General features: G+C 50.2%; 41 protein-coding genes, 1 tRNA gene and 5 pseudogenes (1 of these 47 running past the window's edge). 32 read left to right on the top strand and 15 right to left on the bottom strand.

The window, feature by feature from the left end; genetic code table 11:
* The 3 genes in view from BMZ51_RS20995 to BMZ51_RS20985 are tightly spaced (at most 36 nt apart) and all read right to left on the bottom strand, a layout consistent with a single transcriptional unit that may run on beyond the window.
* Positions 1 to 635: the beginning of a non-ribosomal peptide synthetase gene (locus BMZ51_RS20995; RefSeq protein WP_068008159.1), read on the bottom strand. Its footprint begins 3,487 nt before the window's first position; only the first 635 of its 4,122 coding nucleotides appear in the window; the start codon lies at positions 633 to 635; its stop codon lies off the left edge, out of view.
* Positions 632 to 11,032, bottom strand: coding sequence for a non-ribosomal peptide synthetase (locus BMZ51_RS20990; protein WP_068008162.1), 10,401 nt, complete (start codon positions 11,030 to 11,032; stop codon positions 632 to 634). Before BMZ51_RS20990 ends, BMZ51_RS20995 begins: the two co-directional genes overlap by 4 nt.
* A 36-nt stretch (positions 11,033 to 11,068) precedes the next feature.
* Positions 11,069 to 19,363, bottom strand: a complete 8,295-nt coding sequence (locus BMZ51_RS20985; protein ID WP_068008164.1) for a non-ribosomal peptide synthetase — start codon at positions 19,361 to 19,363, stop codon at positions 11,069 to 11,071.
* Positions 19,364 to 19,750: 387 nt separating this feature from the next.
* Here BMZ51_RS20985 and BMZ51_RS20980 point away from each other — a divergent pair, with 387 nt between their 5' ends.
* The 5 genes from BMZ51_RS20980 to BMZ51_RS20960 are packed head-to-tail and all read left to right on the top strand — an operon-like array spanning position 19,751 to position 24,322.
* Positions 19,751 to 20,995, top strand: a complete 1,245-nt coding sequence (locus BMZ51_RS20980) for an MFS transporter (protein ID WP_068008167.1) — start codon at positions 19,751 to 19,753, stop codon at positions 20,993 to 20,995.
* A gap of 35 nt (positions 20,996 to 21,030) precedes the next feature.
* Positions 21,031 to 22,077 (top strand): GSCFA domain-containing protein, encoded by a 1,047-nt coding sequence (locus BMZ51_RS20975; protein ID WP_068008169.1) that lies wholly within the window; start codon positions 21,031 to 21,033, stop codon positions 22,075 to 22,077.
* Positions 22,046 to 22,759 (top strand): hypothetical protein, encoded by a 714-nt coding sequence (locus BMZ51_RS20970; protein ID WP_139201447.1) that lies wholly within the window; start codon positions 22,046 to 22,048, stop codon positions 22,757 to 22,759. The genes BMZ51_RS20975 and BMZ51_RS20970 overlap by 32 nt, the downstream gene beginning before the upstream one ends.
* Positions 22,746 to 23,387, top strand: a complete 642-nt coding sequence (locus BMZ51_RS20965) for a hypothetical protein (RefSeq protein ID WP_068008174.1) — start codon at positions 22,746 to 22,748, stop codon at positions 23,385 to 23,387. Before BMZ51_RS20970 ends, BMZ51_RS20965 begins: the two co-directional genes overlap by 14 nt.
* Positions 23,388 to 23,410: 23 nt before the next feature.
* Positions 23,411 to 24,322 carry a TauD/TfdA dioxygenase family protein gene (locus BMZ51_RS20960; RefSeq protein ID WP_068008177.1) on the top strand — a complete coding sequence of 304 codons (912 nt, stop codon included), beginning with the start codon at positions 23,411 to 23,413 and terminating at the stop codon, positions 24,320 to 24,322.
* A 127-nt stretch (positions 24,323 to 24,449) separates the two neighbouring features.
* On the opposite strand, the gene BMZ51_RS20955 is transcribed toward BMZ51_RS20960, so the two are convergent.
* Positions 24,450 to 24,650, bottom strand: a complete 201-nt coding sequence (locus BMZ51_RS20955) for a hypothetical protein (RefSeq protein ID WP_068008180.1) — start codon at positions 24,648 to 24,650, stop codon at positions 24,450 to 24,452.
* A 280-nt stretch (positions 24,651 to 24,930) separates the two neighbouring features.
* On the opposite strand from BMZ51_RS20955, the gene BMZ51_RS20950 reads away from it, so the two are divergent.
* Entirely contained in the window at positions 24,931 to 25,323 is a 393-nt protein-coding gene (locus BMZ51_RS20950; RefSeq protein ID WP_139201446.1) for a hypothetical protein, read from the top strand.
* Between the two features lie 271 nt (positions 25,324 to 25,594).
* Here BMZ51_RS20950 and BMZ51_RS20945 read toward each other — a convergent pair whose 3' ends face one another.
* The 5 genes from BMZ51_RS20945 to BMZ51_RS20920 form a co-directional block, all read right to left on the bottom strand.
* Positions 25,595 to 25,990, bottom strand: a complete 396-nt coding sequence (locus BMZ51_RS20945; RefSeq protein ID WP_068008186.1) for a nuclear transport factor 2 family protein — start codon at positions 25,988 to 25,990, stop codon at positions 25,595 to 25,597.
* Positions 25,991 to 28,004: 2,014 nt separating this feature from the next.
* The gene (locus BMZ51_RS23950; protein ID WP_074882300.1) at positions 28,005 to 28,070 is read right to left on the bottom strand and encodes a transposase; all 66 of its coding nucleotides are present in this window, start codon (positions 28,068 to 28,070) and stop codon (positions 28,005 to 28,007) included.
* A 330-nt stretch (positions 28,071 to 28,400) separates the two neighbouring features.
* Positions 28,401 to 29,564 carry a glutathionylspermidine synthase family protein gene (locus BMZ51_RS20930; RefSeq protein WP_068008193.1) on the bottom strand — a complete coding sequence of 388 codons (1,164 nt, stop codon included), beginning with the start codon at positions 29,562 to 29,564 and terminating at the stop codon, positions 28,401 to 28,403.
* Positions 29,565 to 29,580: 16 nt separating this feature from the next.
* The gene (locus BMZ51_RS20925) at positions 29,581 to 30,252 is read right to left on the bottom strand and encodes a PspA/IM30 family protein (RefSeq protein ID WP_068008196.1); all 672 of its coding nucleotides are present in this window, start codon (positions 30,250 to 30,252) and stop codon (positions 29,581 to 29,583) included.
* 12 nt (positions 30,253 to 30,264) lie between these two features.
* Entirely contained in the window at positions 30,265 to 30,705 is a 441-nt protein-coding gene (locus tag BMZ51_RS20920; protein ID WP_068008198.1) for a DUF2170 family protein, read from the bottom strand.
* Positions 30,706 to 30,890: 185 nt separating this feature from the next.
* Here BMZ51_RS20920 and BMZ51_RS20915 point away from each other — a divergent pair, with 185 nt between their 5' ends.
* The 14 genes and pseudogenes from BMZ51_RS20915 to BMZ51_RS24555 form a co-directional block, all read left to right on the top strand.
* Positions 30,891 to 32,009 (top strand): ion channel, encoded by a 1,119-nt coding sequence (locus tag BMZ51_RS20915; protein ID WP_208979613.1) that lies wholly within the window; start codon positions 30,891 to 30,893, stop codon positions 32,007 to 32,009.
* Positions 31,990 to 32,637, top strand: coding sequence for a DUF2491 family protein (locus BMZ51_RS20910; protein WP_068008201.1), 648 nt, complete (start codon positions 31,990 to 31,992; stop codon positions 32,635 to 32,637). The genes BMZ51_RS20915 and BMZ51_RS20910 overlap by 20 nt, the downstream gene beginning before the upstream one ends.
* 17 nt (positions 32,638 to 32,654) lie before the next feature.
* Entirely contained in the window at positions 32,655 to 33,065 is a 411-nt protein-coding gene (locus BMZ51_RS20905) for a DUF350 domain-containing protein (RefSeq protein ID WP_208979612.1), read from the top strand.
* Positions 33,066 to 33,082: 17 nt separating this feature from the next.
* The gene (locus BMZ51_RS20900; protein ID WP_068008204.1) at positions 33,083 to 33,649 is read left to right on the top strand and encodes a DUF1190 domain-containing protein; all 567 of its coding nucleotides are present in this window, start codon (positions 33,083 to 33,085) and stop codon (positions 33,647 to 33,649) included.
* Positions 33,650 to 33,797: 148 nt separating this feature from the next.
* Positions 33,798 to 33,964 (top strand): annotated as a pseudogene (locus tag BMZ51_RS24805) (IS3 family transposase); the annotation flags it as partial.
* Positions 33,965 to 34,085: 121 nt separating this feature from the next.
* Positions 34,086 to 34,430: pseudogene (locus BMZ51_RS24800) on the top strand (transposase); the annotation flags it as partial.
* A gap of 523 nt (positions 34,431 to 34,953) precedes the next feature.
* Positions 34,954 to 35,481, top strand: a complete 528-nt coding sequence (locus BMZ51_RS20890; RefSeq protein WP_068008209.1) for a nuclear transport factor 2 family protein — start codon at positions 34,954 to 34,956, stop codon at positions 35,479 to 35,481.
* A gap of 81 nt (positions 35,482 to 35,562) precedes the next feature.
* The gene (locus BMZ51_RS20885; protein WP_068008212.1) at positions 35,563 to 36,612 is read left to right on the top strand and encodes a radical SAM/SPASM domain-containing protein; all 1,050 of its coding nucleotides are present in this window, start codon (positions 35,563 to 35,565) and stop codon (positions 36,610 to 36,612) included.
* Entirely contained in the window at positions 36,609 to 36,896 is a 288-nt protein-coding gene (locus BMZ51_RS20880) for a PqqD family protein (RefSeq protein WP_068008214.1), read from the top strand. The genes BMZ51_RS20885 and BMZ51_RS20880 overlap by 4 nt, the downstream gene beginning before the upstream one ends.
* Positions 36,883 to 38,352 (top strand): B12-binding domain-containing radical SAM protein, encoded by a 1,470-nt coding sequence (locus tag BMZ51_RS20875; protein ID WP_139201445.1) that lies wholly within the window; start codon positions 36,883 to 36,885, stop codon positions 38,350 to 38,352. The genes BMZ51_RS20880 and BMZ51_RS20875 overlap by 14 nt, the downstream gene beginning before the upstream one ends.
* A gap of 9 nt (positions 38,353 to 38,361) precedes the next feature.
* Entirely contained in the window at positions 38,362 to 39,357 is a 996-nt protein-coding gene (locus BMZ51_RS20870) for a radical SAM/SPASM domain-containing protein (protein WP_068008220.1), read from the top strand.
* A gap of 42 nt (positions 39,358 to 39,399) precedes the next feature.
* Positions 39,400 to 39,630, top strand: a complete 231-nt coding sequence (gene dmpI / locus BMZ51_RS20865) for a 4-oxalocrotonate tautomerase DmpI (RefSeq protein ID WP_068008223.1) — start codon at positions 39,400 to 39,402, stop codon at positions 39,628 to 39,630.
* A gap of 241 nt (positions 39,631 to 39,871) precedes the next feature.
* On the top strand, positions 39,872 to 40,093 hold the full coding sequence (locus BMZ51_RS24795; protein ID WP_068008226.1) for a DDE-type integrase/transposase/recombinase: 222 nt from the start codon (positions 39,872 to 39,874) through the stop codon (positions 40,091 to 40,093).
* A gap of 348 nt (positions 40,094 to 40,441) precedes the next feature.
* Positions 40,442 to 40,710 (top strand): annotated as a pseudogene (locus BMZ51_RS24555) (IS481 family transposase); the annotation flags it as partial.
* 12 nt (positions 40,711 to 40,722) lie between these two features.
* Here BMZ51_RS24555 and BMZ51_RS20845 read toward each other — a convergent pair.
* The 3 genes and pseudogenes from BMZ51_RS20845 to BMZ51_RS20830 all read right to left on the bottom strand — a co-directional run.
* Positions 40,723 to 41,143: pseudogene (locus BMZ51_RS20845) on the bottom strand (transposase); the annotation flags it as partial.
* Positions 41,144 to 42,346: 1,203 nt separating this feature from the next.
* Positions 42,347 to 42,422, bottom strand: a tRNA-Lys gene (locus BMZ51_RS20835).
* A gap of 568 nt (positions 42,423 to 42,990) precedes the next feature.
* Positions 42,991 to 43,374: a hypothetical protein gene (locus BMZ51_RS20830; protein ID WP_068008233.1), complete on the bottom strand. Its 384-nt coding sequence runs from the start codon at positions 43,372 to 43,374 to the stop codon at positions 42,991 to 42,993.
* A 934-nt stretch (positions 43,375 to 44,308) separates the two neighbouring features.
* Between BMZ51_RS20830 and speA the strand changes: the two genes are divergently transcribed.
* Genes speA through speB form a run of 4 tightly spaced genes read left to right on the top strand, consistent with a single transcriptional unit; the run spans position 44,309 to position 49,488 of the window.
* Positions 44,309 to 46,198 carry a biosynthetic arginine decarboxylase gene (gene speA, locus BMZ51_RS20825; RefSeq protein ID WP_074882296.1) on the top strand — a complete coding sequence of 630 codons (1,890 nt, stop codon included), beginning with the start codon at positions 44,309 to 44,311 and terminating at the stop codon, positions 46,196 to 46,198.
* A 21-nt stretch (positions 46,199 to 46,219) separates the two neighbouring features.
* Complete coding sequence (locus tag BMZ51_RS20820) at positions 46,220 to 47,431, top strand: saccharopine dehydrogenase family protein (RefSeq protein WP_068008236.1); 1,212 nt, start codon at positions 46,220 to 46,222, stop codon at positions 47,429 to 47,431.
* Positions 47,403 to 48,611 (top strand): carboxynorspermidine decarboxylase, encoded by a 1,209-nt coding sequence (gene nspC / locus BMZ51_RS20815; protein ID WP_208979611.1) that lies wholly within the window; start codon positions 47,403 to 47,405, stop codon positions 48,609 to 48,611. The genes BMZ51_RS20820 and nspC overlap by 29 nt, the downstream gene beginning before the upstream one ends.
* A gap of 10 nt (positions 48,612 to 48,621) precedes the next feature.
* Positions 48,622 to 49,488, top strand: coding sequence for an agmatinase (gene speB, locus BMZ51_RS20810; protein WP_068008238.1), 867 nt, complete (start codon positions 48,622 to 48,624; stop codon positions 49,486 to 49,488).
* Between the two features lie 106 nt (positions 49,489 to 49,594).
* Here speB and BMZ51_RS20805 read toward each other — a convergent pair whose 3' ends face one another.
* A complete protein-coding gene (locus tag BMZ51_RS20805) occupies positions 49,595 to 50,497 on the bottom strand; it encodes a LysR family transcriptional regulator (RefSeq protein WP_068008241.1) in 903 nt (300 codons plus the stop codon).
* A 108-nt stretch (positions 50,498 to 50,605) separates the two neighbouring features.
* On the opposite strand from BMZ51_RS20805, the gene BMZ51_RS20800 reads away from it, so the two are divergent.
* The 8 genes from BMZ51_RS20800 (at position 50,606) to BMZ51_RS20765 (ending at position 56,493) form a co-directional block, all read left to right on the top strand.
* Positions 50,606 to 52,564, top strand: a complete 1,959-nt coding sequence (locus tag BMZ51_RS20800) for an alkyl/aryl-sulfatase (RefSeq protein ID WP_068008244.1) — start codon at positions 50,606 to 50,608, stop codon at positions 52,562 to 52,564.
* A 382-nt stretch (positions 52,565 to 52,946) separates the two neighbouring features.
* On the top strand, positions 52,947 to 53,267 hold the full coding sequence (locus BMZ51_RS20790) for a hypothetical protein (RefSeq protein WP_068008246.1): 321 nt from the start codon (positions 52,947 to 52,949) through the stop codon (positions 53,265 to 53,267).
* 107 nt (positions 53,268 to 53,374) lie between these two features.
* Positions 53,375 to 53,542 carry a hypothetical protein gene (locus tag BMZ51_RS24155; protein WP_161941230.1) on the top strand — a complete coding sequence of 56 codons (168 nt, stop codon included), beginning with the start codon at positions 53,375 to 53,377 and terminating at the stop codon, positions 53,540 to 53,542.
* 47 nt (positions 53,543 to 53,589) lie between these two features.
* Positions 53,590 to 53,985: a D-Ala-D-Ala carboxypeptidase family metallohydrolase gene (locus BMZ51_RS20785; protein WP_068008249.1), complete on the top strand. Its 396-nt coding sequence runs from the start codon at positions 53,590 to 53,592 to the stop codon at positions 53,983 to 53,985.
* 140 nt (positions 53,986 to 54,125) lie between these two features.
* Positions 54,126 to 54,371 carry a hypothetical protein gene (locus BMZ51_RS20780; RefSeq protein ID WP_074882285.1) on the top strand — a complete coding sequence of 82 codons (246 nt, stop codon included), beginning with the start codon at positions 54,126 to 54,128 and terminating at the stop codon, positions 54,369 to 54,371.
* A 125-nt stretch (positions 54,372 to 54,496) separates the two neighbouring features.
* The gene (locus BMZ51_RS24150; RefSeq protein ID WP_161941231.1) at positions 54,497 to 54,643 is read left to right on the top strand and encodes a hypothetical protein; all 147 of its coding nucleotides are present in this window, start codon (positions 54,497 to 54,499) and stop codon (positions 54,641 to 54,643) included.
* A 277-nt stretch (positions 54,644 to 54,920) separates the two neighbouring features.
* The gene (locus tag BMZ51_RS20770) at positions 54,921 to 55,244 is read left to right on the top strand and encodes a hypothetical protein (RefSeq protein WP_068008256.1); all 324 of its coding nucleotides are present in this window, start codon (positions 54,921 to 54,923) and stop codon (positions 55,242 to 55,244) included.
* 460 nt (positions 55,245 to 55,704) lie between these two features.
* Complete coding sequence (locus BMZ51_RS20765; RefSeq protein WP_068008259.1) at positions 55,705 to 56,493, top strand: hypothetical protein; 789 nt, start codon at positions 55,705 to 55,707, stop codon at positions 56,491 to 56,493.
* A gap of 259 nt (positions 56,494 to 56,752) precedes the next feature.
* On the opposite strand, the pseudogene BMZ51_RS20760 reads toward BMZ51_RS20765, so the two are convergent.
* Together BMZ51_RS20760 and BMZ51_RS20755 are read right to left on the bottom strand one after the other, a co-directional pair.
* Positions 56,753 to 57,442: pseudogene (locus tag BMZ51_RS20760) on the bottom strand (transposase); the annotation flags it as partial.
* A gap of 71 nt (positions 57,443 to 57,513) precedes the next feature.
* A partial coding sequence (locus BMZ51_RS20755; protein WP_139201443.1) for an integrase core domain-containing protein occupies positions 57,514 to 57,671 on the bottom strand: 158 nt, incomplete at its 5' end.

The raw sequence follows: 57,671 nt of genomic DNA, 5'->3' as shown, positions 1-57,671 counted from the left end.
ACTTCGCTGAAAAACAAACCGATAGACCAGCCATCAGCGGTAATGTGGTGCAGGTTTACGAGCCATACGTGTTCTTCATCTGCAAGCTTTATGTAACTTGAGCGCAAGAGCGGGCCGTGCTCTAAATCAAACGGTCGGCTTGCCTCATGCTGGACACGTTCATTGAGCGCCTCCACCTGTTTTTCGTCACTCAGATGGCAAAGGTTCAAGAGGTCAAAGGGCAGCTCAGCAGGTTCTGGAAAAGTTTGTGTAGGCGTTCCGTTGCTTGTGCTGAACCTCGCTCGGAGCATGTCGTGACGCGCAACAACAGCATTTACGGCGCGGTGCAGAGTTTCCAACTCGAGCATCCCGGAAACTTTGAGCGCAACGGGGTTATTGTAAAACGGACTCTCCGGCTCCAATTGATGCAAGAACCACAAATGGCGCTGTGATGGTGAAAGTGGTACGCCTTCAGTCTGCCTTTCTGCTGCATGTTGTTGCAGCAGATGAATCAGCTCTGATTTTTCCGCTTTCAGAACGGCGGCAAGATCAGCTCCCAGAAACCCCTTTGGCGCTTTGAAACGCAGCTTTTCTCCATCAGTCTGGAGGCTCACATTGTGCTGGGCAAAATAATCAAGCAGTTGTTGAGCTTTCATATTTCAAACTCCTCCATTTCATCTTCATCCATTGAGGAGGCAAGCGCAGTCCCGAAGGTCTCTATGGTGTGTTGCCGGTTTTGCTCAGTGGTGGGTGTGCCGCCGATCATGGAATAGATGAGCTTATGAGTAGGCCCCAACCGGAACAGCTCCGTCAAAACCGTCTCATCTATGGAGCCGATGCCGCACAGGCCTAACCCTGCTTCATGGGCACGCATGGTCAACAGCTGTGCCATTGCGCCTGTTTCGATCAACCAGAACTGCTCGCTCATCTCGCCATAAAGGGGTTCGATTGCCTGCCGCTCAGCGATGAAGAAAAGCGCGAAGGCAGCCTTTTCAAAAATTGGCCGGTTCACGAAGTAATCATAGGCATCCGGGCTCAGTGCCTTGCCATTTGCTGTCGAAATCAGAGCGTGTTTTTCAGGATCGTAATAATAGGCCCCACCTTCCAGGCCCAGCACACGACCGGGATTGATGTAAAGGTAGGTTTGCACCGGATAGAGCCCCCCGGCGCTTGCAAACAAGTGCTTTGGTGCTGTCTGGTTCTGATTACGCCGTAATGCGCAGAGGAGTGCTTCTAATCGGGTTTTGGGAACAGGATCCAAAATGAACTGACGCACTGACCGGTAGGCGTCAAACTCGTCGAACTCAGGAGAGCCGGAGTGTTCCAACTGATGCACGCCATGTTGCTGATCAAACTTGCGCAACCCAACATTACGGTCTTTGAAAGACTGTCGTTGCAGCGGGTCCTCAAGAGTGGCAATTGCGGACTTTGTTGCAGCAGGTTGCCCTTCTTCCGCCACCTGACCAAACTGCTCCCGGTACATGGCAAGGAGCGTTGCAAGGCTTGGGCTGCCCATAAACTTTGCAAGTGGTGGGCGGAATGAGAGCGTGCTCGACAACGCGTTTGAAATGCGCGTGATATCGATAGAGGTCGCTCCCAGCTGCAATAAATTATCCTCGGGAGTGACGTGATCCAGTTTCAAGATCTGAGAGACAATCTCGTGGATTTTCTCTTCCTGTTCCCCTCGCGGATTGAGGCTTGGCTCAGCTTGTGTCTCCCTGCCTGGTTCCGGCAGTTGCTTCCGATCAATTTTGCCGTTTGCAGAAATCGGGAGGCGTTCAATCTCAAGGAGAGAAGAGGGAACCATGTAGTGGGGCAGGTGGGCGCGTAAATGATCCAGAAGAGCATCAATATTGACACCGCGTTTTTCCGGAACCACATAGCCAACGAGTTGCTTATCGCCTTGTGCCGCGCCAAACATCTTAAAGACTGAGGCTTTTACGTCTTTACGGGCATTGAGCACCGTTTCGATCTCACCAAGCTCAATGCGGAAACCCTGCACCTTGACCTGAGTATCCACGCGCCCAAGAAACTCTATGTTTCCATCAGGCATATAGCGCCCCAAATCGCCGGTGCGGTACAAGCGTTCGCCGGTTTTGGGGTGGGTGATGAAACGATGGTTGGTTTGTTCTTCGTCCCGCCAATAGCCTTTCGCAAGTCCAATGCCACCGATGTACAATTCACCAGTGACCCAGCAGGGGCGAGAGGCCAGCGCGTCATCCAGAACATAAAATTGCTGGTTGTCCAGCGCTTTACCGTAGGGGATGCTCTTCCAATGTGGCGCGATATCCTGAACAGGGAAGCAGATGGACCAAATGGAGGCTTCAGTTGCTCCACCCAGAGACAAGACATGTGCGTTCGGCGCGAGCGCACGCAACCGCTCAGGCAGTGAAAGTGGGATCCAGTCACCAGACAACATCACTTGACGCAAATGCAAGCCGAGACCTTTGTGATCGCTTTCAGCATAATCTGTCAGTACACCAAGCAAAGCTGGTGCAGAATTCCAGATCGTGACCTTGTGACGAATGAGGCACTCCAGCCAATGGGCTGGGTCTTTTGCCTCAGCCTCATTGGGCAGGACTAAGGCACCACCTGCCGCCAGCAATCCAAAAATATCATAGACTGAGAGATCAAAGCCCAATGCAGAGATGGCAAACACACGATCTTCTGGCTGCACGTTTAGACGGTGGTTGATATCAAGGAGCGTGTTAACTGCTCCGCGATGATCGATCATGACCCCCTTGGGTTCCCCGGTGGAACCGGAAGTGAAGATCACGTAGGCAAGGTCATCTGGCTGTGTATCAATTACCTGCAGCTTCTCATCGCTTAAAGCATTCAGTTCACTACCCACATCAACCGTTTGAGCAAACGCAGGAAGTCCCTTGCGCTTGTCACTCTGGCTTGTCTTAACACATACGAGCCTGGACCTGGTCCGTTGCAAAATACCTTCAATGCGATTGGCTGGCAGATCTGGGTCGATTGGAAGATATGCGCCCCCTGCATATAGGATGGCGAGGGCGGCAACACTCTGTTCCCAACCGGTCCGCATCTGAATGGCAACCAGATCACCTTTTGCCAGGCCCTTCTGTTGAAGGAGAGTGGCAAGATTACGGGCACGCTGGCGGACATGTTTGTAAGATAGAACCAGATCGCCGCAGATCACGGCAGGAGCAGCTGGTGTTTTGAGCGCTTGTTCTTCAAACAGCTCATGCATCAATGGCCAATGTTGTGACAGTGCGCGCTCAGCGTTCCAGACAGGAAAGTGCTGGGGGACTTGCTGTTGCCAACGACCAGAGGTGACCAACTCTTCAAGCAGAGCACAATAGGCATCAAACATGTCCTGCATCATGCCCTCTGGAAACAGCTCGTCTATGCTGTCCCAGTTGAAATGTAGCTCGCCATCAATCTCCATGATGGTGTGATCCAGCCACACCTGTGGTGTTTGGGTGATGGTATGTACATTTTGAGCGTCCAATGCGGAGGAAAGCGTAATTTCCTCCTGATCCGGGATCATCTCCACAAGGGTGCTGTTGAAGACGATGGGCATTCCCGTTTGCTGCTCACCACGCAGGCGCGTGAGTTCCCGCAGAACCCGTACACCACTGACTTCGCTATGATCCATATCCTTCCAGAGTTGACGCTGGACTGCTTTTGCATTGTCAGAAAAGCTCTTCGCCGGGTCCGAGCCAACTTCCAGCAAAACAATAGAAGTAAAGTCGCCGATGAGGCCGTTGATATGGGGGTGGAGCGGTTGGCGATTGAACACAGGTAAACTGAGCGTGAACCGGGACGACTGGCTCCATTTAGCCAGCACCTGCGAAAATGCTGTCAGCAGACAACCGGAGGGGGTGACACCATACTTTCGCGCATTTGCTTTGATCGTTGACCATTTGGCCTCTTCCAAAACAAGTTGTCTGCGTGTGAACCGGGGATTACTGATGTTCTCTGGCTGTTTTGCAAGCGGCAGTTCCGGAGCTGCAGCGAGAGCCGATAAGCGGTCTTGCCAGTATTTCAGAGAAATCGCATAGCGAGAGTCATCCCTCATCGCCAGTTCCTGCACCACATAGTCGCGGAACGTGATTTCAATCCTCGGAAACTCTGCCTGCGGGTCCTCATAGAATGTAGCCAGTTCGCGTGAAAAGATCTGGCTGCTGGCTGCATCCACGATTAATGCATCCATGGAAATGTGTAGCCGGGTTATCTCATTATCAAGCTGTACGGCCCGGAACTCGAAAAGCGGCCATGTTCCCGCATCCAAAACCTGATGCGACATGGCCTCTCGGTTTCTTGAGATAATGCGCTCGACGACACGTTCGCTGCGGCCACGGGCATCGTCAGTCTGGATGATGTATTCAGGAACATCCTCTAAAATGCGCTGGGTGCCATCGCTGGCAAAAACAGCTCGCAGCATATCGTGACGAAGGATCAATCTGTTCAAAGCAGCGTTGAACCTATCAAGATCTAGGTGAGGGATCTCAATTTCTTCATAGGCATGAGCGCTAACACCGCCCAACCCCAAGCCATCATCTCTGCCAACCCAGTAAGCCTGCTGGATGTCTGTGAGTGGAAACGGTTCATACCGGTTTGCTTCATCTGCATGGATTTGCAGTGTTGAGGGTTCGGCCTTCCCGATGTTGGCATTAGCCGAGGCCGCCAGATCAGCAAGCCTCGGATTTTCAATAAGATCACTGAGGGACAGACCGAGTAACAGCTCTTTGTTTATTGTATGGATCAGGCGGGTCGCCAACAAAGAATGCCCGCCAAGGTCAAAGAAGTTGTCGGTGCGGCCAACCTGTTCCACCTTGAGCACCGCCTGCCAAATCTGAGCAATACCTGCTTCAAGCCCCGGCAATGGTGCTTCATAGTCTGCACTTCCTGAGCGAACAGGAGATGGCAAAGCTCTGCGATCCAGCTTGCCGTTCCGGGTGATGGGCAACTCTTCCAGAGGCACCCAGTCAGTTGGGATCATGTAGTCCGGCAAACGAGCTTTCAACTCTGCCCGCAATGTGTCAGCGGGTCTTGCACCGACGAAGTAGCAGACGAGCCGGGCCTGCTCGGGGCCTGCTTCTTTGTCCAAGATCACGGCGGCTTCCACAATGTCGTCCATCTGTAAGATGCAGTTCGTGATTTCCATCGGCTCAATCCGGAACCCACGGAACTTCACCTGATCATCTGCACGGCCATGGAAGGCAAGGCTGCCATCTGGCAGGTAGGCTGCCAAATCACCGGTGCGATAAAAGCGTTGCGCGTCTTGAGAGGCGAACGAGTGCGTGACAAATCGTTCTGCGGTTAGTTCTTCCTGACCAAAGTAACCCAAAGCCAGATTGTCTCCGCACACATATAGCTCTCCAATTGTTCCGGAAGGCACCGGACGCATGCGCTCATCCAGAAGAAACACACTGGTGTTATCCATGGGCTTGCCGATGGGCGGGGAGGCTGGCCAAGCCTCCATGTGCGCGCAATCCAGAACGTGCTGGGTCACCACATGGGTTTCAGTGGGGCCGTATTGATTGTAAAAATAGCGCCCTCCCAGCGCTTTAAGGAGTTGCCGAAGGCTGTCATTGACCAGCAGTGCCTCGCCAGCAGTGATCACTTCACAAGCAGGGCCGTCCGGCAGCTGCTCTGCCTCAAAAAGTCCTGCCATCTGTTGCAATACCGCAAAGGGCAAGTGGGCGCGTTCAACGCCGTTGGACTTGATAAAGCCAGCGAGGTTGCCGATGTCTTTGCGCTGTTCATCACTCAGCAAGACAAGGCTTGCACCCTGACACAGCGTGCAGAAAATCTCCTGAAAAGCCACGTCAAAGTTGAGTGAGGCAAATTGGAGAACGCGCGACGGGGCTCTTTCTACTGGACCCTGTTTTAGTTGCCAGTTGACCAGATTGCGCAAGGTACGGTGGGTCTGCACCACGCCTTTTGGTTTGCCTGTAGACCCAGAGGTGTAAAGGACATAGGCCGGGTCAAGAGGGGCAGGGGTAAGCCCCGCATTCTCCGTTGGAATATTTTGGCCCTTTTGTGCGAGCTCTGCGAGAGTGGCTGTTGAACTTGCGAACTCGACTGGCAGTTTGGGCTTTAATGCATCTGTGGTTATGACGAGATCCGGCTTAACATCCTGCAAGATAGCCTGATGACGGGCCTCAGGGTAAGCTGGATCCAGCGGCACAACAACAGCCCCTACCTTCAAGATACCCAGCAGCGCGACGACCATTTCCGGTGATCGGTCCACGCAAAGTGCGATGTTTGCTCGCGGGCGAATGCCGTCCTGCACAAGTGCATTAGCAAACCGATTAGTGCATGTGTTCAACTCGTCGTAGCTGAGTTTTGTCTGGCCGAAGATCAGCGCTGTGGCTGTCGGTGCGCGTGCGGCATGTTCTTCAATGCGTCTGCTGATGCATTCAAACTCAGGGTAGGGCACAGAAGGCTGTTGCCATGCATCCAGCGCCAGCGTTTGTTCCTCTTCGCTCAACAGACTTATTGAACGGACCTCCGTACCCACGTCTGCAACCATTTGAGTGAGAACATGCTCGAAGTACTTTGCGATGCGAGCGACGGTCTCTGGCTCATACAGATCGCTTGCAAACTCGATGGCACCTTTCAGCTGGCTGTCTCTTTCCTGAAGTGACAACAGTAGATCAAATTTGGCACCGCCATGGTGGTGAGGGAGTACATCAACAGAAAGACCGGGAAGCTCGAACCGGTCATTGTTCTCTCCCTCCCAGGCAAACAGCACCTGAAATAAGGGGGAGTGCGCAAGACTTCGCGGCGGGTTGATATGTTCAATCACCTGTTCGAAGGGAAGGTCCTGATTTTGTTGTGCTTCTAAAACAGTGGTCTGCACCTGAGACAGGTAGTCTTGCAAGGTAAGGCTTTCATTCGCTTCCACCCGCAAGGCCAGTGTGTTGGCGAAAAAACCAATCATGTTGTCGAGCTGTGAATGATCTCTGTTGGCGACCGGACTGCCAACAACGACATCTTTTTGTCCTGAAAGCTTGGCCAGTGTCAGCGCCCACGTCCCAAGCAGACTGGTAAACAACGTGATCCGATTGGATGCAGCAAGCTCCTTCACTTTCTGAGTTAGTGATGGTTCCAGATTCAATGGAACCATGGTGCCTTTGAAGGATTGCCGCTTTGGTCTTGGATGATCGGTTGGCAGCTCCAGCAGCACAGGAGCATCCGCGAGCCTGGACTTCCAATAGTGCTTTTGCTGGTCCCATGAGCCATTCTTTAACTCATTGCTCTGCCACTGCGCGAAGTCTGCATATTGGATTTGCAAATCGGGGAGCTTGGTATTCTGGTGTTGGGACAGAGCAGAATAAAGCACACTCAGTTCTCTGCTGAAGATACCCATGGACCAAGCATCTGAAATGCTGTGGTGCATAACAATCACCAGCACATGATGGTTCTCGTCACAGCGTAAGAGGTCCGCACGAAACAGCGGACCCGCCTCCAAATCAAAGGGCAGAGAGATCAAACGAGCAACATGATCTTGTAAAATCTCAGCCGCTGACACCTGAGTAGCCGTACTCATCCGCCAAACATTTTCTGGCTGAATTTCCTGATAGGCGGTTCCGTTCTTCTGACTGAAACACGTACGCAAAGCCTCGTGCTGTGCAACGATTTTCTCAACTGCTTGAGACAGGGCAGAGACGTCCAACCTGCCCCTTAGCTCCAGAACCAATGGCATATGGTAGGCTTCGCTCTGACCTTCCATTTCTGCCAGATACCATAAGCGTTGCTGAGAGGAGGAAAGCGGCAAGTTCTGTGTTCTATCTGCGGGCTCAATCTGTCTTTTTGTCGTGCGTGTCTGGCTGTCTATTGCCTCAGCAAGAGAGGCCAGCGTTGGGGCAGTGAAAACAATTGTTGCCGGGACTTCGACGGAAAGTGTTTCACGGATACGTTGGGCTAACCGTACTGCAAGCAGAGAATGGCCGCCCAGAGCAAAAAAGTTATCGTTACGCCCAATATTGGCGACACCGAGTACATCGCACCAGATCCGGCACAGTTCCGTTTCTCTGCCTGTTCGTGGAGGCTCAAACTCTGTTTGTGAGAGCGTGGATAGATCAAAGTCCGGGAGGGCTTTCAGATCGACTTTACCATTGGGAGTGAGTGGTACATTGTCGATGACGGTGATCCCGGTAGGTACCATGAAGTGTGGGAGTTTTTGGTTCAGGCTTGCTTTCAGTGCCTGAGGAACTTCAGGCCCCTCATTATCCGCAAGGACGACATAGGCGAGAAGCTGTTCGCCGCTGGTGTGGGGTCTTACAACACAAATGGCTGATGTGACGCGTTCATCAGATTCAAGAGCAGCTTCAACCTCACCAAGCTCGACGCGAAAACCGCGGAGTTTTGCCTGCCGGTCATTCCGCCCTAAAAACTCCATCGACCCATCGCGTAATTGACGGCCTAAATCTCCTGTCTTGAAGATCCTCAGGCCATCACCAAACGATACATCGGTAAACTTTTGCTTCGTGAGTTCAGGTGCGTTCCAATAGCCGCGTGCCAAACCAGATCCGGCAATACAGATTTCTCCAACAACCCCTTCAGGGATAAGTTGGTCGGAAGTGTCCAAAAGCAAGGCCTGATAATTCTTGAGTGCAGTGCCGAGACTCAGCGTCGTGTTCGGAGAAATCTCCTCAGGTAAGCTGAGTGCGAGGCAATCAATGGCGGTTTCGGTTAAGCCGTAAGCATGAATGATGTGCACTTCAGATCCGAAGGCCTTTCGTGCTTCGCAAGCACCTTTGGAGGACCAACGATCAGAACCGCACACGACAGTTTTGAGGCTGGTCGAGTGTTTTCTGATTGTCTGCAAGTGGGCTGTGAGATTGTCCAAAACTGCAGGAACAAAATCACCGAATGTTATCTGGTGCTGCTCGATTTTTGCGAGAAGGGCAGCACTATCTACCAGCTCGTCCTGACTCACCAGAACAAGCCTGCCTCCAAACGTGAGGGCGCGGACAAGGTCTGCGGTGAAGACATCAAACGAAAGACTCGCCATCTGCAAAACACATGGTGGTTCCTTGAAGTCGTAAAGGCTGCTCCATGCATCTCTGACAGTCCAGATCGCACGATGATCGACCATGACGCCTTTGGGCTGTCCCGTCGAACCGGAAGTGTAGATGATATAGGCCAGTTGGTCAGGCGTGATTTCAACATCTAAATTGTGTGCAGCCAGAGAAGCCCAATCAACTCTCTTCCTCGCAACATGAACAGTCTGGGCAGACAGCTCGGCGAGTTGATCCAATTGCTCCTGACCACGCATATCGATAAGAATGGCTTTGGGCTGGCAATCTTGTAAAAGCGTGTTGATCCGCTCAGGGGGATAGTCCGCATCAATTGGAATGTATGCAGCGCCGGTTTTCAAAATGGCGAGTAAGGCAATAATCGCGTCTGCGGATTTACGCATGCACACCGCAATCCGGTCCTGATTTGCAACCCCGTTAGAACGCAGATATCTGGCGAGCTTGTTGGCCTGACTGTTCAGTTGAGCATAAGAGAGTTCGGTCTCATTGCTGATCAATGCAACTTGATCGCTGTGGGCCGCAGCGGCCTCTTCAAAAGGCAGATGGATAGCGCTTGTTGCCGGTACATCTGTAGATACAAGATGGGAAGCTTTTAATGTTGCTGTATGTGTGGCTGCATCCATAAGGGGCAGTTCGGCCACTGCCTGTCCCGGGTCTACGCAGATGGCTTTCACTGCCTGTAACACATAACCCGCAAGCCGAACTATGGTTTGGCGGTCAAACAGAGCTGTCGCGTATTCCAGGCCGCCGGCGATGTTTGAGCCATCGTCTACCAGCTCAAGTGTGATATCGAACTGTGAGGCGGTGCGAGGTAGCTGTACAGTGTCCAACTCCAATCCAGCGAATTGAGGTATCCCACCCTCTGTGTTTTGCCATGCGAACATAACCTGGAAAAGCGGAGCGTAAGACAAGGACCGTTGAGGGCTTAGCGCTTCCACCACCTGCTCGAATGGGAGAGACTGATTATCCTGACTGTCGAGGAAAATGCCCCGCATCTGGGTAAGTAGCTGACCTACAGTGGGATTTTCGCTCAAGTCAAAGCGCATTGCCTGCGTGTTCACGAACAAGCCCACCATCTCTTCCAGCTCTTTGCGGACACGGTTGGCAGATGGGGTGCCAATGACTAGATCCTCTTGTCCAGACAATCGGGAGAGCACGATTGCGTAAGCGCTCATAAGCACCAAGTAGGGTGTGGAACTCGTGTTGCGCGCCAATCGGCGCACCTTGTCACTGAGCTCAGGGCCTAACTCCAACGGTAAAAGATCACCCGCATAATTTTGCTGAGCAGGCCGCCGCCGATCAGTTGGCAACAGCAAACGTTCGGGTGCACCGGCAAGCGTTCCTTTCCAATAAGCCTTCTGCTCTTCAAATTTTTTGAGCTGGTCCGGCTGTTTCTGCCAAACCGCATAATCGGCGTATGTAAGGTCGGGTGTTTCCCGCTTGATTGGTGTTTCTGCCTCAATCAGATGAGAGTAGCTTTCACCCAACTCTTTGAGGAGGAGCCCGTTGGACCATCCATCGGAAATGATGTGATGCAATGCCAGCAGCAACACGTGATGCGTCTCGCTGATCCGGATAAGACAACAGCGAGCCAACGGTCCTTGCAGCAGATCGAACGACCGTGTGCTCTCCTCTTCTGCCAAACGGCGGATCTCTGTTTCTGGGTCGCTATCGACATCAATTTTGAGCAGACGAAGGGGAAAACCACAGGCACGGGGTAAGAAGCTTTGAGCCAACTCCCCGTTATCGTCGGTAATGACTGTACGCAGGCCTTCATGACGGTCCATCAGCTGGTCTAGCGCGCTTTGCAGGTATGTCACATTTAACTCGCCACGAAGGCGCAAACCAAGGGTCAGATGATAGGCTGAATTGATGCCTTCCATGCGAGAGAGGAACCAGAGCCTCTCCTGCGCAAAGGAAAGTGGCAGGGGGCTTTGATCACGCGGGGCTGCCTTGAGAGCGCTGCGTTGACGCATCTTCAAAAGCTGCTCTGGTGTAAGAGAGCGACGTTTGCGCTTGTTTAATTCGTCCTGCATGAGTCCTCCCAATGACGCTGACAATCTGCTTTTGCGTCAGGAATATTCTTCGGCTGCTTCCAGCTCTTCAAAAATGTAATCGAGTGTCTGCTCAATGGTGGGGCGTTCGAAAAAGATGCGCAGCGGCACTTCCATTCCCAACACATCATGCATTCGGGCAATAATGCGTGTGGCGCGAAGTGAATGTCCGCCAATGTCGAAGAAATTGTCGCATATGCCGACACGCTCCAGCTGCAGCACTTCGGCCCAGATACGCGCAAGCTCCTCTTCCATTGGGGTTTCAGGGGGCACGTAACTGGTGATCGGTTGAATACTGCCGCTATCGGGCTCAGGAAGCTGGCTACGGTCTATCTTGCCGTTAGACGTCAAAGGCAAGGTATCCAGCTGCACATAGAGCCCCGGCACCATATATTCCGGCAATTGGCTGGTAAGGGTGGTACGCAATGCAGCAGGATTTAGCGAGCCAGCGCCTTTATCAGGGCATACATAAGCTACCAACTGCGTGTCTTTGGCCTCATCCTGATGGGTCACGACGACAGCATTGGACACGCCCTTACTTAGACACAAGGCATGTTCGATCTCGCCGGGCTCAATCCGATAGCCACGCACTTTGATCTGGAAGTCATCTCGCCCCAAATACTCAATAGTGCCATCTTTCAGATAGCGCCCAATATCACCAGTCTTATAAAAGCGCTCTCCAGCTTTGAACGGGCTATCAATAAAACGTTCTGCTGTGAGTTCTGGGCGGTTCAGGTATCCGGTTGCAACACCTGGGCCAGCACCATAAAGATCCCCCGCCACACCGGGGGCGGCAAGTGCCAGATGTTGATCCAGAACATACATAGTCATGCCTGCGATGGGTCGGCCTATAGGAACAACTGGCGGATAATCTGCGTGATGTTCAACCTCTTGCGCTGTGCAATATATGCTTGCCTCAGTGGGTCCATAAAGGTTCTGCAGCCGTACGGGCCCCAGTACTTCGAAACAGCGCTTTGCCAGATAGGAAGAAAAGGCCTCGCCACCACACAGCACCGAACGCAAGCTCGAGCAAGTGTCAGCCCCTTCACAAGACAGGAAGAAGCCCAACAAAGAAGGGACAAACTGACAGACTGTGACCTGATACTCACCTATGAGTTCAACCAGATACGAACCTTCCAGTAAGCGGGAGCGGTCTGCCACAATTAGGCTTGCACCACAGGTAAGGCTGGCGAATATCTCAACCACTGAGATGTCAAAGGTAAGAGAGGTGGACAGGAGAACTCTGTCTTGCTGCGTGATTTGTCCTTGCTGTTGGAACCATGCAACGAGATTAGCCGGACCTTTGTGCGGTACCATCACGCCCTTAGGTTTGCCCGTGGTGCCAGAGGTGTAGATCACATAAGCTGTGTCTTCGCGGGAAACCGATGCATTTAAGTTGTCTTCGCCAAGCGCCTGCCGGCATGGGTCAGGCTGATCAAGATTGATCAGCTTCTCAGAAACACCCATCTCAGCCATTTGAGGCAGGGTTAGATCATCACACAGAACCAGAGCCGGAGCGCTGTCTTCAATCAGGTAAGTGATCCGCTCGGAGGGATAGGTTGCATCAATTGGGACATAGGCTGCGCCGGTTTTCAGGATGGCGAGGAGTGCGATAACGGCATCAGCGGATTTCTGCATGCACACTGCAACACGGTCTTGGGTTCCAGCGCCTTTGGACTTCAGGTATCTGGCAAGCTTGTTGGCCCGACTGTTCACCTGAGCATAAGTGAGTTGGAGTTCATCAGTGATCAAGGCAACCTGACCACCGTGCGCTGCAGCCGCGGCTTCAAAGGCGCCATGGAGTGTGGTTGAACTCTCCGAAAACTCTGGCCCTGCTGCAAATTCATGGAGCCTGGTCTCCAGATCCCGATCTAAACCAACAAGTTGATGTGTTGGTGTCGTTTCAGCCTCTGGATAGACTTTTGTGAGGTGTTGCAGCCCCTCCAGTGTCATCCTCAAAAGTGCAGATGCATTGCAGCCATGTGGGGCCTGTGTTTGGAGTTTGAATGTCCCCCCGAAGTCATCAATGGTCAGATTGAACGGGTAACTGGTGCCATAATGACCGCTGAGGTACGTGGCGCCTGGTAAGTCGCGGTGAGAGGTACCTTGAGACCCATCTGACAGAAGTTCGGCATGGCGAAAGTTGATCAACGAAGTGATGAGTGGTGTAGCACGGTCCACCCCACTGGCTTCAATCGCATCGGTTAGCGAGGAGAACTCATGGTGCATCAGATCGACAAGTGTCTGGTGGACAGCACGAAGGGCACTCACCCAATCACGGTCAGCAAGCTGGATGCGTAAGGGAAGGGTGTTGATAAAGGGGCCCAGTATCCGCTCAGCATTTTCGAGCCCCTGCAATCGGCCAAGGAGAACTGTGGCAAAGCAAATATCTTCCTGACCAGAACACCTTGCCATGACCAGAGCCCAGACGAAATGAAATACTGAAGCTGTACTCACCCCTAATCGGCTGGCAAGTTCTCTGATGTCCGCAGTCAGCGTGATGCCGGTACTCGCGCTATCAGTATCCAGATCTGCGCCATGAACATGCTCACCTGTAAGACCGAAGGGTGCCGTAGCGCTTTCAAACCCAGTGAACAGGTCACGAAAGAAATTGTGTGTGTCCTCCTTACGGCTCTGCCCCTGTTGGAACGCAACATATTTTCCAAACTGAACAGGGGAAGGCAACGTCTCGCCTTGTTCCCTCATGAATGCTTTGACCTCAGCATTCAGCTGCTTGAGCGATGTGTTGTCGTCGATAATGTGGTGGAACAGTTTGAGAGCCAGCCAGCGTTTGTTGTCAGCATCATAGCAATAATGAACGCGAAGAAGGGAGGGTTCGCGAAGATCAATTTTTGTTACTCGGGGATCAAACAAGGCCTGAAGCTTTGCAATTGCATCTCCAGTCCCTTCGAGGCTATCTGTATCCAACTCGCAGGTTTTCAGCTCAACAGTCTTGAGAACAACCTGAAGTGGCTTTTCCAGCCCTTCGGACACAAACACTGTGCGCAAAATGTCGTGGCGATCCATGACCTTCTGGAGGGCCGCAAGATAGCTCTGCAATGCTTCAGCGGTCTCAAATGCCATCAGGCTCCAGAGCAGATAAGGATCCCCTTGTTCTGAAAGCCGATGATGGAAGTAGATGCCTTCCTGTAATGGTGTCAGAGGGTAAATGTCTTTTACATTTTGGATGCCACCGGGCACCGAGCCTGCAACATGCTCAATCTGCATTTGCGAAAGGCCGGCGATAGACATTGGGCTTTGGTTGGTGCTGGTTTCTCCAGCAGTTGAACTCTGTTGGGCACTGTATTGAATGTGTTGCGCAAGATCCTTGAGCACTGGCCTGCGTAGCAAATCCACCGCTGCGAGATGGCAGCCTTTGGCATGCATGGAGGCCTGCACTCTTGCAGCTAAGAGTGAGTGACCACCCAGCTCGAAAAAGTTATCAAAGCGGCCAACCTGTTTGACCTTTAAGATATCCGCCCAAACTTGAGCTAACAGCGTTTCGCTGTCCCCCTCTGGACCCACGAAGACTTTGGTCTGTGCAACGTCGTATTTTTCAAGTGCTTTGTGGTCCAGTTTACCGTTTTGGGTCAGCGGTAGCGCCTCTAACTCTACGAATACTGAGGGCACCATGTAGTTTGGCAGAAGATTAGCTGCAAAATAACGTAGCGCGCTGGAATCCAAGCCTGTTCTTTGTGCCACGGGCACATAGTAGGCGACCAGCAGGGCATCGCTTGTGGCCTCATTTCTGCAGATGATTACAACGTGCTGAAGCTTATCGTGGGTAGCTAGAGCGGCTTCGACTTCGCCCAGTTCGATGCGGTATCCGCGTACTTTCACCTGACTGTCGTTGCGGCCCAGATACAACAAGGTGCCGTCAGTTGCATACCTAGCCAGATCCCCTGTTCTATACAGGCGATCACCGGGTAGAAACGGGTTCTCAATGAACCGCTCCGCGTTTAAGGCAGGACGGTTAAGGTAGCCTCGTGCAACGCCCGCTCCACCGACATATAACTCTCCGGCTGCACCGAAGGGCACAGGCATGAGGTTGTCATCCAGTACATGAAGGCTCAGGTCATCCAACTGGCGACCAATGGGGCTACCTTCTGAATAGCGATGAATGTTCTCAGCCGTGAGCTCCATATAGGAAACATGTACGGTGGTTTCTGTGATCCCGTACATGTTCACCATCTGACAGTCCGAATTGCCAGGGTTCTCGAACCAGTTTTTGAGCATCGGCGTTGAAAGGGCTTCACCACCAAACACCACTGAGCGCAATGAATGTGGCGTGTTGGCTTCGGCCTGTGCTGTCATGAAAGCACGAAAGGCGGAAGGTGTCTGATTGAGAATTGTTACGCCTTGGTTGCAGCACAAAGCGTAGAACTGAGCGGGATCACGGCGCACATCCTCTGGCACAATTGCCACAGAGCCGCCCGTAGAAAGAGCTCCCCATATCTCCCAAATCGAAAAGTCAAATGCGTAGGAATGGAAGAAGGACCAGACATCGGAAGATGTGAAGTTGAACAGAGGCTGGCAGGTGTCAATCAGACGTGCAATGTGCCGATGTTCAATTTGAACGCCTTTGGGTTGCCCGGTAGATCCTGAGGTGTAGATGACATAGGCAAGATCCTCAGCGCAGACAGGCTCCAACGTAGGACCCATCGGTACTGAGTGGTCTGTGGTTTCTGCAAGATCTTCAAAAACATAGAGATTTTGATTGTCTGGCAAACTTGCGAGAGATTGGTGTGTTGCACGGCAGCATAAGATCAAATCTGGCGCACTGTCCTGGAGAATAAAGGCCCTCCGCGCTTCTGGCAGTGCAGGATCGATTGGAAGATATGCTCCACCAGCTTTCCAGATTGCCAGCAGTGTTACGATCAAATCGGTGTTTCGTTCCATACAAACGCCGACCAGCTTCTCCTTACCTACACCATGAACACGTAGTTTCATGGCCAGGTATGCGGCTTGCTTTTCTAATTCACCGTAGGAGAGTGATGTTTCGTCCTGAAGGATCGCGATGTGTTGAGGCTGGGATTTTGCGAGCTGTTCCAGTCTATGGACAACCGGACTTGGTGCACTGGTCTTCGGCGGTTGGATAGGCGCGCTGAGCGAGATCAGAAGCTTTCGTTCTTCTTCGCAAACTGCGCTGAAACTGGTGACTGACAGGCGTGGCTCAGATAAACACTGGTCCAACACCGCGAAGAAATTCTCCTGCATGCGTTCGATGGTTTGAGGCTGAAAGAGGTCAGTCGCATAGTTCCACAAAAGAGTCAGCGCCGGGATATCAGTATTGTCAGAGGAACGGGGGAGAATGACTACCTCAATATCAAATTTGGCTGAGTTGTTGCTATAGGCTTCGTACAGCGAGATGTTCAGATCATCTCGCGCAAGCTCTGGTACCTTTGAGTTGTGGTAGCTAAAACCAACTTGGAAAATGGGGTTTCTGGAAAGGTCCCGTTCAGGCTGCAACGCTCGGACAACTCGTTCAAACGGCACTTCTTCATTGTCATAAGCGTTGGAGAGTGTGCTTCGCAGTCGGTTCAGAAATTCTGAAAAACTCGGGTTGTTAGACAGATTGGAGCGAATAACGACACTGTTCACAAACATGCCCAGCATATGTTCTGAAAAGCTGGTTTTCCGGTTTGCGACAGCGCTGCCTGTGAGCAGATCTTTTTGGCCTGTGTAGCGGGAGAGTAGAAGATGGAAAACACCGAGAAGCACTGTATAATCTGTGTGACCACTGGCCTTACAGTAGGCTTCCAGTTTTTGAAGCAGCGTCCCTGTTAATTCCAAACGGGACTGTTTACCTTTGAATGACATTGTTTCAGGGCGCGAGGCATCAGTTGGGAGAGCGAGAGTAAAGTTGGCGCCTGAGAGTTGTTCTTTCCAATAGGCCAGCTGTTTTTCATAGGTTCTTTCAGCGTCCTCACTCTGCTGCCATCCCACGTAATGCCGGTACTGGGCAGGGACAGGTGCGAGATTGGGCAGTGCTCCATCTGCGAAAGCCTCATAAGCCTCCAGAAACTCTGAAAGAAAGATATTCGCGCTCCAACCGTCATGAACAAGGTGGTGTTCAATGTGCAAGAGAGCGGAGGAGCCATCATCAAACTTGAACAATACCCAGCGAGCCAATGGCAAGCAGCTGGTGTCAAAGGGTTTTGAGACCTCGCGATCGACAACCTTCCAGAGCTCTGGGCTATCCATTGAGGTGTTCAGGTCCACCAGATCCAATTGCGCAGGCACAGGTTGATGAACTTTCTGATAGGTCGTACCAGAAGTATCTTCGTGAAACGTGGTGCGAAAAATCTCATGACGCTCGACAATCAGGTCCAATGCTGATTGTAACGCGGATGCATCTACTTCGCCCTGCATCCGGATCAGGCATTGAGCGTTGTATGCAAGAGACCCCGGCGTTAGTTTTTCCAGTAACCACACTCCGTTTTGCTGATGAGAAACGGGGAAGGTGGTTCTTCCCAGATCATAATCAGTCAAAGACCTATCGGATCTGTCTGGTTCTTCTGAAGTTTGGATTTTTGCCGCGAGTTCGCTGAGTTTCTTTCCGGTAAATACGTCTTCTAGTGAGAGGACCAAACCAAACCGTTCACGGCACCGCGTGAGAAACTGAACGGCATCAAGGGAAGAGCCTCCCAGAGTTTGAAGTGTGTCATTACAAAAGACCGTTTCGACGTGGAGCAGATCTTTCCAAAAACCAGCGAGGATCTGTTGCGTTTCTGTGCTCGGAAGCTCCTTTGACTGCGCGCCGCGGGCATATCTGTCAGGAGCTGGAAGTGCTTTTCGATCTATCTTGCCATTTACATTTAGAGGGAACTCATCGAGGTGAATAAACGCGTTCGGTACCATATAGCTTGGCAAGAAGGCGGAGAGGCTCGTTTTAAACTCGTCTACGCTAGGGACAGGAGTGCCATCTCGTGAAGTGAAATAGGCGAGGATTTCCGGGTCTTTTGAATCCGCTGTTGTCGCGGTAACATGAGCGTGCTCTATGCATTCAAGCTTAGAAAAACACTTCTCAACTTCCTGCAATTCAACACGATAGCCACGCACCTTGACCTGCTCATCCAGACGACCGAGGAACTCCAGCGTTCCATCTGCAAGTCGTCGCGCGCGGTCTCCTGTGTTATAGAGCCGGCCAGTTGCAATGCCGGGGACAGAACGGAATACTTTCGCAGTAAGATCTGGCTGGTTCTTGTATCCACGGGCTAACCCGATACCACCCAGCCACAGGGTGCCGACCTCACCATCTTTCACTTGTTTCAGGTCATCATCGAGAAGATGGACATCAACGTTTGAGATAGGTTTGCCTATCGGAACTGTATCCGAAGTACCAGTCTCACCGCTGCTCTTGAAAAGTGTTGCGCATACAGTGTTTTCAGTCGGACCATATGCATTTATCAGGTTAACGTGCCCGGACCAGCGTTCCACGAGCGACCACGGCATTGCCTCGCCCGCGACCACCAATGTCTTTAAGCTCGAGTAATCCAACGGGTCCATGCGACTGGCAAGAGAGGGAGGCACTGTTAGATGAGAAATACATCTGTCTCTAACCATGTGCTTCAATGCATCTCCGGCTAACAGCGTGCCGTCGGGTGCAAAATGAAGCTGGGCTCCGCAGCACAAACTCACCAAAATTTCGGATATTGAAGCATCAAAACCTAAAGATGCGAACTGAAGGACGCGAGAGCTCTCATCCAAACCAAAACAGCGTGCTTGCTCCAAGGCTAGATTTAGCAGACCACGATGCTCAATCATGACACCCTTGGGCTGTCCCGTAGAGCCTGAGGTGTAGATGATGTAAGCAAGCTGATCTGGTTTAACCGATTGGCTTGTGCTGCTAGTGAAGGGAGTTGGATCCAGCTTAGAATAATTAATGATCTGCAATGAGTTCGGTATCTCGGCAGATAACTCCTTCACAAGAGACGCTGTTTCGTCAGTGCACACAACGACACTGGCCTTGCTGTCCTTAAGCATGAACTCAAGCCGTTTGCATGGGAGATTATTGTCCAGTGGGACATAAACTCCTCCAGCTTTATGAATGGCAAGCAACGCTATTATGGCTTCTGGAGTGCGAGGCATACACACTGCAACAGTAACTTCGGGCCCAACCGCGTTTGATTGCAGAACGCTTGCAAGTTGGTCTGTTGCGGCAAGCATTTCGCGGTAACTGATAGTCTTTCCATCCCCCACTAAGGCTGGATTTGAAGCATTTTTCGTCACAACTTGTTCTATTTGCGACACGACATTGCCTAGGTCACCTGGGTTCATCGTAACCTGGTTGCGAGGATTGGCTTCTTCCATGAAACAACTATCATTGATTGTGTAATTGAATAAAAATTTATATTACTGAGAGTTATTTGTACTTATTCTCAGTCCATGTTTCCGGTAAGGTCGGACTCAGGGAAGTAAAGGTGAATTTTATTCATTAAAGCCTCTGGTATTAAATTTTTAATTGCTCAAACATTCTTTCCAATATATCACAAAGTCAAGCTATAATTCGAATCTGAAGGCATCTTGTTAGCGTGCTGGGGAAATAAATGAACCACGCATATTTGAGGGAGATCATCTCAATATTGATATGATCGGCAACCTAAAAGGCTGGTCGGACACTGATTGCGAAGTTTTCTATAGCAACTAACTAGCCGCGCAACTTCCGCGCCGAACGTCCTCATTAACGAGCAGGTTATTTTGTTCATTCCCGTACCAAGTCACCGGCAATCATTTCTGCGTCAATTCTGGGGACTTCCTAGACCAGCAAAAAACATTCTGGTTGGCACCTTTTGCGCACGCTTTGCATCATTCATGATCTGGCCTTTTTTTGCGATACTCATGGCACGAAACTTCGGAACCTCTATTGCAGAACTCGGAGTAGTTTTTTCGCTGTCGGCATTTGCTGCGCTTATTGCTTCGCCTGTAAGTGGGATTATAGCGGACAAGTTGAATCGTCGCGCGATCATGCTGATCAGTGCTTTGAGCACCTTAGGGTTCTATTGCGTTCTGGCGTTTGGGAAGGACGAGCAGATCTATTTTGCGGTCATTGTGGGCATGGCCGTTGCCAATGGTGCACTTGAGCCGCTTTTACGATCTGCATTGGGGGACTGCGCAACCAAGGATGAAGACCGACCTCTGCTGTTTCACATACGCTACTATCTGGTCAATATCGCAGGTGCGTTAGGGCCGTTATGCGGGCTTTGGTTTGCAAACCAAAACTCAAACTTCGCTTTTCTCGTAGGTGCGGTCGCCTACGCTGTTCTCGCGCTCTGCATAATGAAAAGTGTCGCGCCAAGCGTTGTTGTCTCAGGCAGGGAGGAAATACCTGTTTCGACACTGTTAAAAACAGCTTTAGTGGATCGTTTGTTTCTGACACTGTTTATCTCAAATTTCTTCCTGGTCATCTTGTACGCACAAATAGATGATCCCCTGACATTTTTCCTGATGTCTCTCGAAACGCCTGACATCAATGGGATTATCGCATCGATCAACGTTACCAACACGAGCGTCGTTTTGGTCGTTCATCTGTTCTTGATGAAGTGGCTGGTTGAGCTAGAAGAACACAAGGCCATTCTGGCTGCTTTCTTTTTCCTGATGCTTGGTCTGCTGGTGATCGCTTCCAACCGCTCTGAAATAAGGGAGTTGTGGCTTGTTGCGATAGCACTTGCGACATTGGCGGAAATTATCGCCATGCCTTTGTTTGCCACAGTGGTAGACCGTACCGCTCCTGTGCGTCTTAGGAACAGCTATATGGGCCTTTATATGCTTTCCAATGCGGGCGCTGCTGCGGTCCCATTTGCCGCAGCAATGGTGATTGAACACATCGGTGGAGGGCCATTGTTCCTCACATCCGCGATAATGTGCGTACCGGTAGCTTACCTGGGTTTCCGGCTGCTCAGTGCAACCAGACAAAGAGAAGAAATTGCGGAGCAGGCCAGCTGAACTGCTGACCCATCTCACGTGAGGAGTGGTGTGAAATGAACCCGTACAGTTCTCTGGCTTCCAACAAGTTCTGGCGTCCATCGGTCGCTGAGCGAGACTATTTCTCGATCTCGCAGGTTTGGACCCCGAAGTTTAAGATACAGAAGGATGCTGCCATAATAACTGCTGGATCTTGCTTCTCTCAAAACATGGGCAAAGAACTGCAGCGACGTGGGATGAACTGGCATAATGCAGAACCCGCGCCTGACAGTTTAAGCGCTCAGGAAGCCTTTGATCACAACTATGGCGTGTTTTCATTCAGAACAGGAAACATCTACACCGCACGTTTGTTGTTGCAATGGCTCCAATGGGCTTTTGATGAAGTCCCCCAGTCTAAAGAGACTTGGAATAATGGAGAGCGGTATTTCGATCCATTCCGGCCCAATATTTCTCCTGATGGCTTTGAAAGCCCTCAAGCCATGTGGGCATCACGTGAAGACACCCTTGTGGCTATTCGCAAAGCGATAAGCTCTGCTGATCTGTTCGTGTTTACTATGGGTTTGACAGAGGCCTGGCTCAATACGGCAACAAATGTTGTCTATCCCATGTGCCCTGGCACAGTGAAAGGCCGGTTTGATGAAAGATTGCATCAAGCGCATAATTTTGCCTTTGCAGAAATACTCTCTGATTTTCAGGAATGTATCGATCTTATAGGAAGGCACAATCCCAACCTACGTCTGGTGTTCACCGTCTCACCGGTTCCGGTCACGGCGACATTCACGACGCATCATGTGCTAACAGCTTCCACCTATACCAAGTCTGTTCTGAGAGCTGTGGCAGGGCAGTTGGAAGCCACCAATGAGAACGTGGAGTATTTTCCATCCTACGAACTGGTTGCTTCTCCTCCTATGAACGGAGTGTTCTACAACCCCAACAAACGCACGATTACACCAACCGGCGTCCGATTTGTAATGGGCCATTTCTTTAATGGCATTTCTTCTGCTGACCAGACGCTGCAAGACCAATCAGACGTCAGTACGCAATCATTCCTGCCAACTGAGGACATCATCTGTGAAGAAGAACTACTCGACTATTACAAATGACATCCAGTTTATGTTGTTAGGAGACTCCCACGCTGGCGCAATTGGGCGTGCGGCCAAAGAAGCTGGGATCTTATTCGTTGGTGGTCCGATGGGGGCAGGGCGCGAGTTCACAGCTCCTTTTGTTGACTGGAATAACAAAGATCCGGTTTTTCGAAGTGGTTATGCAAATGAAATGTATCGGTCTTTTCTGGGAGAACTCGATGCAAATTCGCTGCAGGATGTAGAGGTTCCACTGCTTTGCACTTTCGGCTTTGCCTTGCATTTTTATGCAACCACTGAAAACTGGGAGATATACAGGGAGGTCGACGGCAAGCTGCCATCAGCCTTTCTGGAAGGCCCTCTGTTTCATGACCTTATCTGTGCAATGGCACAGGGCGCTTTGGATTTCTACCGCACCGTTCTCAAAATGGGAGTTGAGGCGGTTGCCGTTCTTCCTCCGCAGAAAGTACCTGAGACTTCAGAGCCAAGTGTTTTCCAGGCAGCACAAAACGTGATGATTGCAGAAGCAGAACGCTTGGGTCTTCCGGTTCTGGACGTTCGTGATGTTACTACGGGTTTTGATAAACTACAGCACGAAGACTTCTCGCAGGAAAATGATCCGATTCACGGGAATACTGCATTTGGGCAGGCTATTTTGAATGCGTTTGTCAGTCAGGGGGTATCAGCCCATGTTGGTGCGTGATTTGAAGCAAGAACACATTGAGGCTGATCTGACGAGCTGTACCATGTCTTTGTTGACCGATGGTACGGTTCAGAAGCTCCATGCGTACATGGGGCGAACAGTACTGGTGCTTGGAATTGACGCAGCACAGATGCGTGGGGAAAGCACCCGTGAGCTGGAATGCCTGAAAGATATGCATTGCAAAGCGGCGATAGGGGATATGCCAGTTTTAGAGCATTGGCTCGATGCGTTAGAAGGCGCCTATTTAGTCCTGTTTCGCCTTGCGTTTGTCGCGGAGAAAACCTACCGCGTTTCACACTCCAGTGCGCTTGAGTTTGCCGCGGGCAACAAAGATATGATCGAGAGCGAGTTTGGCTCTGCGGTAGCTTATGCTGATTATTATGGCACTTTAAACAGCGAAGCCAATACCAAGGCGTTTGCGCGAGCAAACGCGCAAGTTCATTCCAACATAAACGCCAAACTGTTTACTGATGGCTCGCTGCAAGATGCAAATACGACTGCTTTACTCAGCCTGTTTAAAGCTTCGGCCTATGCCTTTGCGTGTGCTCATGCATTTGGTGAGTTGGAGAGGCGTTACTGTGAAGCTCTACAGCACCTCGTTAGATGCCTTCGAACTGTTATTGTTTAACTTTTTTCCAAGGAGAAAACTTCATGCATGAACATGCTCTGACAGCTATTGAAAGTATTGCGGCAGCGCCTCGAGAAACCTACCGGCATATTCAGCTGGACCGCCTTACACCGGTCATTGGTGCTGAAGTTTGCGGAGTAAATCTATCTGATGGCGTAAGCAAAGAGCAGTTTGCAGAGATTCACCGTGCGTTTCTTGAGAACCATGTTCTGGTGTTCCGCAACCAAAAACTCACCAAAGACCAACAAAAGGAGTTTGCCCGGCAGTTTGGTACACTGCGTGCTCTTCCACTGAGTGACATTGATGGTGATGATCCAGAGATTGTCTTAATCCGTGCCGGTAAGAAATCTCGCTTTGTAGCAGGAGAGGTGTGGCATACGGATGGCACAGCGGATCCTGCGCCTTCGCATAGCTCGATGTTGTACATGCATGAAACACCTGAGCTTGGATGCGGTGGAGATACCTTGTTCGCGAACATGCATCTGGCCTATGAGATGTTGTCGCCTATGATGAAAGAGTTCTTACTTGGGCTTACTGCAGTTCACGATGGAGCCGTGCCGTGGAAGGGCTTCACGCCACCAAAAGGGCTACCTAAAACTGAGCACCCAATAGTTGCGAAACATCCTGAGACAGGCAAGCCAATGCTTTTTGTGAACTCAGGCTTTACAACGCATATCCCAAATTTATCCGAAGAGGAGAGTGATGCCATTTTGAAGATGCTCTTTCAACTCGTTGAGCGTGAACAGGCATTGAATTGCCGTATACGTTGGGAGCCGGGCACATTGGTACTTTGGGACAATCGCTGCACGCAGCATCGCGCAGTGTGGGATTACTATCCATACTCCCGCTTTGGCGAACGCGTGACTGTTTTAGGCACTCAACCAGCTGCCGCAGAACCTCACCTAATCATGAATGAGATGGAGTTGGCAGACTGACTGCCACGTAACACGACTTCGTTTGTTTGAAGGATAGGGGCTCTGGCTCTATCGGAAATAAATTTTATCCTAATACCAATAAATACTTTGAATGATGTAGGTTCAAGCCTAAATGCAACAGCATTACTCAAACTGAGAGAAGCGGGGCTCCAAGTGCCTTAAATGCACCCAGCCCCATCCGGTTTGTTTCGTCTTTGGCAAGAAAGGTCTGCCCATTGGCACCATGTAACTGGAGCAGAGGGGAGGCCTTATAATTTTCCTGCGCCTGAAAAAACGCCATAGCCTGGGCAAAGTCAGGAGAAAAGCTGAGGAATTCTGTATCTTTCATACCCGTCTCTAATATTAGTTGCTCGTACCATTTCCTTCATTCCCAATATAATGAAATATTAAGCTTGAAAGCCACTTCAATCGAAAAACAGACAGTCGAGAGTTCTGGCAGTGGCAGTCTCAATTTTTGTTAGCAACGGAGCGTGGTTTTTAAAGGGGGCTTGCTTCGGCGAGCCAGCAGGCGCACCAAAAGATCATTTTAACATAGGCACCAGCCAAGTGAGTTATTGATGCTCGTATTGGGTATTCAACGGGTGTATTTGACAAGAGCTTTATGGGTGGTGACTGGCCTTTTTCTGTTTGTCCTTGTTGCTTTTATCCAGATGGAGAGGCCGAAAGAATGCAGGCCGAACCTGACTGAACAGGAAATGAGGCAAGTCTTGCTCGCTAAAATGAAGACCCGCAGCAACAGTAACGTGGCAGAACTATTTCCTCCTGACGGATCGGCTCTGAATGTTGGTGAAATGAGAGTTCGTCCAGCTAGTCATGATCCTAATGACAAATCGAACTCCGAATACAATCTGGCAAAGTATGAGGTTCTGTACACCTATTCAGATTTTGCGTTCTGGGCACTCATTGATGCATGTGGGCACGTGCTTATGGCAGGTCGCGGCCATTTTATATGGAAGCCTGAGTTATCATCGGGGTTCTGGTTGCAGTTTAACGAAAGGTAAGTTCTTAGGTCGCGAAATTGAAATAGATAAATTGCTGGATTTAAAGAGTTATTTATATCTCAAGTTATGATTGTTCTGGGCTTCACTAGTGTCCGGTGCTGGTGAGTATTAAACTTTCAAAGCGAAGAGTAAGCGCTCGGTAAAGGCGACCTAACTCGCAGTCGAAGTTGTTATAGAGCCGGTCTTGAAGCAATTTACATTGCGGCAAGCCTATAAACACGCGGCATTATAGATCCAAGGGTTATTTTTTGCCTATCAGCTACAGGAAATTCTAGACATTGATGGCAGTTGTCACTCCGATATCTCCCTGTCCGATAGTCTGTATCGCCACAACCTCATAACGACAGACCTTATCATCACGCATCTGGATAAAGCTGAAAAGCTTGAAGCATATGGTTTCGCCCTGATCATTGGTCGCCTCTGATTCATGATGTTCGAAACCCTCATCGCCATTAAAGAACACCCGTTTTATTGAGAGTTTCAATGCAGGTTGGTTATCGCGTATCCAAGCCAGTCGCTGTAAAATTGCCTTTATTCCAACGAGGCGGGTGTTGTTGATCATAAGCAATGCGTCCTCGGTGAAATAGTCAGTCACTCGATCAATACGCTGTTGCTCCAGCAAATCGATCAACATGGATTTGATAAGTGTTTCATGTTTCGAAGACATCGCAAACTCCTTAGAGGGTTGCGGGTCATAGCACCGGCTTAAACCTTGGCTGTCGCCAACTGAAAGAAGAGCAGCTAACATCTCGCTATATTAGCTATTTGTGCGAAGTGTACTGACCCGTAAGTTAGATGATGAAGCGTCATGGCAGTATGACATACTGAACATGATAGTTTATTACTCGCCGACAACTGGCTGGGATTTGATAGGGGCAGGGAGGTCTGCTCATATTGCACTCATAGCCTTGGCATCAAGCTGCGATCAGGTGAAGAGCCGACAACGACCGCTGGTCGGTATGCGTCGCATGTGCTGCCGATCCATGTGCCAATAGCACCGCATGGCTGGCCATGCAGTGGTGAAGCTGAAAACCCCGGATACGGGGTGAGCAAGGCGAGCAGGCAATGCCTGCGCTACTTATTAAATTAGTTTCTTCGGCATTGGCTTGTCGCCTTGCCCGGGCATTTTGGTATGGACAACATCGCTCTTATACTGAAAGACACGATAGCCAGTTTCCTGGAAGAATAAGGCCTTGTTTGGGGGCGTTTCCTTGCCCAAACAGATCCTTCATCCCTGACAAGCCCCAATGGAGCCTGCCACCGCGTGATGCCCTTCAGGCTTGAGCCCTTCCTTCCAGAGCATGCGGTCACCTCTGAAAATCGGTTCCACCGGACCTGCTGGAAAGATACGTTACTTCCCCCAGCAGCCCCACCCAGCCCACGCCACACTGACGGACGGTCCGCCAGTAGCCCGTTACGTGGGCATGCAACTAAGAGTAAGGGGTGTTTGGGCACAGGGGGATAAAGTTTTTTGGAGCACTGCTTCCCCGTGGGCGCGTGCTTTTACTGGTGCGTTGTGCTTTAGGAAATTCGTCTTTTGACCATCGAGGGCACTATTTTAAGCGACCAGCGAAGTTACATGAGGGTTCATGTTCAGGCGAGGTATGGTCAAAGGAGCTTTGCTTTATTACTGGAGGAATGAGTATAGCTGACAGCCTCAGGTGGTGAGACAGTCGGGACAGCAAGCTGGTCTTTGTCTGGTAAGAGCAACGCTGGTGCGGGGAATTGTATTCACAGAAGAATTTTTCCGTCCTGCCGCTGATATATCCGCAACGACGCTGGGTAAGATGCGTAACGGTTGGTTGCCTGGAATACCTGTTGTTGGGGGAGAACTTGCAGGCCATCAAAATGTATGATTGCGTTCTATTGGAGAGGCAGTCTGACTATCGACTCTCCTTCAAAAACGCCCCAGGTTAGAGGTTATTAAAATAGTGCCGCTGTTTTTTGATAAGAAAAACACCCCCTTGAGACATATTGTTCTAGGTGGTGTTACTTTTGTGATTGTGTTTTTATATTACTACTTTGACATAAGAAGTATCGGTCTTGGGGTATTTCTTGTCTTCTGGTGACTTTTATACGCACTATACAAGGAATTGTCTTATCGTTCTGGGTTCTATCCTGCCGTGTGGACAGGTTTGTTTGTCATCGCAATAATTTACGGTGTTGAACCCATCGCGCAATATTACATGATGGAACCATATAGGCAATTTTACGTTGTTTACGTATTGGTGAACATTGCTGTCCTTTGTTTGCTGTGCACCTTGTGCAACAAGAGACCTGTAGGTCTCGATGATAAGACCTTTACACCTGGTCAACTGGTACTACAATTTTTAATATTTGTGCCCCTGTTTCTTATCGCCCCTATTTTGATATTTCACATTTTATTGCCAGGGTTTCATAATTTTGTCGCGCCAGAGGACCTCATAGGAAGCTCCGCACTTGGCTACTTCTTCGCGGGCGAAACGCCATTAGTTTCATCAATTATCCTAGTTAGCTTCTTGGTATATTTCGTTTGGCCTGTACTCCTACATGTTTTTTGCTTCAACACGACCAGATACCTTGAGAGTAAAAAATGATTGAGAAAAGTATTACTGATCGCATCAATGGCGGATTTTTCAGTCTCTAGCGTAGTGCTGAGATATTTCACGGAGCAGGTGCCTGGCTTCATCTTTGGAGAAAACCTATGCCACAGGCTTCATGGCGCGTTCGGCTGCGTTGTTGTCCAGCTCCAGGTGTCCGTTATCCAGATAGGGCTGCGCCTATTGCGGGCGAGATAAACAGATCCTACCGCATCGGCAGGTGTTTAAACGCAAAACTCTGCAAAAACTGCCGCTTGCGCTACCACACACAAGCCGCTTAACATCACCACGCAAAAGGCGCAGACACTCCGCTATTCGAAAGCCGATTTTGTCCAACTATCCTTGTTGACGGATAATCTTTTTACCAGAACTGTTATCATTTATCATAACTATTTTCCTTAGTAGCTGCACATTCGAAAATCTAAAATGACTTACAAAGTGCTGCTAATACTGGTGCAACATATGCCGCTTTAATGGTTAAGTCTCAGCAAGAAAACGTTAGTCGTAAATGTAGTGCGGGATGAAACGCGACAGATCCTTGGTAATCTTTGAACTGTCTTCACGGATCCCAATTCCTGCTGGCTCATCTCCGATAACCCATGATCCAATCACGGTGAAGTCCTCACCGTATTGCGGGATTGGACAATAGGCTTGCTGGACGAAGCCCTCTCCACCGTATGGTCCGTGCACCTCCTCGGTCACTTGCGTCCCTTCAATGATAGAGACATTCGCCCCTTCGCGGCTGAAGATCGGCTTTCTCACGAAGCGGCTGGTCAGGTCGGTTTTGTCTGTGTCTTGTTCAAAATAAGTTGGCAACAGGTTCGGATGTCCTTTGAACATCTGCCAAAGCAGTGGGAGCATGCCCTTATTGGATAAAATGGCCTTCCAGGGTGGTTCGATGAGGCGCATGTTGGTTTTGGGCAGGATAGGCCCATAAGACTCACGGAACATGTCTTCGTAGGGATAGAGCTTGAAGAGGTTCTCGATCACGTACTCTTCTTGATCGGCGAACTGGAATTGCTCATCTACGCCAATATCTTCGATAAAGACGAAGTGATCCTGAAGTCCTGCCTGACGTGCGCAATCTTGCAGGTAGCGCACAGTTGCGCGGTCTTCAATCGCATCCTTCACGCAGGAGAAATGCAGATGGTCTCCGGCTTCCAAGATCTCAGCTAAGCGGATGATCAGCTTGTCTTGCAAAGAGTTAAACTGGTCGGCGGTCTTGGGAATGCCGCCGCGGGTGAGCTGGTCTTCCAGCCAGTTCCACTGGAAGAAGCCTGTCTCATACAACGAGGTTGGGGTGTCGGCGTTAAATTCCAGCATCTTTGCCGGACCAGTGCCGTCATAAACCAGATCAAACCGCCCATAGAGTGCGGGCTCTGAGTTCTTCCATGATTGCGCGATCCAGTCCCAGTATCTCTCTGGAATCTGGAGCGCACGCATCATTTGCTCACTTTGAACGGCTTTGTCGACGAGCTCCAGACAGAGGCTGTAAATCCCTGCCGTTACGTCTTCCAGATCTTCCTCAATCTGCTTGAGCGTGAACTGGTATGCACGGCTTTCATCCCAATAAGGTTCGCCGTACATACTGTGAAAATTGAAGCCTAGCGCTTCTGCCTGTTGTTTCCAGTCGGAGCGCTCAGGCAACAATATTCGTTTCATAAATCAGCTCAGGTGCTTACAGGGCTTCTAGAAGTTTTTGCACATCGCCTTGGCCCGGACGCTCAAGTCGCTTGATCTTTTCTTCAAGATCGGCACCGCTATCAACCCGCGCTTCTTGCTCGGCTGCTTCCAGCATGGCTTGCTGATGGGCCTGCCGTTGTTCAAGGCGGTCCAGACTATCAACTGCGCTTGCCAGCTTGCCGTTGGACGCGACTGTGCTGGTGGAAGAAGCCTTTTGTGCATGGATCAAAGCTTCTGTCGCCTTGGCGCTTTCGATCTTACGGTTCAGGTTCTCGATACGGCTTTGCGACTGACGGATAGAGGCATCCATCTTTTCTTCTGTCGCCTTGTATTGATCAGCCAGGTCCTGTTCTGAGATTGACTTCTCTTTCAGCTTGAGAATGCTCTCAATGATTTCAACGGCCAGTACTTCATCGCCGGTTGATTTTGCTGTGCGAGCAGCGTCTGTGCGGCGATGCACTTCGCTTTCCAGTTCAGCAACGGAGCGCTCTTTCAGCACTCTGTTTGCGGTCATGCGCGCGCGTTCGTCCTTGGCTTTGGCGATCGCTTCTTTTGCTTCCCGAATTTCTTGTTCCAGGATCACCATCAAGTTGGAATCCTGAATGTTTTCAGCTGCCGTGTTGACATGCCCCTTCACAGCGGAAAACAGTTTGCCCCAAATGCTCATAGATGACTCCTGTTATGCGCTGGCTTTTGGACCGAGTTCACGGGCCAGTTCGATTGCGTTTTCTGCGATCACTTTGAACTCTTCAATGATCTCAGCAAGAGGTGAGGTGGAAGACATGGTGCCGAACAACTCATGGTATTCACGGTCACCAATCTTGCCGATTGAGAGAGCACTGAGTGGCATGAGGGTGCGGTGTGAACGCAGCATAAGTGCCTCAAATGCTTGCGGATCGTCCAGCTCATCCCGTCCCCAAAGAATGGTTGAGGTAGTGATTTGTGCTGCACTGACAACTACAAAAAGAACAACATCACCCGCGCTCTTCATGTGCACCTCAAAAACGTCCTTTGTCTCGGGCGCAGCGACAAACTCCATCTCTTCTGAGGATGTTTCTGGTGAGGCTTGCAGCGCCCCTACCAGGCTTGATGCAGTCCAGTGGCTAACCGGCTGAGCCATTATCAATTCTCCAATCCAAAACCATGTAGGTTAAAGGGCTTAAATAGGTTGCGAGCCTTAATCTACAACCTTCGGAAGGCGATAGATGCCTAAAACAGGAAATATTCGTAGTTTAGTCGAATAATTGCTTTCGCTGATTTGCAAAGTCAATATAATTGCCTATCAATCATAGGATTAATTTTTGATTGTCTGCCACAAAGGCGCTTATCGTCTATTTAATTGTGCGTGGGGACCGGGAAGTTTTAGCAGTGCCAGTTATTCAACGGATTTACTCCAAGTTCTATGACCACCTCGTCGAACTGCGTTTGTGGGTCCTATTTTCGTTGATCGGCGCTTATCTGCTGATCTCGTGGGCTCTTTTTTCCTGGGCGGGCGAGACAGGCCTGACCTCCGATCTCGTCGTATTTTTATATTTCGCCTCAACCACAGCCTCCACAGTTGGGTATGGTGACTTGTCGCCAGCGACAGAAGCTGGCCGCCTTATTTCGGCAATCTGGTTTGTGCCCGGCGCACTTCTTATTTTCACTGCTGTGTTGAGCAAGCTCACCAGTTCACTCGTTCAAGGGATAAGACGAATGGTAGATGGCAGAGGTAACTTCAAAAGCCTCAGCGGTGCCACGGTAATCATCGGGTATCACAGTGATCGAACCGAACGCATGATAACCAATCTGGTTGCAGGTAGAGACAACGACACGAAGATTGTGTTGCTGGCCACCTCCGCTGATATCACTGTGCCTGAAGGGGTTCGTTATGTTCGTGGGGACCGGCTCGATACGCTGGAAACACTGAAACGGGCTGCGGTGGAGCATGCAGAAAAGATCATCGTTTACACCGAGAGCGATGCGGAAACGTTTAACACCTGCCTTGCTATCCGTGAGCTCTCCGACAATGTACATGTGGCTGCCTATTTCGGGGACCGCGACACAGCCCGCCGTGCAACCAAACTAGCACATGTGGAAGCAGTGGTTTCGAGTGCAACAGAAACGCTTGTACGTGCTGCTCAGGATCCAGGCGCAAGCCGGGTTATCATGGCATTGAGCAGTGCAACGCACAACGCCACCATCTATTCTGGTGTTCTGGAAGGGGCACGCGGATATCTGGCTGCAGAAGTTGAGCAGCAACTTCTTTCGGTTAATGCCGTTTTGCTTGCGGTAGGCCAAAATGGAGCGGATGATGTGTCATTCAAGCCGTTTCCACGCGATTTGATGGGCGGTACCACCGTCTATTATGTGGCTCAGCAGCGTCTTGAGCCGGAGACATGGTCTCGTTTAATGGAGAAGCTTGATGCTGCGGTTCTGGCGTAAATCAAAAGCAAAAACTGAATTACCTGAAGTGCTTGGCGTTACCATTGGTCGGGCTGTTACTGTTGACAGCATCTCCGTCAAGTTGCTGCCTCAGGACAGTTTGATCGAAGTGCCACAGCTGACGTTTTCAATCGTTGCGCAAGGCCATTGCGATCTTGGCGAGCAGTCACATTTGCACCGCTTCTATCCAGATGACGACACCCTTCTCTTGCAAATTCAAGGCGGGGATGGCGTCACCGATGAGCGTGTTGATGAGATTATGCTGTGGTCCTATTACGATGTTCAGTACCCCAGTACAGATCACCAATGGCGCGAAATCCGCCGATCCATCTGCCAAAAAACCTTTTCACTCTCCAGTTCTCAGGGCGACGTGCTGTTTGAGCGGGCATGGTTCGACAGCTCTGACCAGCCAGAAGAGCCTATGCAGTACTGGGAGAGCGTGAGTGAAGATCGTGCTGGTAAATCTGGACGTAAAATTTTCCAAAGCGCCATGTTGTTCGCACGAGAGCTAAGCGACGGCAAAGACGAGATGTTGCTGGTGAACATGGAAGAGGTGGAAGGCACAAACGAGCGCAGTGTGGCCTTTATGCTCGGGCGTAGTCTTTCACAACACGAATTGCATATTTGATCTTGATGGAGAATATTTTGGCTGAACTTCAAAATTCCTTATTTGGCTTAGTGCCTTTTCTAGCCTATTTTATAGTCGCTGTTGTGATGCTTGTGATTTTCGTGACGATCTACAAGTTTGTCACTCCGCATAAGGAAATGGCACTCATTAAAGAAAACAACAGTGCTGCATCCCTCTCGCTCACAGGCACAGTTATTGGCTTTTCTATTCCGATCGCAAGTGCTGCTGCCAACTCTGTTGGCCTGATTGATTTCGTTGTGTGGGGCCTTGTTGCTGGCATCCTGCAAATCATCACATTCTTGGTGTTCCGCGCGTTTTACCCGCAGGTCTCCAGCAGAATCGAAAAGGGTGAGAGCGCAATTGGTATTCACCTTGGTGGTGTGTCGATCAGCGTGGGACTTTTGAACGCCGCTTGCATGACCTATTGAGCCTAGGAGGAAACCAGATGAAACGTTCAGGACCTCTAAAACTCGTCGTGATGGCAACAGCCGGGGTGTCGCTCGCTGCATGTGATCAGTTCGAGGAAAAGGCAGATGGGCAGGTTTTTGTCGATCAGGAGCAATGTGTTTCTGCTGAGCAATATAGCGTGAATGAATGCACCGCGGCCTTTAAGATTGCCAAAGAAGCAGAGAATACCTCCGCACCGCGCTACAATACCAACCGCCTTTGCGAAGATCAGCATGGACGGTATGCATGTGCTCCAGCGCATGGGAATGGAACCTCGTACAGCAGCTACTTTGTTCCAATCGCGGCTGGATACTTTATTGCAAATGCAACGCAAGGTTTGTCTGACTGGAAGTATCGCGTTCGCCCTGTTTATCCGGATCGCAATCGCCGCCATTTTTATACGAGCGGCGGATACCTTCTCGACATGTCTTCCAACAGCCGATCGGCCCGCATTCCCAAAAAAGCGACGAAAAAACTGTCTAAGCCGCCAAAAGTGCAAACCAGAACTTCCATCGCGTCTCGAGGTGGTTTTGGGTCCAGATCAGGTCGCGGATTTGGTGGGTAAGAACAAAAACAGATGAGGCAACGTATATGTCGATGCCTCATTAACATGACTTATTAAAGTGTGTAGCTTTAACTCTTGTTTTCAAGCGAGCTGGCTCTGGAAATTCGAACATGTTGTCTTAGTGGATTTAGCTCCTGAAACTGGCATGATGCCAAGAACAGGAGACCACCTTGAGCAGACGTCCGCGCTGGAATCATAGCCCGGCTTTTAAAGCGAAAGTGGCGTTTGCTGCAATTCGCGGAGAGAAGACCTTGAGTGAATTGGCTCAGGACTTTAATGTGCACGCAAACCAGATCATGCAACGCAAAGGGCAGGCCGTTGCGGCTATACCTGATGTGTTTGGGGCTGATAAACAGGCTAAACAAGAACCTGAAGTCGAAATCAAACGGCTGCATGCCAAAGCCCTGAGAGTATCCAAAAGCAGTGTTTACTAGCGGCTTCGGGACATGAAATCTGCCAGTATCTGCTGCGTGATGTTGTGGTTTTAAGACCCAACCTAGTATGAGCCACCGACATTTCCGAAATTCCCATGGCAAAGGGCTTCACCTATTTGGTCGCTATCATTGACTGGTACTCGCACAAAGTACTGGGCTGGTGGTTATCAATCACCTTGGAGGTAGCCTGTTGCATCGAAGCTGTCGAAGAGGCGCTCTCAAGACACGGCAAGCCAGAAATTTTCAACGCCGACTAAGGCTACCAGTTCACCAGTATAGATTTCACCTATGTCCTCAAGCGCGATAATGCTTTTATCGAACGGTTCTGGCGCACTATCAAATATGAGTAGGCCACTAATGCGCTAACTTTCAATCTGGACCACTCAACTGGGGCCGCTCAAGTCAAACATAGCACAGTCACTAAAGTGTTTTGGCTTCCTGCAAGAAAAGCTTATGGTTACCTTCGCCGATGAGGCCACTGCAGAAAACTAGTATTAGCCGTCGATGTTGAGTTACCTGAAGCGAACAGATTGTATTAAATGCGCCGTCTGGCTATTGGGGGAAGCAGTCGGTGATTGGAAGCTTAACAACAAATTTATTGATGAAAGTATGTTTTCTCATCAGACAGTATTCAAATTACATATTTACGCGTCCTTGATTATTTCACTCACCTGCTAAGTCCTGCATAAGTTTAGATATTTTGAAAAATATCATTTTAACCCAGGTTCTATTGATGAATGGCATGCATTAAGTCGAAATATAACAGGCAGTCAATTGATTTACGTCAAGTAAGCCTAGTAAATATTGTGTTTCAGTTTCATGGCAACTTCCTTTTATTAGCAAAAACAAGTGAAATAGAGGAATACAGTTATGGATATACGCGAGCTCAATAAAACTAGCTTGACGCCTTTAAGTAATATGAGTGTTATTGAAAAATACTTTGCCGCAGTAAAGGAAATGGACGCTCATGCAGTGAAGGGCGAGAAGTTTGATACTGACGCAATTATGGAACTGTGGCATTCAGGCGGAAAACTTTCCATTCACGGCAAAGAGTCTATTGGCGAAAAGAACTATGCGAAACATGATGAAATCGCGGGGTTCTACCAAAACCGCGCCAGAGGCGTGGATGGCATGTTGGCAACCAACTTGTCTAAGGTAAATGTGGCCAACGCCAAGAATGATGAGCATATTGTAGTAAGTGGTCTGCGCTACATCATCAACAAAAACGGAGAAGGCCTTCAAGCGCCTTTCACCCATAACTTCCGCCTCCAGGATGGCCGTATCAGTTTCCTCGACATTCATGTGGGAACCCCGGGCAAAACTGAATTGGCTCCTGTTGGTGCACTATCAATTGATGATCTTGGCTCTCTTTCTGCCATGGCGTGGATGGTTGCCTAATCTGCACAAACCTATCTCCAATAATTGGTAGAGGACAACGGCGTTTCGGCGCCGTTGAACCCTCTTGATTGAGGTTTCGCGATGAAGCTATCTTCTCCCCTTTACGTTGTTTGGGAAACAACACTGGATTGCAACGCACGCTGCGTGCATTGCTACTCCGATGCCTTATTTGGTAGAGGGCCAGACTACTGGCCGCTTGAGGATGCGCTGGAGCTGATTGATCAGCTTGCAGAAGCCGGTGTATTCATTCTTGCGCTTTCTGGCGGTGAGGTGCTGTTACGTTCGGACTGGGAGCAATTGATTGGTCACGCTACCTCTCTAGGTATGCGAGTTACATTTGCGACCAATGGCATACTAGTGACACCAGAGGTGGCGAGGCGACTGAAGAAACTTGGGGTTTCCAATGTGAGCGTTAGTTTAGATGGCGCGACTGCCGAAACACATGATGCAATCCGCGGGCTACCCGGTATTTTTCACAAGGCCTGTGCAGCAGCCCAACACCTGACTGAAGCCGGTGTGCGGGTGACCATTAACTATACACCGATGAGGCCAAATCTGAGCGAAGCTCAGGAAATAATTGCGCTGTCGCACCGCCTTGGTGCGGAGAAAGTCAACCTCACGGAGTATGTTTATACCACTCGGGGCGGCGTTGACCTGATGCCCTCTCCGCAGGAGCTTGGTACGCTTTTGCAGGCCTGGATCAAGGCAGGTGAGAGGTGGAGAGGCAAGCTGGAAATTGACTGGCATGATTGCCGGGTTGGCTTACTGCTCCCAGAAGCTGAGGCAGATCCCTACAAAGGATGCGGGGCTGGATATACCCACTGCCGCATCACTGTAGACCGGGACGTAACTCCTTGCGTTGTCCTGCCTGTTGCTGTTGGCAACCTGAAAGAGCAGACCTTTACGGAAATCTGGCGCAGTGCACCTGAACTTCACAAGATCCGTTCCCGGGAAAATATCAGCTCAGGCAACTGCTCTGTGTGTGAGCACAAGGAGAAATGTGGGGGTTGCCGTGCAGCCAGTTATGCCTGGTATGGAGATGCGTATGCTGGCGATCCAACCTGCTGGATCAAACCCGATATGCCTGAGTTCGGCTCCGGTCCCAGTTGCAAAAGGGAGGCAAGAAGTTGAGCGAGCATTTTACAACAGTGCACCACACGGAGGGCGTGCGCTGCCGAACCGAGGAGGAAGGCAACTTTCTGCTCTATCACCCCAAAACCGACCAGCTTCACATTGTCACCAGCAGCGGTAAGGCAATCTTTGATCAGTGTGATGGCAAAGAAATTGATGAAGTTGTTCATCTGGGAGGCAAACTGCTGTTGCAGGAAAGTGACCACACGGAAGAAGTGCTGAGAAGTTCAGTCCTTTCTTTTTTGCAAGAGCTGAACAGGCGTAATCTCATTGAGTTTGGTTGAGGCTATGGTGCAAAATGATCGAGTCTTATTTATCCAACCGCCAACTTCCTTTAACCAAACCTCACCATGTCTGGATGATAAGCAATTTGGGCTTGGTTTGCTTGCTAATGCCGCGTGGCTGGAAGCGCACGGCTTTGAGGTGCATGGCCTGCACGTGCCCTTAGCGCTGCATTATGGGTTTGAGGAGGAGGATGTAAAAGCGTTCATCCTGAAAGAGGATCCAATAGTCATAGCTATTGGTCTCAACTGGGTTCATTTCAGCTCTGGCGCACTTGAGGTGGCCCGTCTTGTAAAGGCTGCGCTGCCTCGTGTCCCGGTCTATATCGGCGGACAACACGCTACGATGTTTGCTGAAGAAATCGCCAGTGCCAATGCACCCTATGTGGATGGGGTCATCAAGGGTGAGGCAGAACACGCGCTGCTTTCAATATGCCAGCAGGTTGCCCTGTCTGGAAAAGTCACGGAAGACGTGCCGGGACTGGTGACAAACAGGGGAGAAAGCGTGGCGCCTCACGTGCTGGAAGAGATGGATGATCTTCCGGTTTATCGCTACTCCGTACTCAAACCCCGCTCACTGAGACCAGATGCGGGTGCAATTTCCACTACACGCGGTGCATGTCCATTCAAATGCGCCTGGTGCGTTGAGCCCGTCATTGGCCGCCTTCAGGGCCGGCGTAAGCTGATGTTTCATTCCGCAAGGCGTATTGCGGACCAGGTTGCAGCGCTGATGAGCGAGGGCATTACGCGCTTTACTATTCAAGACAATTTTTTTGTTGGCGGAAATGTCAAGCTCATCGAACTGAGTGAGGAGTTGGTCCGCCGCGATATTCGGCCCGCTCACCTCAACATTTTTGCCCATCCAGAAAGCTATGGATATGAGGGGTACGCTGCCCTAGCGGCGTGTTGTGAACTGGCCAGTGTGGATTTTGGCGTCGAGACCGGATCTTACGATGTGGCGCGGATCAACAACCGCCATCTCGACCGCGAAGAGGTGGTGCTCAGTATTTCCGAGGCGGTCCAGGCAAAGGTTGAGCCGTTTACATGGTGGATGGTCGGCCTTCCCGGTGAGAGTGAAGCTGCGCTGCGTGATACGGAGCAATTGATCCTTGAAACCATGAAGGTCGGCGGCATTCCGCGTTGGGTAAGTCCGATGATCCTGTTTCCGCACACGCCTATTCATGAGGATCCGACCCGCTTTGGCGTGGAGCCACGCTTTAAGGACTTTGAAGATTACTCGAAGTTCTCTCGGGCGACGCTGGCAGAGGCTGTCTTATTTTCAGACACGATCACTCACAGAAGCACCGGCTCCAGTTATGAAGATATTTGCAATGCTTCGCAACGGCTGCGCAAGTTTATCGCTCAAAATCTGCAATTTGTTGAAGAGTTCTATGAAACCTGCGGCATGCAACCGGATCTGAAATCGGTCAAAGGCCGTATCCTGCAATCCTTTTTTTGAGAGGTGGTTATGTTTAAACCGTCCTATCCTTTGCATGTGGTTTTCATTTTAAGCAATCATTGCAATCTGTCCTGCATTCACTGTTCCTCCAATGCGGACAAGGAGGGTGACAAGGGCTATACTACCAATCGCGCAAAAGAAATTTTGTGGCAAATGAATGATGTTGGTGTCGTCGACGTTGCATTTTCCGGCGGAGAACCATTGCTGCGCCGCGATCTGATAGAGTTGGTGGCATATGCCCGCAGCCTCAACATGACTGTTGGCACCAGCACCAACGGATATCCTTTGACGGAAAAGACGGCGGACAAACTGAAGCAAGCCGGTCTCTCACGATTACAGGTGAGCATTGACGGTACCCAAGAGGCGCACAATGCTATTCGCGGACCCGGTTCCTTTCAAAAGGCGTTGGAGGCCGTAAAAATCGCCTTGGAGGTAGGGCTGAAAACCCACATCTGCTTCACAGCTATGCGTCGCAATGCGCACCTGCTGCCCGATATGTTGGAGCTTTGTGCGCAGCTCGGGGTTGACGGGTTCAACCTCTCTCAGTTCATACCCACCGGACGCGGTGCCTTGAGCGACGGCTTGGAGCCTGACACAGCGCACGCCTTATTGCAGACATGGCTGGCAGCCAAGGCTGATTATCCCGATATGTATCTGTCCGCCCATTCTTCAGGACTGGCTTCACTCGCACCTGACGCTGACGCGTGCCGGGGAGGCTGTCAGGCCGGGATCAGTATTGCATGCGTCACTGCTGAGGGCGACGTGACACCTTGCGTGATGTTTCCGTTGTCATTGGGAAATTTGAAGGATGCCCCCTTTGGCGAGATCTGGTCAAACTCCTCTCACATCAAGGCACTGCACCAACGCGATGTTAAGGGAGGGTGTGCCTCTTGCTCTTTCAAATGGGAATGTGGTGGGTGCAGAGCCGCCGCCTGGGCGGTGGACCAAGATATGATGGCAGAGGATCCCTATTGCTGGCTCATACATGATAAACTGAGTGCTTGAGCTTCTTAACAAAACAATCTCACGACAGAAAAGGAAAATGCCATGCCACACATCGTTGTTTATTCGCCGCGTCTTACCAGAGAGAAAAAGGCTACTTGTGTCGCCGCTCTGACAAAAGCCTTTGAGGAAAGCACAGGGCTGGACGCCAACCTCCTGACGATTCATATCGAAGAGCATTCCTACGATAATATCGGGGTCGGCGGCAAACTGTTGACAGATGCCTATCCGGAGATTGCAGAACGCGAAAAGCAGTTTCAGGAAACGAACCAATAGCTCGATTATCTGCCTTGAAGGTAAGGGGCTTTGTCAGATTATTGAATGCCTTGATTTTGCATATATCAATCCCATGCACAATCTTGATGCTATTGCTGCTCTTAAAGGTTTCTATTTCCCACGCAGCATTATTGGCTATGCGGACTGGGGCTATCATTGATTTGTGGTAAGCCTGCGCGATGTTGAAAACCTCCCTGCCGCGCGGAGAACAGTACTCAGCTATGAGGCAGTCGGTGATTAGGTGAACAAGTTGGGGCATCACTTTGCTGGTAAAATCAGACGGTATCAGCCAACATCTAATGACAAGTGGCATCTAGATGAGAGTGTGGTCAAGATTAACGGTGTAACCTACTGGCTGTGGCGTGCGGTGGATGGCAATACTCTTGATATCCTGCTGCAATCACGCCCTACCAAACGTTTCTTTTATAGCTATTCAAGCGCGGAGGCATGCCACGCGTTCTGATTATGGACAAGCTTGGCTCTTATGGGCTGAGAAGAAAGAGATCGCACCAGATCTCGAGCATCGTCAGCACAAAGGGTTGCACAATCAGGCAGAAGGTTCTCATCGCCATACGCGACGACAAGCAAAGATCATGGAACGTTTCAAGTCTCCGTGCCAGGCCCAGAGTTTCCTATCTGCTCACGATGAAGTTTCTGCAATTTTCCAACCAATGGAACGACTACACAGCTGAATTGTATGCATGAAACGGCCTCTGACACATTTTGCAGCTAATGCCAAACGACCTAGATGTTTAGTCCCGCAGAGTGATGGAGTTAGTTTACACACTCTATCGTCACTTAGGAGGGACCTGTGGGACAGGTTTTACACGGCGTGCCAAGATGACTCACGCCTTTAGGACAACGATCCAGTGCTCAAAAGGAACCCTCTCGGAATTGGCAGAGCAATACAGCCTCAACCCTAAAACGGTCATGAAGTGGCGAAGTCGCGGTTCCGTGGAAGACTTGCCCACGGGGCCAAAACAGCCGCGCTCCACGGTCCTGTCCGTGGAGGACGAGGCCCTGTGTGTTGCTTTTCGCAGGGACACGTTGCTGCCGCTTGATGATTGTTTGCAAGCCCTTCATGACGGACAAATAACGCTCATACCACCCATAGAACGTGGAGCGGGGAATGCCCAAACGTTTCGGAGTATGCTTGACTGGTTGATGGGAATTCTCAACGAGGCGAATAATTTCCAGCTTCTCATGGGCAGGGCACCTCATTCGTCTTCCTCCCATCCTCGAGCATACGGTTTTTGAGAAGTCGCAGTTCAAGTGCTTGCTCTGCAAACACTTCTTTCAGATCGCGGGCTTCCTTACGCAGTTGTTTGATCTCAATGGTATTGGCCTGACGGGCTGTATCCCCTGCAATGCGCTTTTTGTCAGCCTCCAAAAACTCCTTTAACCAGCTATAATAAAGGCCTTGTGAGGGGCCTTCCTGACGGCACAGCTCAGCAATACGGACTTCACTACGCAATCCTGCAACAACAATTCGGATCTTGTCCTTAGTGGAATAGCGCTCGCCGTCTTTGTGTTTTGCTCCATATCTCGCTCCTGTCCTTGTGATCCTGGGCCTAAACACTCCCTTATTCAACTCAACTAATCTGTCCATAACGCTTCGACGGGGAACAGGCGCAGTCTTGTATGAGCGCAGGTTTCCTGTAATCCGACAGGTGGGAGAGCCTTTAGAAACATAATAGCACAGGGTCGTTGCTGCGGGTATTTTCGAGCTGTTCAGGGCTTTAGGTATATTTAAGGAATGTGCTCATGAAGGTGGTACTCATTGGACAAAAATGAGTGGGTGAATAAATACTTTTAATAGCGTTTAAAGCGGGCCATACTGTCTCAAAAACCATTGCTCATGAGGCCGACAGGCTCAACAACCTTGCTATGAAGTGTTAGTTTTCCGTTTCAGCGCCCTGTGCAAATGGCGGGCCGGTCACAACCCTTGATGTGCCCACTTGTCAAGTGATTGTCTGCGCTCACGCTCACGTCAAACTGGCCCCATGCGCGCTTGCAAAGCCACACTTCGGGGCCATCGGTTACCATCCTCTTTGTTGCCGTACTACAGGGGCAAGAATGTAATTGCGGACGCTCTACGAAAAGCAGAAGATAGAGGGCGGTAGCGTCTATCTCCTTGATCACCGTAGAAATACAGATCCGGTGCTTTTGCAGAAATGGTGCTTTGTATGAGTAGGCGAAACAGCCCAAGAACTCTGGCATCGCGCATTAGCGCCTGAAACTACTCGCCCGTGCAATCGCTCATTTGGAAACATTGGGCCATTGGCGAAAACCGCGACCATAGGCCGTTTAACGGTTTGAAAGGGCTTGATTTTGGAGGTCGGAAAACCGAGTGTTAGAAGAGCCTTTTCTCAGCTCTTCTAACCTGCCATCGGAGGGGGAAGTTTCAAACTAGCGCTGCGCACTTCAAAGCGCCCACTAATGCAAGATATCGCGCCGTGCAACATGACGAGCGGTGACAAAGTTCTGACGGCTTGGTTTGTGTCAAACCTCACAGAATGTCTTGCTGCTGATGACCAGTGACGACATTAACGGCTCTTCCAGATTTAATTTGAAAGGGTATTTGCAGGAACTAAAAGAGGTGAAATTGCGCTTTCAAACGCGCTCATTTGCTTACATAGTGCTGACACGGTGCTTAAATGCAAAAAGCTCCCGGAAGGGAGCTTTGCTAAACCTCTTTATATACCATGAGGTTAAATGGTGAGCCCGCACGGGTTCGAACCGTGGACCTACTGATTAAAAGTCAGTTGCTCTACCAGCTGAGCTACGGGCTCTTAGGAGCGTCTGGTGTGGTCGCTGCCTGTGAGGGGTCTTCTAAGGATCGCAGGGACTTAGCGCAAGTGCTTTTTTTCATTTTCCACCTAGTTTATATGATTTTTGGGGGAAGGTGTTTTTTTGCCGGTTTACAGGGCGGTTTACAGTTTCGTTCATGTTCGGTTCTGATTAAGCCGGTTGATTGCCGCTGTTACTACCTCTGAACGTGTAACGTATTTTCTTCGAATAGAAGTTATATTTTCAAGCTTCCACCCTACAAATTCGGCAATTTCCTGATCATTAAAGCCCGCCCTAATATAGTTTGTTACAGCGGTTCCGCGCAGATCGTGCAATGTGTTTTTTAAAAAGCGCTTCGGTGGTTAGGTATTTTTGTTCGACCAGTGGGCGGGGCTATTAAACCGTGATCGTCGTTAGTGGGCGACTGTGCGCCCTTTCTTTCACTTGTTACATAAAAGCGGCTTGATAAAGCAACATGCAGGCGTCTGGCTGCAAGCTCAACGCTTCGAAAACGCCTTCATTGATTGATAGGGCAGGTTGCGACGCGCCCCATGTAAGCTGGTTGCTGGCTTAGTGCTGGTCGCTCAATGCGTAACTCACCCTCAGTGCAGGGTCTCCGATGACGACAAGATCTTCAGGGTTGCAGCAGACACTTTCGGTGGGAGCGCTGTCAAAAGTTCTGAACATTAATGTACGCTGACCAGATACCAGTGTGGTCTCGCCGCAAACGAACCCAGTTTCATCCGTTCGGTTGTGTTTAACAACCGAGCCAAGCTCAGGCTGGTCAGAGTGCCGTGCTTCACTTACTGAGTTCCACCAGTGTCCCTGGGTGGATATTCCCGCTGAACCTGAGACCGCAGTTTTGAGAAGGTCGTCAACAACGCGAAGGCGAGCGGCTGCGCGTGTAGTGTCGTTATCATCTGTAGACTCAACTGGGTTCAATTCGTTGGTCATGTAAGCTCTTTCAACTTGAAAACAAACAGCAAAATAAGACTAGTAAATCGGATAGGGAGCCCGCGGAGGATGCTCAATTATTGATTGAGCAGAATCAACAGTCATCCAGATGCATAAATCAAAACAGAAATACGCAATAAATCTTTATCTCAGATATTATCGATTGGGAAGGAAACTCAATTCATTTTTTAGATAAATTGAAACATACATACATTTTGGGAGGTTTTGATAACCGTGAATTTTAGCCGTCTAACCAAGGTGAAGGCGGCCTTTCGGGCATATCAAGGACTAATTCTGCAACACGCTTTCCATATGTATGCATAAATGATTACCACCGGAAAGTGCGAAGGTACTTTGCAAGTGCATGACCATTGCGTTTTGCTCGTTTATGGTCGCTTTAATTTGACGTGACACGCTGGTGCTTAATCTCATGTGGTCAAGCAAATTGAGACCCGCTTGCAAAGGCGGTTTTATCGAATTGTTATTGAATAAGCCTTTTGGGATTTTGTAAGGATTATCGTAACTACGAATTCCAGGGTTTTTGAAAAATCAAATATTTACATCATTTTTATCGAGTAGTTGCTCAGTGTTTCCGTCTGTATTTTGATTTTCGTAACTGTTGTTCCTATCGTTTTTTGCCTGCATCTCCAAGCTGTGCTCAATTACTCTTATATATAGATTGGTGGTAATATTAATTAGCTATACCTGAAGTGTTATGTGTTTAGTGAGTTGGCGGTGTTGGGTGCTGTTTTTTACTTATAGTTATGGTCAGGTAGGTCAAATATTCATCTAAGGTTGTGTGTTTTACAGTCCGAAGAAGGGGCGTGCGTAAACGCTCTATCCCCACGGATGTTCAGAACGAAAAGATTAAGCTTGTCAGATGGAAAGACCATGAGTAAATGGGGCAAAATTAATTTTGGAAGGGAATAAATGGTTGCCAGATAATCAAGGTACCGCTCATGCTGTTTACGGCATGGGGCGTTGGGGGAGGGATCTTCTTTCTGTACTCCCCAACGGTGATATCGCGCTCAGTAATCCGTTGATGCCGGACGCTCCGAAAGTGAGCCTTCCGGAGATCGTTCACGACCTTGAACAACGTGGTATCCATGCTCCTATTTTGCTACGCGTAAGTTCGTTTTTAGAAAACGAAATTGCCCATATCAACAATTCCATGACGGATGCGATTAATCGTGTTGGTTACCGGGGCAAGTACCGTGGCGTCTTTCCGATTAAGGTCAACCAACAGGCTCAGGTTGTTGATCGTATCGTTGAGTTTGGGCGGCCTTATTCTTACGGCTTGGAAGCTGGCTCAAAACCGGAGTTGGTGATTGCTCTGGCTCACCGCTTGCCAAAAGACGCTCTGATTGTTTGTAACGGCGTTAAGGACGAAGAGTTTATTCGTCTGGCTATCCTGTCTCGCAAGCTTGGTTTTAATACCATGATTGTTTTGGAGAGCCCAAAAGAGCTCGAAACTGTAATCGGAGTTGTCGAAGAGCTGGGCGAAGAGCCTCTGCTTGGCGTGCGCGTTAAGCTGACCAACCAAATTGGTGGTAAATGGGAGGAAAGCTCTGGTGATCGTTCCACATTTGGGATGAATACGGACCAGTTGGTTTCTGTCATCGACAAGCTGCGCGATGCCAAGCTGCTGCACTGTCTCAAGTTACAGCACTCTCACCTTGGGTCTCAGGTTCCAGATGTTAATGACGTTCGTCGCGCCGTTGGTGAGGCATGTCGTTATTTTGTTGAACTGACCAGAGAAGGCGCTGAACTCACACATCTGGATCTGGGTGGCGGCCTGGGCATAGATTACACTGGCGAGAAAAAGGCGATTGAAAACTCCACCAACTATTCGGTTGAGGAATATTGCTCTAACGTCGTGGAAACCGTGGCCTACGCCATGGATGAGGCTCAGCTTACGCATCCGACACTGATCACAGAGAGTGGCCGCGCGGTGGTGGCAACATCTTCCATGCTGATCTTTAACGTTCTGGAAGCCACGTTGTATGATGCGCCAACGGCGCCGCATCCTCAAACAGACGACCATCACCTTGTGTCAGATCTGGCAGCTGTTAAGGGCTACCTTAACTCCGAGCGACTTCAGGAATGCTTGAACGACGCTAACTTTTATCGCAACGAACTGCGTGCGCTGTTCCGCCGGGGGTATATTGACCTGCGCCAGATGGCGCGTGCTGAGCGTATCTACCTCCATCTCATGTCCAAGATCAAAGAGCTTGCGCCGCCGACAGGCAGTGCACCTGAGATTGATGAGCAGTTGGAGAAAGTGGCGGACATCTATCACTGTAATTTCTCGTTGTTCCAGTCTCTTCCAGACGTTTGGGCGATTGATCAGTTGCACCCAATTGTTCCGCTGCAACGCCTGAATGAAGCGCCTGACCGCCGTGCTGTGCTCTCTGATATCACCTGTGACAGTGACGGGAAGGTTGATGAGTTCATTCTGGCAGACGGTATCTCTCCATCACTGCCAGTCCATACGCTTGAGGATGATAAGCCATACTATCTTGGCGTTTTCTTTGTGGGAGCCTATCAGGAAACGCTGGGAGACTTGCATAACCTGTTTGGTGACACCAATGTTGCAACCATTGATTTGAGAGCTGATGGTGGATTTGATTTGTTGCAGGAAGTGGAGGGCGATACCATTTCTCAAGTGCTCTCCTATGTTGAGTATGATCCGCGCGACTGCGTAGATGCTTTCCGCAAGTTTATTGATGAGGCTGTCTCGGCTGGAACACTCAAGAATGCTGACCGACGGACGTTGATGGCCGCTTACCGCGATAGCATCAACGGCTACACTTATTACGAATAATCCAAGGACCGGGGAATAGACATGAGTAAAACTCTGGTAATCGGCGCGGGTGGTGTTTCCTCCGCCGCCGTACACAAAATGGCAATGAATTCGGATATTTTCTCCGAAGTCACGTTGGCATCGCGTCGCAAATTTAAGTGTGATGATATCGCAAAGAGCGTCAAAGCGAAGACCGGCGTTGAGATTAAGACCGCTGAAGTTGACGCGATGGATGTTGCAGCTGTTGTTGCACTCATCAAGCAGAGTGGCGCTACGCTTTTGGTAAACCTGGCGCTACCGTACCAGGACTTGAAGCTGATGGATGCTTGCCTGGAAGCTGGTATCAACTATCTGGACACCGCAAATTACGAGCCAGAAGATGAAGCAAAGTTTGAGTACCACTGGCAGTGGGCATATCAGGAACGTTTCAAAAAAGCGGGTCTGACCGCAATCCTTGGCTCAGGTTTTGATCCGGGGGTTACATCCGTCTTCGCGACCTGGCTGAAAAAACATAAGCTCGACACCATCCGTCAGATCGATGTGCTTGACTGTAATGGCGGCGACAACGGCAAAGCTTTTGCAACCAACTTCAACCCGGAAATCAATATCCGCGAAGTGACCGCTGATGCGCGTCACTGGGAGAAGGGTGACTGGGTGACCTCGCCTGCGATGACGCACAAGGTTGCTTTTGACTTTCCGGGTGTTGGCGAGAAAAACATGTACCTCATGTATCATGAGGAACTGGAAAGCATGAAAACGCACTTTTCCGAGATTGAACGTGCGCGTTTTTGGATGACGTTTGGCGATGCCTACATCAATCACGTTCGTGTATTGGAAGGTATTGGCATGACGTCTATCGAACCAGTCATGCACGAAGGCCATGAAATTATCCCGCTGCAATTCCTGAAGTCCGTTCTGCCAGACCCAAGTGATCTGGGTGAGCTGACAACCGGTAAAACCTGTATCGGTGATATTGCAACTGGTCAGGCGAAAGACGGTTCTGGCGAGAAAACCTACTACATCTACAACATCTGTGATCACGAAGAGTGCTATGCAGAAGTTGGATCTCAAGCTGTTTCCTACACCACTGGTGTGCCTGCGATGATTGGTGCTGCCATGGTTGTGAAGGGCATCTGGAATGAACCAGGTGTGTGGAACATGGAGCAGCTGGACCCTGACGCGTTCATGGATATGCTCAATGAGCATGGCCTGCCTTGGCAGGTGCATGAACTTGACGGTCCGGTTCAGTTCTAAGCTGATGGCTGAAATGATGCAAACACAGGCTGGTGATGCTGGAGCGTTCAAGGATTTTGATCTCTCTCGCGTCCCAAGCCCTTGTTTTGTTGTTGATGAGGTTGCGGTGCGCCGCAACCTCGCCGTCATCAAAGAAGTTGCGGATCGCTCCGGCGCTCACGTGCTTGCAGCGCTGAAAGCATTCTCCATGTTTTCGCTTGCTCCAGTGATACGTGAGTATTTGGGCGGTACGTGCGCTTCTGGTCTTTATGAAGCCCGTCTTGGACGCGAACAATACGGCGGCGAACTCGCTACATTTTGTGCAGGCTACAAAGCCAGTGAGATTGATGAGATCATCGGTTATTCCGATCATATGATCTTCAACTCACCTGAGCAAAAAGACAGATTTTTACCCAATGTGAGAGCTGCTGATCACCCGGTGCAGGTTGGACTGCGCATCAATCCAGAACATTCTGAAGGTGAAATTGCAAAATACGACCCTTGCGCACCGTGCTCCAGACTAGGCTTCCCTGTATCGCAACTCACAGCAGATGCTCTGATTGGTGTTGATGGGGTGCATATGCATACATTGTGCGAACAGGGCTTTGAGCCTTTGGAGCGCACCTGGAATGCTGTGAAAGACAAGCTTGCTCCCTATTTTGATCAATTGAAGTGGGTAAACTTTGGTGGTGGTCACCACATCACGCGCGCTGACTATGACCGCGAAGCATTGATTGCATTTATCAAAGATGTGCGTGCAACAACCGGTCTGGATGTTTATCTGGAACCCGGGGAAGCTGTTGCATTGGATGCTGGCATACTCATCGGAGAAGTACTGGACCTGCCTAATAATGGTATGGACCTGGCAATCGTGGATATTTCCGCAACCTGTCATATGCCTGATGTGATCGAAGCACCGTATCGTCCTGCCATGTTAAATGAGGCAGAGCAGGGGCATACATACCGCCTTGGTGGGCCTTCTTGCCTGGCTGGTGATGTGATTGGTGACTATACCCGCGACGTTCCCTTCAAGATTGGTGATCGCTTCGCGTTCCTTGATCAAGCCCATTATTCCATGGTGAAAACGAACACGTTTAACGGTGTTGCTTTGCCTGCGATTGCCCTTTGGAACTCTGACCGGGACGAGCTCAAGATCATTCGTGAGTTTTCCTATGATGACTTCCTGACCCGTCTTTCCTAAAGGAGGCGACATGTCTATTTTTCTTGAAAGTGAACTAACCCAGAGCGAACGTCAGGAAGATAACTCGCTGTTCACGATCATTCCAATGCCTCTTGAACGCACGGTTTCCTATGGCTCAGGTACGCTCAATGGTCCTGAGGCTATTTTAAACGCAAGTGATGAACTTGAACGCGGCTGCAATGGCGTCGAGCCTTGTGCGTTTGGGATCTTCACCGAGCCTGCTGTTGAGTGCGATGGTCCGCTGCCTGAGGTCATGGAGCGTCTTGCAAAGCGCACCGAGCATGCTGTTAAGTCAGGCAAGATCCCAGTGACGCTTGGCGGTGAGCATTCCCTGTCCTATGGCGCCGTTTCCGGGGTTGCGCGGGCACTTGGTGAGCGCATCGGTATTATTCAAATTGATGCGCATGCGGATTTGCGGGTTGCCTATCAAGGTGAAAAGCACTCACATGCCTCTGTCATGAACCTTCTTGCAGAGTGCGGGGTTCGCCTTGCCCAGTTTGGCGTACGCGCACTTTGTCAGCAAGAAATGGACAGCAGAGACGAGCACGGTGTTTTCTTTGTTGACGCAGAAGAACTGGTCACCAAGGGCATTCATGCCGTTGATTTGCCTGAGGATTTTCCCGAACATGTTTACATTTCATTTGATGTAGATGGTCTGGACCCTTCCCAAATGCCTGCAACGGGAACACCGGTTCCAGGTGGTCTTGGCTATTATCAGGCGTTGCATTTGGTCGAACATGCTTTAAAGGGCCGCAAATGTGTTGGGCTTGATGTGGTAGAGCTTGCGCCAGATGGCAATGCTGCCTGGGATTTTACAGCTGCCCAGATAACCTATCGCCTGATGGCAGCGGCTGTATCATCACGCAGCGACGGCTGATAAACCAAAATATGAATAAAGGCGTTGCAGTCCCAGGACTGCAGCGCCTTTATTGTCTGTGACAGGTCTTTGAAACCAGTTGATGCCACTAATTGTGTGGCGCGTTCTAGCCCGCCTGCCTAAACCATTGCTCAATTCGCTCAAGAAGAATTTGGAAGCTTGGGGAGTATCTTGAAACTTTCCGGTAAACGGCTTTTGCCTGCCACATAACTGGGGGCCCAGTATAGTTTAGCGCGCATAATTCGCCGGTTTTCAAATAAGGTTTTGCCAAGTGAAGTGGGCAGCCGGAGATCGCATGGCTTTGCATTACAGTGCTAAACAGCAGCTCATAATCACTTGTTTGTAGGCAGTTTTTAACGGCAGAACCCTTGGCAGAGCTGAACTCATCAGCCTGCACCTGAAGCTCTAAGGGCAGATCAGGTGTTGCAAACGGGAATGAGAAAAGCTCGTCTTTGCCTACCGTTGCCCTGGCACTTAACGGGTGGTCTTTTGCTGCTACAAATGCAACAGGCTCTTCTATTAAGGGGCGGATTTCAATATCGCTGCGTGTCGGAGCTTGAGATATGGTCCCAAAACCTAGATCTAAGCGCCCTGTCTCTACATCTTGCAGTATGCGGCGAGGTGTACACGTCAAAAGTGTTAGGCGTAGATCTGGGTATCTTTTGCAAAATGCCGGAATGATGGCCCGCATTGCGCCATGCATGAACACTGGCCCCGCTCCAATTTTAATCTCTCCGCGTTCGCCGCCAGCCAGCAGAGCGAGCTCATCTTCCAATCGTGTTACTCGTGAAAGGATGTCGGGCGCTGTCTCAATGATATGCTGGCCAAATAGGGTTGCCTCTACGCCTTTTTTTGTCCTGTGAAACAAACTCATTCCAAGATGCTCTTCAAGCTTATTCAAACTGGCTGTGAGAGCAGGTTGGCTGATGTTAAGCGCGGTTGCTGCACGATTTAGCGTGCCTAAACGATGTATCGTCAGCACTTGCTTGAGATGTTTATGAGTTAACACTGCAGCCTCCCACTTATAGCTAAAGCTTATAACAGTTCGAAATTAAATCCATTATATTTTCTAGCTATGATTGAATATGCTTAATGAACAATCCAGGGGAGAGGATTCATGAGAGTATATCGGCACGTATTTTCCGCAGTGTTTGCAGCAAGTAGTTTTCTCGCTGTTCCCTATGTGGCAGGGGCGGCAACGGACAAGGCAGAGCCAGCCACTATTGCGGCGAATAAAGCAATGTTGGGCAAGCTAAACTTCGCAGATCGGCAGGATTTTGAAGATGCAACGCGTGGTTTGATTGCGACGCTGGAAACGCCCATAATTCGGGATGCGGAAGATAAGGCTATTTGGGACCAAACCAAATATGACTTTTTAAAGGGAGAAGCCCCCGATACTGCGAACCCGAGTTTATGGCGCCAAGGCCAACTCAATACAATCAATGGTTTGTTTGAGGTGACAGAGGGTATCTATCAGATACGCGGATTTGATCTTTCGAATATGACGCTCGTTCGCGGTGATACAGGTTGGATCATCATTGATCCACTGCTGACAGAAGAAACCGCCCGCGCTGGGTTGAAGCTTGCCAACGAGCATTTGGGTGAGCTGCCTGTTGTTGCGCTCATTTATACGCATAGTCATGTGGATCACTTTGGTGGTGCTCTTGGGGTTGTTGATCCTGAAACAGCTGGCAATGTGAAGGTGATTGCTCCTGAAGGTTTCAAGGAGCATGCCGTTGCAGAAAATGTAATGGCTGGTAGCGTGATGACGCGGCGGGCCTCCTATATGTTTGGCAATGGCCTTGAAAAAGGACCCAAAGGGCAGATTGGGACAGGGCTTGGGCAAACAACCTCAGCCGGAACGGTGACCTACCTTCCACCTACAGAGTTTGTTGTTGAGACGGGAACGGAGCTTGTTGTTGATGGGGTTCCGATTGTGTTTCAGATGGCGAACGGGTCTGAGGCACCGTCAGAGTTTATGTTCTACTTTCCAAAACACAAAGCTTTGTGCCTATCAGAAGTAACCTCTCATGTTATGCATAACCTATACACACTGCGCGGTGCCAAGGTGCGGAACGCTTTGGATTGGTCAAAGTACATTAATGAGTCCATCCAGCTGTTTGGCGGTGATGTGGAAGTTGCTTTTGCAAGCCACCATTGGCCTACATGGGGAAATGAAGGGGTCGAAGATTTTCTTAAAGGCCAGCGTGATGTCTATCGATTTATCCATGACGAAACGCTCAGGATGGCCAACCAAGGTTATACAGCGCGTGAGATTGCAAACCTGATCAAGTTGCCTGACGGATTGGCTCAGCGCTTTGCCACACGCGGCTACTATGGCAGCCTTAAGCACAATGCGGAGGCCGTCTATAACTTCTACCTTGGCTGGTTTGATGGAAACCCTGCAAAGCTGGACCGCTTGGCACCAGCGCAAAGCAGTGCGCGTTATGTTGAATTTATGGGCGGGGCGGACGCAGTCTTGGACAAAGCAAAGCTGGCTTTTGATAAGGGTGAGTTCCGCTGGGTCGCTGAGGTTGTCAATCATGTTGTCTTTGCAGAGCCGGAGAACAAAGCAGCGCGTGAATTGCAAGCAGCAGCGCTAACACAGCTTGGATATGTCGCTGAATCTGGCCCATGGCGGAACTTCTATTTAACAGCTGCCAAGGAGCTACGAGAGGGCATAAAGCCTATCCATGGACCAAAAGCGGGACCCCATGTGGTTTCAGCAATGAGCCTGGAAATGTTCTTTGACTATCTTGGGGTGCGCCTCAATCCTGAAAAAGCGAAGGGGCTTGAAGCAAGGATCAACTTTAACTTTTCCGATATTGAGGAGCGTTATGCTCTTGAACTGAAGAATGGCGTTTTGAATCACACAGCCGGCGTCACACTTGATGATGCCAATGTGTCTTTCACTATGACGCGAGGGGCACTTAACGCATTGGCGCTCAAGCAGAAAACTTTCTTTGAGTTGGTCCGCACCGATGAAATGGCATATGAGGGCAATCCACTTGCTTTTGGTGCCATAATGTCAATGATGGATGAGTACGATCCGTTATTCCCGATCGTCTCACCATAAGGCTTAGATGAGACTTGGCTCCTGTCCGTAATTGGAGCGATGTAGACCCGCCCCAAACGCATGAGAGGCCGTTGTTCCTCTCAAATGAACTGAAAACCCCGTTGAGGAAACTCAACGGGGTTTTTATGAAAGTAAGTGGGTTAAAAAAACAATCCAGATAGCAAAAAACCCGCCTTTAGAGCGGTTTTTTTGGCCTTACTTTTCAATAAGATAAGTGTCGTAGGGGCGAACACACGGAACGCTTATGCCCTCAACATTCTTGGAGAGGGCACTGTTGTTTCGAAGGGCCTGAAAACAGTGAAAGAGCGGCACAGGGATGAGGAAACGGTGAAGGATATCGTTTCCCAAATTGCCGGTGAACATGCATTGAGCGCGGCCATAGATGCGCAGGTTTCCAGTCATCACTACGACCGGATTGGTCAGCAATCAGAATCCGATATGCATTTTTTTGGGAGCGCCTGCCCGCCGTCATGGTGCGCTTTTCTCCATCAAGGACGGGCGGCTGGTTTTTGCCAAAAAGGGTAGCGGAACAAGTGCAAGCGGGAAGGAATTGCCTGTCGCTGTCATTTCAAAGCAGCAAATTATCAACGGGACGTGCCGCGTGCACTTTGGCGATCGAAGCCGCGATAAGAGTGTGAAGGCCTTTTATCGCGCCCCCAATAAGGCGCGCCGTGTGAGTGTGGAAGCGGTTGCCGATAAATAAGGCGTGGGCACTTTTCGTATCCGCGAGACGTTTGGCTCTGAGGCAGAAGTGAAAAAAGCGGCTCAAGCGCGCGCACAAGAAATGCTGCGCGGTGAGGTGCAACATCAGTGAGCATTGAAGGTGATCCGGCTTTGTTTGCCGTTGCGCCCTTTACCTATGCCGGTGTGCGCCCTGGTGTCGATGGCCTGGAGTTCATCATTGAACGGGTGACCCATAGTTACTCAAAAGCCGGTGGGTTGAGCACCGATATAGAAGGCAAGGCCAAGGCTGCTTGATACGGGAGCGGCCTATCTTGTAAAACATATATACTGGAGACTTCCTGATGAGTACATCTGAACTGGAGCACGTAGAGGCGTTTGCTGCACTTGTTGAGGCGCTGGAGCTTCGATATTTTTCAGCGGTTGAACTGATGTTTATAGGGCACAGCCATGGCAATGTGGATCATCCTGCATATGGCCTGAACCCGCTGGGGCCAGGCAAACTGTGGGATAATATACGCCCTGCTGCCAAGGTTGCTGACTGTTTGCGTGAGGCCTCTGGCGGGCTGCTGACAATCTTGAGTGCAAATCGCAGCCCAGCATATAACCGTGCAATTGGCGGAGCCAGCAAGAGCGAGCACATGTCGTTTTCTGCTTTGGATCTTCGTAGTGACACATGGTCAGCTGCAAAGTGTTTTGACTGGCGGCCTTGGCGTTTACAAAACATTCCCCCACATTGACTGGCGCGGGGTGAATGTAATCTGGGACAATTCTTAGGAGCCCGAAAGTTCCCTAAAAACCTAAAGGATATACCAATGCATCTGATGCTCTCCTATGCAGCTGGCTTGCTGATGCTTGCCGTCTGCACTTTTGCGCCCCCGTGTCAGCTGTGTTTGCTGTTGGTACGCCGTTTACCATTGATCTTGCCAGGCTGGTTGGAGCTGTTTTGCCAACGTTGTTGACTGTTTTGGGCGCGCTCGTTTCTGCTGCATTGGCGTGCCCGTTCCAGCTTTTCGTCAAATATACCGGCGTGCAGCTGGATGCCAGGCACCGCAAAACTTTAGAGGAGATGGTCCTATCCAAGCAGCCAGAAAAGCGCCTGAAGCGATACGTCATTTTAATCTGAACCCTGCGGATTTGGAGGAGTTTGTTGCCGGGCGTTTCGGGCCAAAAACGCTGCAAGCCATCCAGGTAAACGGGGTGCTGAAACAATCGGCACGGCTAAGCCCGCAAAGCTTGGCTGGGTGATCCATGCAAGAACTCATCAAGGCAGTGATTACAGCGTTTCTTGAGGTGTTTATTGAGCGGTTGGAAAAGCTGGAGATACAAGAGCGTATCAGTAATGCGCCACAGGATGAGGTTACTCAAGCAGCAAGCCCGCGAGGCGGAAGCTCTTGAGCTTAGTGATGATAGCCCTGGCACCATCATTGAGCGGCAGCGAGAGCAGGCGCTTTGAGCAATCTGACTTACTTCAATTTCATAGGCCGAAACCTGAAGGGTTTGAGTGGGTTTTCCCAGTCCCTACGCTGAAAACCTACAGCGCGGACTATTCAAGTGCAGTTGCAAATGAGCTGGAAGCGTTATCAGGCGGAGGGCTGTGTGTGCCATTGAGGGATGGCAACAGCCTGCCTGTAAAGTTTTGAGAGGCAACCATGAAACTACGAAGATTGCCGACATGCCTTTTGGCCGTTCCGCTACTTATGGCGGCGCAGGCAAGGCCACAGAGCTTGTAAAGGCATTGGTGCAGCCTGGTGGGCGCTATCTTGGCGCCTTGCTGATCAAACAGGGTCATGCGGTGCCCTATGATGGCGGAAAAAAAACTGCGTCGATGGGTAGGCGGCCAGATGTCAACCCAAAAACATCGCTGTCCTATGCGATCGGGACAACAATGGTGAGTGCGTTATTTGCCGCCTGGATGAGACTACTTACAGCGCCGATGTCGCAGAGATGGGCTGGAATTCAATCTCAGGCTGACTTCGGCGCATCTGTTCTTGTTTAAATGTGTTCTTAAAACCTGTGACACCTCTCTATGTTTAATGAGTAGTCTAACGAAATAAGCGTTATTAGTTCCATAATATAAATTCACCTTAACCTAAATTCTTTTCGTCTGAAGCAACCTTAGTTGGATTGTTCGCACCGTCCCTGATCAATTCTCTCACCCCCCGATCAAAGTGTCTTTAGCGTGCACCTCAGTGCGGAACTCAGCACTGCATGTTCATGCAACCGGGTGTAGCTCACCAGACGAGGCGCGTCGGATCTGTCAAAACGTGGGGCGTGAAACAATCAAGGCCTTACGACAGGGCTTTTTTGATGGAGGGATGCGACTGTTCCTTTGGGCAACCTAAGATTATTAGTCGGTAATATTGCGCGGTATAGGGGAACGTGTTTAATATGCACAAGGTCTATCAGACTAATTATCAGCCACAGTTGATTTGAAAAAAAACTAGGATTTCTTTAGTATGCCTCTCGCATTTCAAAAAGCCTCTAAAGCTAGCCGTTTCCTTAGCAAAACCATCAAAGCAACCGCATGCGCCGCGGTTTTAGCCACTGCTTCCATGGGCGTAGCTCAGGCAGAATCCCCGTTCCACACAGGCGTGTGGCAGTTAAACACAGAGGAAGGCCCACGCGGATTTATTGCCAGTGATTGGTTGATCTTTGAAGATGGCCTACCAAAACGCTGGCTATATCGCCGCGCAGGCACCAATGATTCCAATCAGTTTGACTTCTTCACCCGTGAATTGGGTGAGGACAAGTATTCTCCGCTCGGCATTCGTTTTTACCGCACCGGCCCGAACGCCATGCAATACACAGTTGCTCGGAAGAAAGAGGCAGCTGTTGAAGTTTCAGCAAACCGTTTATCCATCGTAAACTACAAGGGCTCTTGTCTTTCAGTTGAGAACAAGGGCGAGCGTCTTCTTGGGAAGTGGACTGGAACTGTTAAGTCAGATTTCAACTACATGAGCCTGACCAGAGACCTTCTGACTATAGACGGTAGAGAGCGTCAGATCTCAGTTGAACCAGTACGCGTTGGCCGCCTTGCCATTATCGAAGACGGAAAGCCATTGGCATTCCTGACCGATGCTGGTGGAGACTATGCTGTTCTGCAGTGGTTTGAAAAAGGCGTCAGTTTGGATACGGTTCGCAATCCTGCTAAAGAAATTATGAAATTCAAGGATGAAGAAGTCGTCCGTAATCCAGCCGGAGACTGTGACCGTCAAATCCGTCACCGCTTGGATGCAATGAGCTAAAAAGTATCTTGGTGCACTGCTATTTTCCTGCAGTGCACCAAGATATATTTCCATCCTTTGTTGGATGGTTGTGATCGGCATTATCTGTAAACAGGTGCTCATACTCAGGCCGGGGCACAAACCACTTTCGCCTTCGTGCGGCGGAGTCATCCGCAGCCCTTCGCACCGTCTGTACCTCAGCAAAGTGTGCGTCGTCATATGAAGTTGGGCAGATTTGGCTTTTGAATAAGGGAGTGTTTGGCCCCTTTGCGAGTTGATATTAAGCGGCTTGTGCGTGGTGTCGCAAGCGGCGGTTTTGAAGTGTCTGCCGTTTAATCAGCTGCCTTTTCTCCAGGATCTGTTTGGCTCGCCCAAAGTGAGCATCCGCTGGTGTGACGTTGCCAAGGCTCTCGTGGTAGCGCTGGTTGTTGTAGTAATCGACGAACAGAGCGATCCGTAGTTCCAAGTCCCCAGACATGTAGTAGTTCTCCAGCAGAATGCGGTTTTTCATCGTTTGGTGCCAGCGTTCGATTTTCCCCTGCGTTTGCGGATGGTAGGGAGCGCCGCGCACATGGTCCATTTTCTTCCCCGCTAGCCATTCGGCCAGATCCGAAGAGACACAAGAGCGCCCGCTATCAGAAAGCAGGCGCGGACGATGCAGCACCTTTGGCTGCTCGCAGCCGGAGGCATCCAGCGCCAATTGCAGCGTATCGGTTACATCCTTTGCCTTCATGTTGGTACACAGCTTCCAGGCGATGATGTAACGGGAATAGTCATCCAGGACAGTCGATAGATAGAACCAGCCCCAACCAATGATCTTGAAGTATGTGAAATCGGTCTGCCACTGCTGGTTTGGGGCTGTTGTCTTATTCTTGAACTCATCACCTGCTTTGATGACCACATAGGCCGGAGAGGTAATCAGGTCTTGCGCTTTCAGTAGTCGGTAAACAGAAGCGTCAGATGCAAAATAGCCTTTTGTATACAGAGGTGGTCCCGTTTGTTTGGGCAGGTGAGCGTCTTTTATAAGTGGATCCGCTCCGATTACGCCGCAGCTTGAGTTATGGGCTGCGGGTGTTTGCAGTAAGCCTGATCCGGGGTATTCCGGTCAAGCGATGAATGTGGGCGTTTCTGATTATAAAAGGCGATGAATTTACCGATGGCCTTTCTAGCTTCTGGCACACTGTCGTAGGCCTTGAGGT

The sequence above is a fragment of the Pseudovibrio axinellae genome, from assembly GCF_900110875.1.
Lineage (GTDB): Bacteria > Pseudomonadota > Alphaproteobacteria > Rhizobiales > Stappiaceae > Pseudovibrio > Pseudovibrio axinellae.
This window is presented reverse-complemented; position numbering and strand designations above follow the sequence as displayed.

Excerpts from the sequence above, each read along its gene's own strand:
- BMZ51_RS20990 (WP_068008162.1), bottom strand. The coding sequence starts at position 11,032 with ATGCAGGACGAATTAAACAAGCGCAAACGTCGCTCTCTTACACCAGAG.
- BMZ51_RS20985 (WP_068008164.1), bottom strand. The coding sequence starts at position 19,363 with ATGGAAGAAGCCAATCCTCGCAACCAGGTTACGATGAACCCAGGTGAC.
- BMZ51_RS20975 (WP_068008169.1), top strand. The coding sequence starts at position 21,031 with ATGAACCCGTACAGTTCTCTGGCTTCCAACAAGTTCTGGCGTCCATCG.
- BMZ51_RS20965 (WP_068008174.1), top strand. The coding sequence starts at position 22,746 with ATGTTGGTGCGTGATTTGAAGCAAGAACACATTGAGGCTGATCTGACG.
- BMZ51_RS20960 (WP_068008177.1), top strand. The coding sequence starts at position 23,411 with ATGCATGAACATGCTCTGACAGCTATTGAAAGTATTGCGGCAGCGCCT.
- BMZ51_RS20955 (WP_068008180.1), bottom strand. The coding sequence starts at position 24,650 with ATGAAAGATACAGAATTCCTCAGCTTTTCTCCTGACTTTGCCCAGGCT.
- BMZ51_RS20945 (WP_068008186.1), bottom strand. The coding sequence starts at position 25,990 with ATGTCTTCGAAACATGAAACACTTATCAAATCCATGTTGATCGATTTG.
- BMZ51_RS20930 (WP_068008193.1), bottom strand. The coding sequence starts at position 29,564 with ATGAAACGAATATTGTTGCCTGAGCGCTCCGACTGGAAACAACAGGCA.
- BMZ51_RS20925 (WP_068008196.1), bottom strand. The coding sequence starts at position 30,252 with ATGAGCATTTGGGGCAAACTGTTTTCCGCTGTGAAGGGGCATGTCAAC.
- BMZ51_RS20920 (WP_068008198.1), bottom strand. The coding sequence starts at position 30,705 with ATGGCTCAGCCGGTTAGCCACTGGACTGCATCAAGCCTGGTAGGGGCG.
- BMZ51_RS20910 (WP_068008201.1), top strand. The coding sequence starts at position 31,990 with ATGCTGCGGTTCTGGCGTAAATCAAAAGCAAAAACTGAATTACCTGAA.
- BMZ51_RS20900 (WP_068008204.1), top strand. The coding sequence starts at position 33,083 with ATGAAACGTTCAGGACCTCTAAAACTCGTCGTGATGGCAACAGCCGGG.
- BMZ51_RS20890 (WP_068008209.1), top strand. The coding sequence starts at position 34,954 with ATGGATATACGCGAGCTCAATAAAACTAGCTTGACGCCTTTAAGTAAT.
- BMZ51_RS20885 (WP_068008212.1), top strand. The coding sequence starts at position 35,563 with ATGAAGCTATCTTCTCCCCTTTACGTTGTTTGGGAAACAACACTGGAT.
- BMZ51_RS20870 (WP_068008220.1), top strand. The coding sequence starts at position 38,362 with ATGTTTAAACCGTCCTATCCTTTGCATGTGGTTTTCATTTTAAGCAAT.
- dmpI (WP_068008223.1), top strand. The coding sequence starts at position 39,400 with ATGCCACACATCGTTGTTTATTCGCCGCGTCTTACCAGAGAGAAAAAG.
- BMZ51_RS20830 (WP_068008233.1), bottom strand. The coding sequence starts at position 43,374 with ATGACCAACGAATTGAACCCAGTTGAGTCTACAGATGATAACGACACT.
- BMZ51_RS20820 (WP_068008236.1), top strand. The coding sequence starts at position 46,220 with ATGAGTAAAACTCTGGTAATCGGCGCGGGTGGTGTTTCCTCCGCCGCC.
- nspC (WP_208979611.1), top strand. The coding sequence starts at position 47,403 with ATGAACTTGACGGTCCGGTTCAGTTCTAAGCTGATGGCTGAAATGATG.
- speB (WP_068008238.1), top strand. The coding sequence starts at position 48,622 with ATGTCTATTTTTCTTGAAAGTGAACTAACCCAGAGCGAACGTCAGGAA.
- BMZ51_RS20800 (WP_068008244.1), top strand. The coding sequence starts at position 50,606 with ATGAGAGTATATCGGCACGTATTTTCCGCAGTGTTTGCAGCAAGTAGT.
- BMZ51_RS20790 (WP_068008246.1), top strand. The coding sequence starts at position 52,947 with ATGCGCAGGTTTCCAGTCATCACTACGACCGGATTGGTCAGCAATCAG.
- BMZ51_RS20785 (WP_068008249.1), top strand. The coding sequence starts at position 53,590 with ATGAGTACATCTGAACTGGAGCACGTAGAGGCGTTTGCTGCACTTGTT.
- BMZ51_RS24150 (WP_161941231.1), top strand. The coding sequence starts at position 54,497 with ATGCAAGAACTCATCAAGGCAGTGATTACAGCGTTTCTTGAGGTGTTT.
- BMZ51_RS20770 (WP_068008256.1), top strand. The coding sequence starts at position 54,921 with ATGCCTTTTGGCCGTTCCGCTACTTATGGCGGCGCAGGCAAGGCCACA.
- BMZ51_RS20765 (WP_068008259.1), top strand. The coding sequence starts at position 55,705 with ATGCCTCTCGCATTTCAAAAAGCCTCTAAAGCTAGCCGTTTCCTTAGC.